Annotated in this window: 34 protein-coding genes and 1 pseudogene; 21 read left to right on the top strand and 14 right to left on the bottom strand. The window is 58.4% G+C overall.

Features of this window, described 5'->3' with window-relative positions; translation table 11 throughout:
• Window positions 1–1,044 (top strand): gamma-glutamyltransferase (locus tag FJ320_05810; GenBank protein MBM3925490.1); only part of this gene is annotated, 1,044 nt, incomplete at its 5' end.
• A gap of 471 nt (window positions 1,045–1,515) precedes the next feature.
• Window positions 1,516–2,945: pseudogene (locus FJ320_05815) on the top strand (FAD-binding oxidoreductase).
• Between the two features lie 84 nt (window positions 2,946–3,029).
• On the opposite strand, the gene FJ320_05820 reads toward FJ320_05815, so the two are convergent.
• Complete coding sequence (locus FJ320_05820) at window positions 3,030–4,496, bottom strand: amidohydrolase family protein (protein MBM3925491.1); 1,467 nt, start codon at window positions 4,494–4,496, stop codon at window positions 3,030–3,032.
• A 192-nt stretch (window positions 4,497–4,688) separates the two neighbouring features.
• Between FJ320_05820 and FJ320_05825 the strand changes: the two genes are divergently transcribed.
• From FJ320_05825 to FJ320_05835, 3 genes are all read left to right on the top strand, one after another.
• On the top strand, window positions 4,689–6,527 hold the full coding sequence (locus FJ320_05825) for an ABC transporter substrate-binding protein (GenBank protein ID MBM3925492.1): 1,839 nt from the start codon (window positions 4,689–4,691) through the stop codon (window positions 6,525–6,527).
• A gap of 274 nt (window positions 6,528–6,801) precedes the next feature.
• Window positions 6,802–8,709 (top strand): ABC transporter substrate-binding protein, encoded by a 1,908-nt coding sequence (locus FJ320_05830; protein ID MBM3925493.1) that lies wholly within the window; start codon window positions 6,802–6,804, stop codon window positions 8,707–8,709.
• Between the two features lie 114 nt (window positions 8,710–8,823).
• Window positions 8,824–9,615 (top strand): alpha/beta hydrolase, encoded by a 792-nt coding sequence (locus tag FJ320_05835; protein MBM3925494.1) that lies wholly within the window; start codon window positions 8,824–8,826, stop codon window positions 9,613–9,615.
• Window positions 9,616–9,879: 264 nt separating this feature from the next.
• Here the strand turns inward: FJ320_05835 and FJ320_05840 are convergent, their stop codons facing one another.
• Window positions 9,880–10,575 (bottom strand): hypothetical protein, encoded by a 696-nt coding sequence (locus FJ320_05840; protein MBM3925495.1) that lies wholly within the window; start codon window positions 10,573–10,575, stop codon window positions 9,880–9,882.
• Window positions 10,576–10,662: 87 nt separating this feature from the next.
• Between FJ320_05840 and FJ320_05845 the strand changes: the two genes are divergently transcribed.
• Window positions 10,663–12,072 (top strand): amidase, encoded by a 1,410-nt coding sequence (locus FJ320_05845; protein ID MBM3925496.1) that lies wholly within the window; start codon window positions 10,663–10,665, stop codon window positions 12,070–12,072.
• Between the two features lie 185 nt (window positions 12,073–12,257).
• The gene (locus tag FJ320_05850; GenBank protein ID MBM3925497.1) at window positions 12,258–13,544 is read left to right on the top strand and encodes an MFS transporter; all 1,287 of its coding nucleotides are present in this window, start codon (window positions 12,258–12,260) and stop codon (window positions 13,542–13,544) included.
• Window positions 13,545–13,771: 227 nt separating this feature from the next.
• Here the strand turns inward: FJ320_05850 and FJ320_05855 are convergent, their stop codons facing one another.
• Entirely contained in the window at window positions 13,772–14,209 is a 438-nt protein-coding gene (locus tag FJ320_05855; GenBank protein ID MBM3925498.1) for a hypothetical protein, read from the bottom strand.
• Window positions 14,210–14,534: 325 nt separating this feature from the next.
• A complete protein-coding gene (locus FJ320_05860; protein MBM3925499.1) occupies window positions 14,535–14,852 on the bottom strand; it encodes a MarR family transcriptional regulator in 318 nt (105 codons plus the stop codon).
• A 279-nt stretch (window positions 14,853–15,131) separates the two neighbouring features.
• Here FJ320_05860 and FJ320_05865 point away from each other — a divergent pair, with 279 nt between their 5' ends.
• The 9 genes from FJ320_05865 (at window position 15,132) to FJ320_05905 (ending at window position 26,920) form a co-directional block, all read left to right on the top strand.
• Complete coding sequence (locus FJ320_05865; protein ID MBM3925500.1) at window positions 15,132–15,602, top strand: hypothetical protein; 471 nt, start codon at window positions 15,132–15,134, stop codon at window positions 15,600–15,602.
• A 9-nt stretch (window positions 15,603–15,611) separates the two neighbouring features.
• Complete coding sequence (locus FJ320_05870; GenBank protein ID MBM3925501.1) at window positions 15,612–17,051, top strand: ABC transporter substrate-binding protein; 1,440 nt, start codon at window positions 15,612–15,614, stop codon at window positions 17,049–17,051.
• Between the two features lie 153 nt (window positions 17,052–17,204).
• Window positions 17,205–18,062, top strand: a complete 858-nt coding sequence (locus FJ320_05875) for an SDR family oxidoreductase (GenBank protein MBM3925502.1) — start codon at window positions 17,205–17,207, stop codon at window positions 18,060–18,062.
• Window positions 18,063–18,217: 155 nt separating this feature from the next.
• The gene (locus tag FJ320_05880) at window positions 18,218–19,744 is read left to right on the top strand and encodes a hypothetical protein (protein MBM3925503.1); all 1,527 of its coding nucleotides are present in this window, start codon (window positions 18,218–18,220) and stop codon (window positions 19,742–19,744) included.
• A complete protein-coding gene (locus tag FJ320_05885; GenBank protein MBM3925504.1) occupies window positions 19,741–20,226 on the top strand; it encodes a hypothetical protein in 486 nt (161 codons plus the stop codon). Before FJ320_05880 ends, FJ320_05885 begins: the two co-directional genes overlap by 4 nt.
• Window positions 20,226–21,758, top strand: a complete 1,533-nt coding sequence (locus FJ320_05890) for a hypothetical protein (GenBank protein MBM3925505.1) — start codon at window positions 20,226–20,228, stop codon at window positions 21,756–21,758. Before FJ320_05885 ends, FJ320_05890 begins: the two co-directional genes overlap by 1 nt.
• A gap of 32 nt (window positions 21,759–21,790) precedes the next feature.
• Entirely contained in the window at window positions 21,791–23,203 is a 1,413-nt protein-coding gene (locus FJ320_05895; protein MBM3925506.1) for an amidase, read from the top strand.
• A 228-nt stretch (window positions 23,204–23,431) separates the two neighbouring features.
• Complete coding sequence (locus FJ320_05900; GenBank protein ID MBM3925507.1) at window positions 23,432–25,852, top strand: PGF-pre-PGF domain-containing protein; 2,421 nt, start codon at window positions 23,432–23,434, stop codon at window positions 25,850–25,852.
• Between the two features lie 123 nt (window positions 25,853–25,975).
• Window positions 25,976–26,920, top strand: coding sequence for a serine hydrolase (locus tag FJ320_05905; GenBank protein MBM3925508.1), 945 nt, complete (start codon window positions 25,976–25,978; stop codon window positions 26,918–26,920).
• A 333-nt stretch (window positions 26,921–27,253) separates the two neighbouring features.
• Here FJ320_05905 and FJ320_05910 read toward each other — a convergent pair whose 3' ends face one another.
• Together FJ320_05910 and FJ320_05915 are read right to left on the bottom strand one after the other, a co-directional pair.
• Entirely contained in the window at window positions 27,254–29,338 is a 2,085-nt protein-coding gene (locus FJ320_05910; GenBank protein MBM3925509.1) for a thioredoxin domain-containing protein, read from the bottom strand.
• A gap of 396 nt (window positions 29,339–29,734) precedes the next feature.
• Window positions 29,735–31,177 carry a hypothetical protein gene (locus FJ320_05915; GenBank protein ID MBM3925510.1) on the bottom strand — a complete coding sequence of 481 codons (1,443 nt, stop codon included), beginning with the start codon at window positions 31,175–31,177 and terminating at the stop codon, window positions 29,735–29,737.
• A 588-nt stretch (window positions 31,178–31,765) separates the two neighbouring features.
• On the opposite strand from FJ320_05915, the gene FJ320_05920 reads away from it, so the two are divergent.
• On the top strand, window positions 31,766–32,968 hold the full coding sequence (locus FJ320_05920) for a hypothetical protein (protein MBM3925511.1): 1,203 nt from the start codon (window positions 31,766–31,768) through the stop codon (window positions 32,966–32,968).
• 538 nt (window positions 32,969–33,506) lie between these two features.
• Here the strand turns inward: FJ320_05920 and FJ320_05925 are convergent.
• The 3 genes from FJ320_05925 to FJ320_05935 all read right to left on the bottom strand — a co-directional run bounded on the left by FJ320_05925 (window position 33,507) and on the right by FJ320_05935 (window position 37,011).
• Window positions 33,507–34,643 carry an Ldh family oxidoreductase gene (locus tag FJ320_05925; GenBank protein ID MBM3925512.1) on the bottom strand — a complete coding sequence of 379 codons (1,137 nt, stop codon included), beginning with the start codon at window positions 34,641–34,643 and terminating at the stop codon, window positions 33,507–33,509.
• 348 nt (window positions 34,644–34,991) lie between these two features.
• Window positions 34,992–35,810: an MBL fold metallo-hydrolase gene (locus FJ320_05930; GenBank protein ID MBM3925513.1), complete on the bottom strand. Its 819-nt coding sequence runs from the start codon at window positions 35,808–35,810 to the stop codon at window positions 34,992–34,994.
• Between the two features lie 403 nt (window positions 35,811–36,213).
• The gene (locus FJ320_05935; protein MBM3925514.1) at window positions 36,214–37,011 is read right to left on the bottom strand and encodes a TenA family protein; all 798 of its coding nucleotides are present in this window, start codon (window positions 37,009–37,011) and stop codon (window positions 36,214–36,216) included.
• Between the two features lie 42 nt (window positions 37,012–37,053).
• Between FJ320_05935 and FJ320_05940 the strand changes: the two genes are divergently transcribed.
• The 3 genes from FJ320_05940 (at window position 37,054) to FJ320_05950 (ending at window position 41,282) form a co-directional block, all read left to right on the top strand.
• A complete protein-coding gene (locus tag FJ320_05940) occupies window positions 37,054–38,532 on the top strand; it encodes an FAD-binding protein (GenBank protein MBM3925515.1) in 1,479 nt (492 codons plus the stop codon).
• A gap of 191 nt (window positions 38,533–38,723) precedes the next feature.
• A complete protein-coding gene (locus tag FJ320_05945; GenBank protein ID MBM3925516.1) occupies window positions 38,724–39,977 on the top strand; it encodes an FAD-binding oxidoreductase in 1,254 nt (417 codons plus the stop codon).
• Window positions 39,978–41,282, top strand: a complete 1,305-nt coding sequence (locus FJ320_05950; GenBank protein MBM3925517.1) for a 4Fe-4S dicluster domain-containing protein — start codon at window positions 39,978–39,980, stop codon at window positions 41,280–41,282.
• Window positions 41,283–41,510: 228 nt separating this feature from the next.
• Here the strand turns inward: FJ320_05950 and FJ320_05955 are convergent, their stop codons facing one another.
• The 4 genes from FJ320_05955 to FJ320_05970 form a co-directional block, all read right to left on the bottom strand.
• Window positions 41,511–42,251, bottom strand: a complete 741-nt coding sequence (locus tag FJ320_05955; protein MBM3925518.1) for a hypothetical protein — start codon at window positions 42,249–42,251, stop codon at window positions 41,511–41,513.
• Between the two features lie 37 nt (window positions 42,252–42,288).
• The gene (locus FJ320_05960) at window positions 42,289–43,086 is read right to left on the bottom strand and encodes an SDR family oxidoreductase (protein MBM3925519.1); all 798 of its coding nucleotides are present in this window, start codon (window positions 43,084–43,086) and stop codon (window positions 42,289–42,291) included.
• Window positions 43,087–43,492: 406 nt separating this feature from the next.
• Window positions 43,493–44,503 carry a hypothetical protein gene (locus FJ320_05965; GenBank protein MBM3925520.1) on the bottom strand — a complete coding sequence of 337 codons (1,011 nt, stop codon included), beginning with the start codon at window positions 44,501–44,503 and terminating at the stop codon, window positions 43,493–43,495.
• A 37-nt stretch (window positions 44,504–44,540) separates the two neighbouring features.
• Window positions 44,541–45,953, bottom strand: coding sequence for a DUF1800 domain-containing protein (locus tag FJ320_05970; protein MBM3925521.1), 1,413 nt, complete (start codon window positions 45,951–45,953; stop codon window positions 44,541–44,543).
• Between the two features lie 159 nt (window positions 45,954–46,112).
• On the opposite strand from FJ320_05970, the gene FJ320_05975 reads away from it, so the two are divergent.
• On the top strand, window positions 46,113–46,454 hold the full coding sequence (locus tag FJ320_05975) for a hypothetical protein (GenBank protein MBM3925522.1): 342 nt from the start codon (window positions 46,113–46,115) through the stop codon (window positions 46,452–46,454).
• A 293-nt stretch (window positions 46,455–46,747) separates the two neighbouring features.
• On the opposite strand, the gene FJ320_05980 is transcribed toward FJ320_05975, so the two are convergent.
• On the bottom strand, window positions 46,748–50,230 hold a 3,483-nt coding region (locus FJ320_05980), incomplete at its 5' end, for an FtsX-like permease family protein (GenBank protein MBM3925523.1).

A 50,230-nucleotide genomic window follows, 5' to 3' on the forward strand; every position in this document is an offset into this window, starting at 1 on the left:
ACGCTAAGGTCGATAGCAAGGGAGGGCGACGGTGTGCTGTACGGGGGCAGGCTGGGGGAGGAGGTGGCGGAGGATATGGCGCAGAATGGGGGGCTGGTGACGCTTGAGGACCTGACGTCGTACGAGGTAAGGGAGAGGAAGCCGGTGCGGGGGGCGTATCGTGGGCACGAAGTGGTGTCCATGGGGCCGACGAGCTCGGGCGGGGTGCATATTATCCAGGCGCTGAATTTGCTGGAAGGGTTTGATGTTAAGAGGATGGGATACGGGAGTGTAGAGTATTTCCATCTGTTGCTGGAGGCGCTGAAGGTGTGCTGGGCGGACCGGTTCGCGTTCCTGGGAGATCCGGAGCAGGTGCCGGTGCCTGTGGAGGAGTTGACATCGAAGGAGTATGCGGAGAAGCGGCGAGGGGAGCTGGATATGGAGCGGGCGAGGGCGTATAAGGCAGGGGACTTGGCACCGGTGGAGTCAGCGAACACGACGCACCTGACGGTGGCGGACTCGGAGGGGAACGTGGTGACGATGACGCACACGCTGAATGACGCTTTCGGCAGCAGGGTGATGGTCCCGGGGATGGGGATGCTGATGAACAACTGCATGGCGCTGTTCGACCCGCATGCGGGGAGGCCGAATTCGGTAGGGTCTGGAAAGCGGATGGTGAGCAGCATGTCGCCGTCGATTATTTTCAAGGATGGGAAACCCTGGTTTGCGCTGGGGACGCCGGGCGGGATTCGGATATTCGCGTCGGTGTTGCAAGGGATTGTGAACGTGATAGACCATGGGATGTCCCTTCAGGAGGCGGTGGAGGCTCCCCGGATATGGACACAGGGAGGTGTAGTGGAGGTGGAGAGTGGGGTGCCGGAGCCGGTGAGGGAAGGGCTTCGGAGGAGGGGGCACAAGGTGTCGGTGGTGGAGAAGGTGGCGGGTGGGATGAACGGGGTGATGTTTGGGGAGGATGGGATGATTCAGGGGGTGGCGTGCTGGCGGGCGGACGGGAGCCCGGCGGGGTTCAGCGGGGGGCCGGCGAGGGGAGGGGGAGGGTACTAGGGGGAGGGGAGACCATAGGGAGGGTGCTAGCAGTCACGGCGATTAGATTCCCTTCGACCAGGCTCAGGACAGGCTTCGACTGCGTCTCAGAATGACACTTAAGCTTCTAATTTATTAACCACAGTCCTCAAATAGCACCGGGCGTTTAGTGGAGAGAGGTCTGGAGGGTTCAAGATGAAGCGCCATACTATGTAGTCTTGTATAACACAACTCAGGCAGGTAGAACCATGGGGTGTTGCGGGTGGGATTGCGTGTATTTATCATCCTCAATGGCCCAGTTTATATTTTCGTAATTGCTTCTTAGCTCTTCCTTAAGGAAAATACCCTTAGTTTTTAGATTTCAAGTGTAGAGTCCCGTCTGAAGAGTCAAGCAGGGCTAAGAAGAAAGTAAATTCCTGGGCTGGGTTGGTGCGGCGGTGCAGTCGGCGGAGTTACAAACAAATCAAATACCAGAGTGAGAAGGAGACGGAAATGGCGGACGTACTGGCAATCACTGGGACTGGCGCAAAGGCTACTTTGGGAGAAAAGGCCCTCGAAGAGTTCAAGAAGAGTGTCCATGGTGGAGTGATAATGGCAGGGGACCCAGGCTATGACGAGGCCAGGGCCGTGTGGAATGGGATGATCGACAAGCGGCCGGCGGCGATAGCTCGCTGCACAGGCACGGCGGATGTAATCGCGGCGGTGAGCTTTGCGAGGGAGAGCAACCTGCTGGTGGCGGTACGGGGCGGAGGGCATAACGTATCGGGCGCGGCCACATGTGACGGTGGGCTGGTGATAGACCTGTGGCCGATGAAGGGTGTGCACGTGGACCTGGAGAAGAAGACGGTGCGGGCGCAGGGTGGCTGTACGCTGATGGACGTGAACAGGGAGACGCAGATATATAACATGGCTACGCCGCTGGGTGCAGTGTCGGAGACGGGGATAGCGGGGCTGACGCTGACGGGAGGCATGGCTGGCTGACGCGGACGTACGGGCTGTCGTGCGACAACCTAGTGTCAGCGGACGTGGTGACGGCGGAGGGGAAGGTGGTGAAGGCCAGCGAGTCGCAGAATGCCGACCTGTTCTGGGGGATTCGAGGCGGGGGCGGGAACTTCGGTGTCGTGACATCTTTTGAATACAAACTGTACCCGGTGGGGCCGGAGCTGTTTATGTGCCTGGCCTTCTACCCGGCCGGGAAAACTAAGGAGATCCTGCGGAAGTACCGGGAGTTTATGGCCAAGGCGCCGGATAAAGTAAACTCCATAGCCATAGGCGGGAATATTCCCCCTGCGCCATTTTTCCCGGCGGAGATTCACGGCAAGCCGTTCTTTTTAATCGCCGGCTGCTACGCGGGGGCGGTTGAAGAGGGTGAGAAGGCGCTAGCGCCGTTGAGACAGTACGGTGAAACGCTGGCGGACTTGAGCGGGCCGATGCCGTACCTGGTGTCGCAGACGCTGTTCGACGAGGACTACCCGGCGCACAAGCTTCGCTACTACTGGAAGTCGATTTACATAAACGGGCTGACGGATGGGGCGATTGACGTGATAGCCGACCAGTCGGCCAAGAGGCCGTCGCCAATTAGCACATTGGACGTGTGGAGTCTGGGAGGGGTGATGGCAAAGGTGAGTCCTGAGGCGACGGCCTTCAGAAATCGGAAGTCGCCGTTTTTGATAGGCATAGAGGCGAACTGGCCGGAGGCGAAGGACGACCAGGCAAACATCAAGTGGGTGCGGGAGTGTATAGAACGGCTGCAGCCGTTCTCGGACGGCAGCCAGTACCTGAACTTCCCTGGATTTTACGAGGATGGCGACAAAACGCTTAGGGCGACGTATGGATCGAATTACGACCGGCTGGTGGCGCTGAAGAAGAAGTACGACCCGAAGAACCTTTTCAGGCTGAACCAGAATATCAAGCCTACGTAGGGCGCTGCGCGAGTAATAGAAGCCAACGAATATAAAGAAGGATGCCAGGCATAGCCTGGCATCCTTCTGCTTTTAGGATGGGGGTTAGATGGGGCGGTTGAGGACGCGGGAGTCGATTTTGCGTTTGATTAGCTGGCCGTCGGTGGGCTTGGCGAGGAGCTTGCCGTTGTCGATCATGACCTTGCCTCGCAGGGTGACGGTGGTAGGCCAGGCGCGGACCTCCCAGCCTTCCCAGGGGGTGTAGTCGTTGAGGTGGAGGTCTTTGGGGGAGATCTTTTTCTTGACAGTGGTGTCCAGGACGCAGAGGTCGGCGTCGCTTCCGGCGGCGATGGCGCCTTTACGGGGGTAGAGGCCCAGGAGCTTGGCGGGGTTGGAGCAGGCGATGGCAACGAATCGCTCCAGGGACATACCCTGGTTGACGACGGCGGTGGTGTAGCCGACGGGGATTCGGATTTCAATGCCGTTGTTGCCGCCCTGAACGTCCAGCACCGTGCGGCCTTTTATCTTGTTGGCGTAGGTGGTGCCGATGGCGTCGGTGGCGAGGATATTGAGCTCGCCGCGATGGAGGGCCTGCCAGAGACGCTGGCGGTCGGTCTCGGACTTGGTGGAGGGGTAGGTGTGGTGCTTCATGCCGTCGGGCTTCTTGTAGTCGTCGGAGTTGAAGGAGCAGTAGAGCAGGATAGTCTCGCCGTCCACGGGGTGGCCCTTGGCGCGTGACTCGGCGATGGCCTCGACGCCCTCCTTGGCGCTGGTGTGGACAATATACATGGCGGCGCCGGTATGCTCGGCCACGGCGACGCATCGGCGGACGGACAGCATTTCGGAGAGGTTGGAGCGAATCTTGGGGAGGTAGTACCACTCCATCTCCTCATTCTGCCGCGCCTTCTCGTAGTTCCACTGGACGATTTCATCTTCCTCGGAGTGGATAGCGACGATGCCGCCGTATTTGGCGCAGGCTTCCATGACGTCCACGAGCTGGCCGGTGCCGATCATGGTCAGGGGACGGCCGGGCTTAGGGGCGTGGTTAGTCGTATAGACCTTGATGCTGGGGAAGCCTTCCTGGACCAGCTCTTTGATCTGATCGATGTTGCCTACGGTAATAGTGGGGCCGTAGTAACTGGCGTGGGCGGAGTAGTCGATATACATGCGGCCCTTGAAATGGGCCATGTGGTCGTTCATGGCTTTGGCGACGTTTTTGGGGTCGTCCATGGTGACCTTGGCGAAGTCGAACATGGTGGTGGTGCCGCCCCAGAGGGCGCCGAGGGACAACTCCTCGGGGCCGGAGGTGACGCTGCCCCAGACGGAGACGAGGTGGGGAAAGCCGACGTGGGTGTGGGCCTCGACACCGCCGGGTATGACGGTCTTGCCTGTGGCGTCGATGGTCTTTTTGGCTTCTGTGAGAGTGCCCGGGAGGGCGACGGAGACGATTTTTTCGCCCTGGATGCCGATGTCCCAGAGGCCGGCGCCGCCCGGAGTGACGACGGTGCCGCCTTTAACGATGAGGTCAAGTATAGCTAGCTCCTTGAGGATGCATGTGCGATTCGTGGACAAACATAGATGGGGAGGGAGGCGTTGTCAAATCGGGATTGGGAATGCTACGGAGTCCTTGACTGCGGGACAAGTTGGGAGTAGGCTTCACGGCTACAACGCAGGCAGTTGTTGCGCTGCGGAGTAGTGTCGAACTTGGAATCGGCTAGGATGGACAGTATACGGCGAAAACAATCGTATATAGGAGGAAAGGTAGTGAAAAGCGTATCAAGGTTTGTTAGGGTTCCCGGGCTACTAGGGATGGCGTTGCTGGCGGTCTTGACGCTGTTCGTAGTGGCCTGCGGAGACGATGAGACGCCTACGGCGACGACGAGGCCAGGGGTCACGACGACACCCACGGCCACATCGGCCCCTCAGCCGACGTCGACGCCGACAGCGGTGGCCAAGGTGCCGGTGCAGCCCCGGCTGAGGGTGGCGCTGCTGGTGCCGGGGGAGCAGGTGCAGATGGCTCACGGTCAGAGCCTGGCGTCGCAGAAGATGAACGCCCAGTACGAGCACCTGGTGGGTCGAGACCCGAAGACGAATACTGAGGTGCCGCAACTGGCCACGAGATGGTCGATGGCGGCGGACGGCAAGACTTACACCTTCGACCTGAAGCAGAATGTGCCGTGGTATAGCCGAGACGGCAAGCCCAACGGAACGACCTTTAATGCTCACGATATTGTGCTGACATGGGACCTGTTCAACGGCCCCGCGGGCACGGTGAAGACGGACAAGGCCCTGACCGCGGGCCTGTGGACTAACAGGTTAGGCACGCCTGAGAACTGGGAAGTGGTGAACGATCACAAGCTTATTGCCCGTTTCCCGAATTTGAACCTGGACATGGTGTACTTCCTGTCGGACGAGTGGGAAGTGGCGATGATGAGCAAGGCCCACTGGGACAAGACAGGCGGGGAGGCCGGGTATTCGGCAGACCCGATAGGGACAGGCCCATGGGTGTACCAGGAGAACAAGATAAACCAGCACTTCCTCCACAAGAGGGTGATGAACCATTGGAGGCAGACGCCTGGGTTTGAGGAGATGCAGTTCCTGTTTGTGCCCGAGGCGGCGACCCGACTGGCGCAGCTTCTGGCCGGCGAAGTCGACATCATTCCACTGATTCGAACGCAGCGGCAGACGATCACGGACGCCGGCATGAAGACCTATAGGAGCACGCTGCCTAGCACGCACCAGGCCATCGGCATAATTTACTATCGCAATCAGGCCTACTGTCCGGACGCCACCAAGGCCAAGTCGGCGGGCGACCAGCCGTGCGGGCCGTCCAAGGGGCACGACCCCAACGACCCGATGCGCAAGGTGGAAGTGCGCAGGGCGTTGAACATGGCGGTAAACCGAGCAGAGTTCAACAGCGTTTACTACAAGGGGCTGGCGTTCCCGGCGGTAGACTACTTCCCGCCGTGGCGGGCTGACTTCAAAGATTCTTGGACGCCGCACCCCGGGCTGAACGGGCGCACGGGGAAGGACGGCGGCTACCCGTACCAGTTTGATGTAAACGGGGCGAAGCAGCTGCTCACGCAGGCGGGCTACCCGAACGGGTTTACGACGACGTTGAACTGCTTAAAAGACCATCGCGTGATCCCTGAGTGGCCGCAGATGTGCGAGACGGTGGTGCAGTACTTCCGGGCCATTGGAGTGACTGCGACGCTGGAGATGGAGAACGACTTCTTCGCGTTCCGCAGCCGGGCCAACCTGAGGGAGAGGCCGAACTGGACATGGTCAGCGTCGCCGTCGCCGGTGCTGCCGTGCCAGGCCATCACCTTCCAGAGCGTCTGGGAACTGGGTAATGGATATCGCGAGTTTGAGGAGATATCCGATTACTGGAAGAAGTGCACCGGCACCACCAGCCTGGAGGAGCGGACGAAGCTGGACAGCGAGCTGGGCACGGAGTGGGTAAACAAGGCCTTCAGCATTCCGCTGTTCTGGGTCTATGCCGAGACGGGCGTAAACCCCAAGACGGTAGAGAGCTATGAGGTGAACTACCTGAACATTGGGCCGGTGCGCTATCACGAGCACACGAAGCCTGTGTATAAGTAGCCCGAAACTTAGATTATCAGGAAGGCCTCCAGATGAATCTGGGGGCCTTCTCTTTTCAGCGCTGGTTCATAGACACGATTCGATATTTCAGGTCGAGGAGACGTTGTTATGCGCATATCGAGTTGAGATAGATAGGTTTACAGTAAAGATTGACTCGAAAGGAGGACTTAGGTAAAGTTACGCAGTATCTCAGGATGGAGAGGCGTGGCAAAACGAGCCGAACGGCTTAAAGCGGAAGACTGAGAGCGCGAAAGATCTTTTAAGGAGCGAAAAAGTGATAGGGAACCGGAAAGTATGCATACCGACTCCGATATTTACGCTGGTAATTATTGCCCTGCTTGCCATACTGGCGGCAGCCTGCGGGGATGAGGCTACGCCCACGGCCACCGGCGCGCCGCAGGCCACCAACACGCCGACCACAGCCCCGACCGCCACGGCGGCGTCCGTCGCGACGGCTACGCCCACTGCCAGGCCCGCGGCGACGGCGACGGCGACGGCAACCCGGGCGCCTACCTCTACACCGACCGCTGTCCCCAAAGTGCTGGTGCAGCCCAGGCTGAGGGTGGCGGTGCCCGCGCCGGCGGAGCAGGTCACCATGCCTCACCCTACCAGCCAGGTCTCTGAGAAGTTGATGCCTATATATGAACATTTGATAGGCAAGCACCCTTTGACTTATGCGGAGGGGCCGCAGCTGGCTGAGTCGTGGTCGGTGGCGGCGGACGGAAGGACCTGGACGTGGAACTTGAGGCAGGGGATACCGTTTTACAACAAGGAGGGGCGTCCCACGTCCTTCACTTTCAGCGCCAAGGACGTGGTGTTGACCTGGGACTTGCTGAACGGTCAAGAGGGCAGCGTGAAAACCACCAAGGCCAGGACGCCGGGGGTGTGGCACGCCCGCCTGGGCGGTCCGGAGTTGTGGGAGGTTGCCGGCACCCACAAGATTGTGAACCACCTGCCGAGAGTAAACCTGGACATGACGTACTACTTCTCGGACCACTGGGAGACGGGAATTGTCAGCAAGGACCACTGGGATGCGGTGGGCGGCGAGGATGGGTACTCTGCCAACCCAATAGGGAACGGCCCGTGGACTTACATCAGGCATGCGATAAATGAAGGGTTTTTGCACAAGAGGGTAGACAACCACTGGAGGAAAACGCCGGAGTTCCAGGAACTGGAGATAGTGCTGGTAAAAGAGGACGCAACGCAGTTGGCGATGCTGCTGGCGAAAGAGGTGGACATTATCCCGCTGGTGCGGACCAACCGCGCCACTGTGGAGGCGGCGGGGATGAAGACGGTGAAGGGGCCGCTGCCCAGCGTTCACATGGCGCTGGGGATCATTTACTACCGGCCGGAGGCATACTGCGTAGACGGGAAGCCGCCCACCGGAGGGTCGCCGTGCGGGCCGTCTAAGGGGCATGACGTCAACGACCCGATGAGGAACGTGACGGTCAGAACGGCCTTAAATCACGCTGTGGACAGGCAGACTATAAACCAGGCCTTCCTTCAGGGAACGGGCTTTCCGCTGGTGGACTATTTCCCGCCATGGCGGGCGGACTGGCGGGACCAGTGGGCGCCGCACCCCGGGCCTGAGGGCAAGACCGGCGCGGCCGGCGGCTGGCCCTACGATTACAACCCCACCAAGGCCAAGCAGCTCCTCACGCGGGCCGGATATCCCAACGGATTCAACACCGTCCTCAACTGCTTGCGGGTGCATACGGTGATTCCGGAGTGGCCGGACATTTGCGAGAAGCTGGTGCAGGACTTCAAGGCGGTGGGCGTAACGGTGAAATTGGAGATGGAGCAAGCCTTCGGCACCTTCCAGCGCAAGGCGGTGGCCCGGGACAGGGCCAACTGGATGTGGTCATCCTCGCCCTCCTGGGGATCGCACCCGTGCGAGAACGTAACATTCTCTGCGATATGGGAGCTGGGCAACGGCTATCGAGAGTTTGAGGAGGCCTCCGAGTTCTACAAGAAGTGCGGTGAGACAAGGGACATTGAGGTAAGAAACCAGCTTACCAGGGAGTTTGGCGATGTCTGGTATCAGAACGCCTTCAGCATTCCTTTGCTGCACGTCTTCGCCGAGGTGGCCTACAATCCGAACACGGTAGCCGAATACCGCGTTCACATGGCGCACATGGGGCCGGTGAGGTTCCACGAGTTCACAAAGGCGATGTATAAGTAGCCCTGGAGCGATACACCAGAAGAAGGCCCTCCCAGATCTGGGAGGGCCTTCTCTTTTCTTTCGGCGGCGGCGCATTTAAGATAGCGGCGTCGAAATTAGAGGCAGGAGGGCGCGATGCCGTACCTAGTAAGCCATGACCAGGTGCCGCTTTACTATGAGGACCACGGCCCGAGGAAGAACTCGGCCATATTTCTTATTCACGGGGAGCCGTTCAACACCAAGTTCTGGGTAAAGAACATACCGGAGATGTCGAAGCAGTACCGGACTGTGTCGATAGACGTGAGGGGGAGAGGGGAGTCGGGGAAGACGGACGACGGGCAGACGCTGGCGGAGATGGCGCGGGATTTTCGCTTTTTCTTGGAGCAATTGAATCTGCAGAAGGTGGTGGCGGTGGGATGGTCCATGGGAAGCGCGATTATTTGGGACTACATCAAGCAGTTCGGCGAGGACAGGATTGCGGGTTTTGTGGACGTGGACCAGAGGCCATATCGATTTACGGGGCTCGAGAACTTGCAGGCGCGGCTGGAGGTGATAAAGTCCGGGCGGCTGGCGTACCACATCAAGGGGGTGAAGGAGTATTTTGGGCCGGAGACAATGGGAGACCAGGAGACGGTGAACTGGATGGCCTACGAGTGCATGAAGACGCCGACGACGATACATCGCGCGGCGGCGATTGAGAGTTTTTTGAATGATTACAGGCCGGTGCTGGGGACGATGAAGGCGCCGTCGCTGATTATGTGGGCAAAGTATGGAGGGGTGGATAAGGAGTGCGCGGAGTTGCTGCATAACGGGATAAAGAAGTCGAGGCTGGTGTTTTTCGAGAAGAGCGGACATTTGCTGCCGTGGACGGAGGCGGAGAAGTTCAATCGGGAGATTATGGGGCTGGCGAAGGAGGTTTTGGGATAGGGAAAGGGGGCAGCCCCTACCTAACCTTCCACCGCTAAGCGGTAGAAGGAATGAAAGCAACGAGGGGTTATTCTAATACTCGCATTGTGTATATAAGCCTCACCCCTCTTCTATTCTCCCCCATCGAAGGGGAGACGAGGCAACTGGCGGAGCGTGGTTGTAATGCACGTCTCATAGTACCAAGTGTCTACACCGCATTCTAACCTTCTCCTCCTTCAGCTACCCTCAGGACAAGCTTCAGGGGAGAAGGGATTTTTCGGGCGGTTAGCGGTACTTGTAAAAGCAGGGCGTACAAAGAGGTTTGGCGTGAGTAGTGGGGAACAAAGTGCCACATGCGTGGCAGAACTCCTCGATGTAATCCTCATTCTCATACTCCGACCAACTGTCAAAACAGCTCTCACAGAGCGGTCTAGCACGATCAAAGGGAATTGATCTTTTGCAACGAATACACATGCCTCTGTCTGAAATAACATTAGAAACGGTTCTAGTAACTTGCTGAATGAAGTTGGGGACGGCGCTTCCGCCAACTTGCCTGGACAATTTCATCAGCCGATTCTCGACATAGTCTCGTATTTCACGTTCCGTTTGCTCATCTCTTATAGCTAGAGCGATCTCTTTAGAGTTCTGTGTAGAGTAGTTAGTGAAATTCATTGAGCTTACGAGTACATCATTCTCGTTTAGGTAAATTTTGGCATGCAAACGATCAACTGCGAGGACTTTAATCCCAGATTGTGAGAGTTCTATCACCTGAGGACTTTCAATGATTTTGGGCTCATTGCGAACAATTACAGTGACTTTCACTTTGTTTTTGAGGGCTAAAACTAGGTCATCTACTGCGTGTCCCCAATACTCAAAGTACGGGGATACGATGGTCACTGATTTTTTTGCTTGCCTGATGATATTAAGTACCTGAGAGGCTACTTCGTCGTCTGTGAAGACGGCCTTGACATATGGTGCCATGGAACCTCCCTTCAACAGGTGGTTGGCGGTGAGTATAATTCGGCACCTGTGGTGTGTCTATGAAAAATTGCCTGAGGGAGATTAGAAATGGCAGGAATTGATTTGAAGGAGGCGACGATTGCGGGGGTTAGCGAGCTGATTAAGGCTAAGAAGGTGTCGCCGGTGGAGGTTACGGAGGCGACGCTGCGTCGCATAGAGAAGTTGAACCCGATACTGAAGTGTTTCACGACGGTGACGGGCGAGTATGCGATGTCGAAGGCAAAGGAGGCGGAGAAGGAGGTGATGGCGGGGAGGTATAAGGGGCCGCTGCACGGGATACCATACACGCTGAAGGACTTAATCGATACAAAGGGGATAAGGACGACGTATGGGTATTCGAGCCACCAAGACTACGTGCCAAATCGCAGCGCGCGGGTGCACGAGCTGATGGAGGAGGCGGGCGGGATTTTGGTGGGAAAGGTAGACTGCCATTTCAGGCGCGACGTGGCAGTACAGTGCTACAACCCGTGGGACCTGGAGAGGTCGCCGGGGCATTCCAGCTCGGGGTCGGGGTCGGCGGTGGGGGCGTCGCTGGGGCTGACATCGATAGGGAGCGACACAGGGGGGTCGGTGAGGATACCGGCGGCGTGGTCGGGAGTGGTGGGGATGAAGACGACGTTTGGGCTGATGACGCGTCACAATCTATTTGGGCCGTCGTGGTCGTTCGACCAGGCGGGGCCGCTGGCGAAGACAGTGGAGGATACGGCGATTGTTCTGCAGGCGATAGCGGGATATGACCATGAGGACCCGGTGAGCATCGCGGGGGAGAGGCCAGACTATCGAAAGGGGCTAAAGGGAGGGATCAAGGGGCTGAGGGTGGGGGTGCTGGAGGAGTATGTGGGTTCGCACTCCACGGAGGAGGTAGAGGCGTCGGTGCGGGAGGCGGTGAGAGTGTTGGAGAGGTTAGGGGCGACGTCGAGGGCGGTGGAGATAGCGGAGGTGGGCGAGTTTCCGAACGTACACAACACGATTGTCGATTTAGAGTCGGCGGTGTACTACTACCAGCAGTTCCCGCCGGAGCGGATGGAGCAGATCAACCCCGATATGAAGGGGCGGCTGAAGCGGGGCTTTGAGATTACCATGTCGCAGTACATAAAGGCGCAGGAGAAGCTGGCGTTCTTGCGACGGGAGGTGGAGAGGGTGTTCCGAGAGGTGGACGTGGTAGTGTCGCCGACGTGCCTGACGCCGCCGCTGAAGGTGGGGCAGACAAGGAGCAAGATAACGGTGCGTGGGAAAGAAGTGGACGCGCGGACGCTGACGCTTCGGAACACGTCGATATCCAGCGATTGCCACTTGCCTGCGATAAGCGTGCCGTGCGGGTTTGCGGAGGGGCCAAGGGGGCCGCTGCCCATTGGGCTGCATATCATAGGGAGGCGGCTGGAGGATGCGCTGGTGCTTCGGGCGGCGTACGCATACGAGCAGGCGACGGAGTGGCATAAGCGGAGGGCGCCACTGTAGTCTTCACCCATTCTTTTGTTCTCTCTTAATTAAGAGGCAGGTCTGAATTGAGTATGAGGTTCCCTACCGCACCCCGAAGAGTGCGGCATAGGCCTCGTCGGTAGCCTTGCATTGCATAATCGGGATGACTGGTAAGTAGGTAATATCTGCCTCAGGAGCAGGCGAAGGCTGTATAATGCCTGCCGATGTTTGCTCGCCGCGGCCCCAAGACGCCCGCCACCCAAGCGCGGCCCTCAAAGCTGTATTACGGCTGGATCATTGTAGTATTCGCGGGGATGGTCCAGTTTCTTTCGGCTCCCGGGCAGAACCATTCGATTTCAGTGTTCTTCGATCCGATGATAGAGGGGTTGGGGCTGTCTCGGACAATGATGTCCAGCATGTACGCGGCGGGGTCTATGACGGCGGCGCTGACGGTGGTGGGGCTGGGGAAGCTGCTGGACCGGTACGGCGCGCGGGTGATGATGGGAATATGCACGGCGCTGTTTGTGGCGTCAGTGGTGGTGATGGGGCTGGTGGAGAACCCGTGGCAGCTTTTCCTGGCCTTCGCGTTCTTGAGGAACATGGGGCAGGGGGCCATGCTGCTGATACCGACGACGCTGCTGGCCCTGTGGTTTATCCGGCTGCGGGGAAGGGTAATGTCGCTGGCGGCGCTGGGGCTGGTGGCAAACCAGGCGGTGGTGCCGCCTTTCAACAAGTGGCTTATCGACTCGTTCGGGTGGCGGGAGGCGTGGTTTATCTGGGCGGGGATAGTATTCCTGACGCTGCTGCCGACATCGATTATCCTGGTGCGCCGGTCGCCGGAGTCCATGGGGCTGCTGCCGGACGGGGCGAAGGCGCCGCCGATAGTGATTGGGGCTGAGAAACCTGTACCAGTGGTGAGAGAGGACACGTGGACGCTGTCCGAGGCGCTGCGGACTCGTACGCTGTGGCTGCTAGTGGCGGCGGGGGTGGCGCAGCCGATGATATTTTCGGCGCTGGTACTGCACAACACGTCGATACTGGGTACGCGGGGGCTGGACCCGGACATCGCGCCGCTAGTGCTGACGATGATCGCGCCGCTAGTGCTGTTCGGCAACTTTCTGGGGGGCTACTTAATCGACAAGGTAGAAAATCGTTATGTGCTGGCGATAACGCCGGCGGTGATGGCGCTGGCGCTGGTGTGGAACTTTGCGCTGGGGTCGACGTGGCAGGCGCTGGTATACGGCGGACTGATTGGACTCAGCATAGGCATGGGGTCCATAGCGAGTAACGTGATATGGCCGAACTATTTCGGCAGGGCGAACCTGGGGGCCATTAGAGGGGTAGGGACGACGACGATTGTGGTGTTTTCCGCCATTGGGCCGCTGCCCTTTGGAGCGCTTTACGATTTGACGGAGTCGTACAACATGTCGCTGGTGGTGTTTATGGCGCTGCCGGTGATGTCCATAGCGGCGGCGTTTTTGGCGAGGCCGCCGTTGAAGGGCGGCCGATAAATGGGACTGCCCGACTGAATAGCAGGCTGTGTGGCATTTGTGGTGGAGGAGCAGGGGCGGTGAGGGGCGAACTACTTCGCCCCTCACCGCTGAAGCGTGACACGCAGGTATACAAGACCAGTTGTGGTGTCTGGGCGCCCCAAAAGTTAAAACCTCTGGAAGAAGAAAGTGATGTCGTTGGCTTTGGGCGGAACCTTGACCTCTTCCACCCGCCTGCCATCCTCGCTCTACCAGACTTTGGTGATCTTCTGCGCTACCAGTTTGAAGTCGTTGGCGCCCTCCGGCACTGGCACGGGCTGGTCATGAGTACCAACCCCCCAACTGCCTTCGGTTATGACACCCCTCAGGTCATCCCACTTGGCCTTGAAACGGTGGGCGCCATTGGGCGAACCTATGGGGTCGCCGAGTTTTTCGCCATCCTTGGTGAACTGGAGCCGCGCCCTGCCACCGAACCAGATTTCTATGTCATTAGCGTCGGTGTTACAGATGCGATCGCCGATAGGCTGCCCGTCCTCGGTGAACTGGATGCAGGCGATAGGTATTCCCTCCTGGCCCTGGACGCTGGATGCCAATGCAAGCCAGGAAGTAAACAACAAGATGCCCAGAATTAGGGCTAAGACAGGGAACCGAAGGAACACAGCGACGGACGTTTGACCGGTACTCATTTTAACCTCCTCCCACAAAGTACCCCCGCTATGATACCGAGCGCCGTCCAGAATCAGGCTACAAACGGAGCAAATCCATTATAATTTAGGTTTTGCCTCTGTCAATAGACCTAAAGATTCAATTCTTTTACGTATAACGCTACATATAGTGCTTAAGTTTGCGCTTTGCGTAAATATGCTGCTCATCGTCGGCAAATAGAGCTGTGGCTGGCATTGAGCGGCCACATTGGGGCCGCTGGTGAGACGTGGGGCGAAGCATCCCTCCCGATTAATGGAGGGTTTGCGGGGTGTTTGCCGGGGAGGGGTATCAGGCTGAGGGCGGCGGTCAGGTGTTGAGAAGGGCTTCGCCTTCAGAGGCTGCCCTCAATAAATCTATCAACCTGCGCACAGGCACAGTGTCAAATTCGGGGGCTTTCATGGGGAGGGTAGCGGTTACGCGGTAGTGGTTGACACGGCCAACCAGGCGTTTGCTGACGTATCCAGCGTCCATGAGCTGCGAAATAATCCTTCTTATTGAAGGCTCGGCGATACCTAAGGAATCTGAAATCACACGCACAGTTACCTTTTCGTGTTTATCGATAAATACCAAGACCCTAGCGTGATTAGTTAAAAACCTCCATCTTGATGACTTAATAGTGCTTATTTTCGATAACTTATTTAAAAGCGTATATGAAACCGTCTTGTTTTACTTCTGGGATTCTAGCACTATGCCAAACATAAGTTCAAGACTGGCTTTCCAATTGGATTTTTCTTATTGAGTCTTGAAAGCCCTATTTTTTAGCAGGAGACAATGGCAAGCAGTAATTTACTGTTAGATTCAGGAGCTATCCAAAATGCTGCTTTCCCTCAAACTCATTCCTGCTGACGTTTGAGATCTAAGGGCTTCAGGCCAATCCAGTCCCAACTTTTTAGGAAATGCATCGTGGATTTACGGACTCTCAGACCTTTGGTTCGTCTCTTCATTCCGCTCTTAGCCCTGGCGGGGCTAGCCTTTTTCATCGTCGCCGCAGGCAGCGATGAAACCCCCACCACCGCCGCCACCTCTACCCCCACCAGGCCCGCCACCACCAACACGCCAACACAGGGTGCTACTACCGCGGGGCCGACGGCTACGCCGACGCGAGGGGCTACTACAGGCGCACCGACAGCTACGCCCACCCGCGCGGCGCCTACCGCGACAGCTACTACTGCGTCTAAAGTTCCAGTGAAGCCCCGGCTGGTTATAGCCCTTCCCGCTCCGGCTGAGCAGCAGACCGTTCCTTACACCCAGTCCCAGGTCTCGGAAAAGCTCAACGGCCAGTACGACCACCTCATAGGCCGTAACATCACCACCAACGAGGAGCAGCCTGAGCTGGCCACCACCTGGTCTGTGGCTCCCAATGGCAAGGACTGAACCTTCAACCTGAGGCAGGGCGTTCCTTTCTACAAGGACGGCAAGCCCATCCCGGGCTATACCTTCACCAGCAAGGACCTCAGGCTAACATGGGAATTGCTTAACGATGAAGGCGGACCTTATGGCTCCAAGGACACCAGAAGCCCCGGCGAGTGGACCGCTCGTATGGGCGGCGCCGACAACTGGGAGTTCCCCAACGACCAGACCGCCATCATCAAGGCTCCCGACATTATCCTGGACCTGGGCTTCTTCATGTCTGACGAGTGGGAGTCCGGCGTCATGAGCCTCCAGCACTGGGCCGCGGTCGGTGGCGAGGCTGGATACAAGGCCGATCCCGTCGGCAACGGCCCCTGGACCTACGTTAAGCACTCCGTCAACCAGGAATTTCTGCACAAGCGTGTGGAGAACCACTACCGCAGGACTCCTGAGTTCCATGAGCGCCACATACTCCTGGTACAGGAAGCCGCCACCCGAATGGCCGCTCTTCTAGCCAAGGAAGTGGATATCATTCCCTTAATCCGCAACCAGCGCCAGACCATCACAGCCCAGGGCTTCAAGACTGAACTTTCCACCTTCCCGTCGGTGCACCAGGGCATCGGCATGATCTACTACCGCCCTGAGGCCTACTGCCCGCAGGGAGGGGAGAAGACCAAGGCCGGCCAGCCCTGCGGCCCGAGCAAGGGCTACGACCCCAACGATCCCCTGCGGAAGCCTGAAGTCCGCCTGGCCCTGAACCATGCTCTGGACCGCAACTCCATGAACACCGCTTTCTACCAGGGCAACGGGTTCCCCTCGGTGGACTACTTCCCGCCATGGCGGTCCGACTTCCTAGATTCGTGGGCGCCGCATCCTGGCCCCAATGGAAAGACCGGCAAGGCTGGCGGCTATCCGTATAACTACGACGTCGCCAAGGCCAAGCAGCTCCTGGCCCAGGGGGGATTCCCCAACGGCTTCAATACCATCCTCAACTGCCTGCGCTCTCACAACGTCATACCCGAGTGGCCTGACATCTGCGAGAAGATTAAGCAGGACTTTGCGGCCATTGGCGTCAATGCTGAGCTTGAGATGGTCAACGCCTTTGGCGAGTTCCGCAACCTGGCGTACCAACGCAACCGCGGCAACTGGATGTGGTCCGCGTCTCCTTCTCTTGACCCGGTCTGCCATGCCGTCGAGTTCTCGCTCATCTGGGAGCTGGGCAACGGCTATCGGGAGCACGAGGACGCCTCCGCGTTCTACAATAAGTGCTTGGTGACCACTACGTTTGCCGCGCGTGACAAGATATCCCAGGATTTCGGCACCATTTGGGTACAGAAGGCTTTCAGCATACCGATGTTCTGGGTCACCGCTGAAGTCGCTTTCAACCCCGCTGTAGTGGCAGAGTACAAAGTTAACATGCTACACATGGGCCCGGTTCGCTACCACGAGTACACTAAAGCCGTGACAAAGTAGTAGCTGACACCTCCGTCGGGCCCTTTCTGGGACGAAGCAGCGCTCCGAGCCGTCGGGGCGCTTCTTCGTTTTGTGAGGTTTTGGTGTCAAAATGTTTCGTCCTTTTCAAGATTCAAGTTATGATAGGGCGAAGTTTGAGGGTTGGAGAGTGCAATGACGGAACGCAAGGGCAGGCTGGAAGGAAAGGTTGCAATTGTGACGGGGGCGGGGTCCAGCGGGCCGGGGGTGGGCAACGGCAAGGCGACGGCGATACTATTCGCGAGGGAGGGGGCCAAGGTGCTGCTGGTAGACGCACTTCAGGAGAGGGCGGAGGAGACGCTGGGGCTGATTCGGAAGGAGGAAGGCGAGGTCCGACACGTCGGACTGCCCCGAATTATGGGCGATGGTGGGGCAGCGTCGGTGTTTCAGGCGGACGTGACGAAGGCCAGCGACTGCGCGGGGATGGTGGAGGCGGCGGTGAGTCGATACGGTCGATTGGACATTTTGGACAACAACGTTGGCATATCGCAGAGGGGGACGGTGCTGGAAGTGAGCGAGGAGAAGTGGGACCAGGTGATGGCGGTGAACGTGAAGACTATTGTGCTGGCGAGCCGATACGCAATACCGGCGATGAAGAGGACAGGCGGCGGGTCGATTATCAACATATCGTCGATAGCAGGGCTAAGGGCGGGCGGGACGACGCCCTACAGCGCGTCCAAGGCGGCAGTGATAGGGCTGACGTTTTCCATGGCGGCGGACCACGGTCGGGACGGGATTCGGGTCAACTGCATCGCGCCCGGGCTGCTGTACACTCCGATGGTGGCGCCTCGGATGGATGCGGACTTGAGGGAGCGCCGCAAGATGGCGGCGCCGCTGGGGACGGAGGGGACGGCGTGGGACGTGGCATGGGCGGCGGTGTTTTTGGCCAGCGACGAGTCGAGGTGGATAACGGGGGTGGTGCTGCCGGTGGACGCGGGGCTGAGCGTGACGACGCCGATTTCGCAGACGCCGCTGGCGCAGCAGAGGCATTAGATTTTAGGGACTTCAATTTTTAAGCTTTTACGGTAATAGCTGAAAAAAGATTGCAAAAGTCTCTAAGTATCCCTAATCTCTAGGGGTTTTCGTCGTATTTGGGCCATTTTCTCGTCAGCTTGTTGTCCTCTTTAGTCTTTTCTGGAGGAACAAAAGTGGTATTCCACCAAAGTAGTGTTAACTATCAAAATCTCATTCGTGATCTAGCCGAGATGTATCCCATCGAGGTCCCAGAGGTAGTAGTTATCGAGCTAATCGCAAATTCTCTGGATGCGAAGGCAACGCGGATTAGCGTTGAATACAACGCTCAACAGAAAGTGTTGGTCATTACGGATGATGGACATGGAATGACTGCAAACCAATTTGGGGAATACCACGATTTTGCCGCAGGTCTAAAGTCTCGTGGCACTGGAATTGGGTTCGCTGGGGTGGGTGCAAAGATAAGCTTCAATGTGGCAGATAGAGTAATAACCGAAACTAGAGGGGATAGTTTCAGCGGAGGATCAGATTGGTATTTAGAATCAGCAAAGAAATTGGTTTGGAAAGAAATACAACCGTCACGTCTAAGGCTAAACGGTACGAGGGTGGAAGTTCAATTTCGGAAAGATGTGCAACCTCCTTACGACTCCACCGAGGACTTAGTTAACTTAATTGCACGTAACTATTTGCCCTTACTAGATACCAAGTTTCTCCAACTATACGGGGCGCTGAAGCTGTATCCTGGCGGCCTCAGATTTGTCGTTAATGGACAAGAGATTGCTCCCAGCGATATCGCAAATACTTATCGGTTGGACAAGGTACACAGGTTTTACCCTGAAAAGAGCCGTAAGCGTTACGGGCATGGTATTTTTGGAATCGGCCTATCTGATTACCCGATAGGAGCCGGAATTTGTGGTGTTCTACTCTGCACTCGTGGGAAGGTCGTTAAAGCCGACTTTCTAGGGCAGTTTCCAGGTGCCCTAGGTACGAGGATATTGGGGATAGTTGAGGTTCCACCTTTTGTGGACTATCTCACGACTGCAAAAACTGACTTTATCCGCAGTAGAGGAAAGTTAAAGGAATTTGAGTCGTTTTATGACCCCATCCGACAGGAATTCAAAGCATGGCTCAAGGATGTGGGTGTAGAACAGCCAGAAGTAGCCGCACCAGATGAGGCTGCAAAGTTGGAGAGAGAGCTTAGAAAAATTATAGATGAAGTTCCAGAACTGTCCGAGTTTTTTGGTTTTAGAGTCAGAAGAGAAGTACCTCATAGTGATGAGAACGGTTCCATGAAGGCCGAGACACATGAAGGTATTCAGCACACTTTTCCTATGGGAGAGGGAGAAAAAGGGGACAATCCAGGGCCGTTAGACATTGGGGAAGATCCTGGACAGACTTTAGAGGAGGCAAAAGATACAGGAACGCAGAAGGCTACACCAATAGGAAGAACTTCAAAAAGAGGGCCGAAGATCGCGTTTGCATCGGCTCCTGAGCGTATTGATCTCGCTTGGGCAGATGGGAACACTGTGATGATAAACACTGGGCATCCCGGCTATGAAAAATCGCGTTCCAATCCATCAGCACGGAATTTGCACAACATATTCTCCATAGCTGGCGCAGTCCAAAAAGTGTTAGTAAGTCCAGATGGGAAAGTTGATGCAGTTTTTGTGGACAGAATGATTGCAGCCTGGGGCAGGAAATGACGAATAGAAAATTAACATTCATTTCGTTTGAGCCCGTTCAGGGCCATTTTAGAGGACTGCTTTCTTTGGATGGGATTCTGTCAAAATCCTGGGATGCAGAGAAAATCACAAGCCAGGCGGCGACTGTGTATGAAAACCATATTGCGAAAATGCGTCAGGTATTTGCCGAAATATATGGCCTCCGAAAGGCACGTAGGCTTACACCCGCTCGAAAGGTCTGGGAGATGGGGGACTATATTTTTGCTCTAAGAAATTCTTTGGATTCTATGTCTTTGGAAATCGACAGTATTTACCACCATCTCGAACGAGATTTAGGTGCAAAGCGAAAGTGGCTTGAAAAGGCGATTATCCTGAGGCGTTATGTGCATAGGGCAGACATGATACCTGAGGATCTAAACTGGGGAAGACTTGAGAAGGGAACGAGGAAAGCTGCGGAGATGATTTCAAAGGGCCTGGCACTGCCCAAACGTGGAAGGAAGTGATGGATGACCTTGATTTAAGTTACTACCTCTCAGAGTTCTCGTCATATAACCACGCATTCCAGATTTCTGATGTCCTTGACCGCGTTGAGTCTAGTGGAAGTGAAGAGATTTTAAGGCACTTTTTCTGGAATGATCCCCGGTTCATCCGCTTAGGCGAGAGGGATAAAGGGCAGGAATACTTCATAACTGACAAAGCATTATTTCTTTGGCTTGCTAACCTGAACATTAGAATTGCGGAAACTAAACCCTTTATTCAGCACACAAAACTGACATTAACTCAACTGAAGCCCAAGCTGTCTTCGTTGCTTATTCGGGATGGTAGCCTGCCAATAATAAATCAGGTCATAGAATATGGATCGCAATATGGGTTGATAAAACGTTCGATAAATCCTGAATGCGTAGTTTTTCCTATTGCTCACTTTTTGTCTCTTTTTAGTGATAAGACGAGGTGCAGAGCCGCCCGCTTAATGTTGGCATTGGCTGATAAGGAGACGAGACAGAAACTCTTGAGTCGGTTACTTGTGGATCATATGGAGCTTGCCTTTTCAAAGCTTGATGCGAGAACGGTTCTAATCGTAAAGCAGCGGGAAGGCATTTTTAATCATCCAACGAGAACACTCGAGGAAATTGGCAAGGACTTGTCTGTGACAAGGGAAAGGGTAAGGCAAATCCAGGCCAAATTTTTTAAGAAGATGAAGCATCCAACACGGAGAACCCCATTACTGCTCCAATTTGAGTGTGATTTGATACAAAATAGGGGCACTCTATTGGTAGATACAAACACTGTAGAAGGTTCTCTGAGAAGATTTGTGACTAAGTGCCTTGACGTCCCACACGCAGATTTTGACGAAATAGGGGTATCGTTGTTGGGGGCCAAATGGTTTGATATTAGCAATTTCAAAAACTCTTTCTGGCGGATCAAACCCGTGGAGGCACTAGGGTTATTTGGAGAGCTACTAGAGGCTAAAAGCGGTCTATCTCTAGCAGATACGGACGTTCAGGAATTATTTGATAGGATGAATTTACGTAAGGTACACGAATTGACGCGTGGACAAAGGGTGCACCTTGTCCTCAAACAGATTGGGCGTCCTGCTCACTACTCGGAAGTCACTGAAATACATAACAAGATGTTTCCAGACAGTGCGACAACGCAACGCAACATTCATGCGACTCTTTCTTATGAACAGCATGGCGTAGTCTGGATTGGAATGCGCGGAACGTTTGCGTTAGAGGAGTGGGGTTACGAAAAACCCGCAAAGGGTCTATATGAAACAGTCGCAGATATAGTTAATGAAATCTATATGGACACAGAAAAACCCGTGTCCTTTGCAACCATTGTTGCGGAGATGGGTAAATACCGCAAACTGGTTAATCAATCGAGCCTTGTCTTTGCGGCTCACTTTAATCCTCAGGTCAAACGTGTTGCTAAAGATGCATTTGTTCCTAAGGGCCTGGAAGATGACGTAGTGTCTGACATGTCGGAGGACGAGCTGGATAATTTACTCCGGGAATTTGAAGATAAAGTGGCTTGAGCAGTTCAGCCAGATAGCGGTGCAGAATGTCATTGAACAAAGAATTGGCGTTTAAGCCGGCGTGGGAGCTGAGGGGGATGCTGGCGGCGCGGAAGGTGTCGTCGGTGGAGGTGACGGAGGTTTATCTGCGGCGCATCGAGGCCATGAACTCGAAGCTGAACGCGTACTTGACGGTGGACGGGGAGGGAGCAATGGCGCAGGCCCGGGAGGCGGACAGGCGGCTGGCGAAGGGCGATAAGGCGCTGCTGCTGGGGGTGCCGATAGCGATTAAGGACCTGGAGTTGACGAAGGGGCTGAGGACGACGATGGGGTCGCTGGTATATAAGGATTTTATGCCGGACTGGGATGGGGCGGTGAGCGAGCGGGTGAAGAGGGCGGGGGCGGTGGTGCTGGGGAAGACAAACACGCCGGAGTTTGGGTTTGCGGGGACGAATGAGAACCGGCTGGGAGATGCGTGCCGCAACCCCTGGGACGTGTCGCGGACTAGTGGGGGGTCCAGTGGGGGGAGCGCTGCGGCGGTGGCGTCGGGTCTGTGTGCGCTGGCGACGGGGAGCGATGGCGGAGGGTCGATTCGCATACCGGCGAGCTTCTGCGGGATTTACGGAATAAAGCCGACGCTGGGACGGATACCTCGGTTCGGTGGGTTGGGGAAACCGGCGCCGAACCTGACGTCGCAGTCGGGGCCGCTGACTCGGACGGTGCGGGACTCGGCGCTGTTATTGCAGGCGCTGGCGGGGCCTGACGAGCGGGACGTCATGTCGATGCGGGAAACGCCGCCGGACTTTGTCGCGTCGCTCAAGCAAGGAGTCAAGGGACTGAGGGTGGCGTGGAGCGGGGACCTGGGGTACGCAGCGGTGGAGCCGGAAGTGGAGGCTATCGCGAGGAAGGGGGCGATGGCGCTGGGAGAGCTGGGGTGCGAGGTGGAGGAGCCTGGGCTGTCGTTGGAGTACCCGCTGCTGGACTTCGTGAGCATTTTTTCGACGGGCGGGTACGCGTCGTACGGGCACTTGCAATTGGAGCATGAGGATAAGTTGACGGACTATGTCATTGAGAACTTTGAGCGGGGGAAGAAGGTCAGCGGGTTGGAGTACGCGAGGTCGCTGAACGCGGTGATGAGGATGACGGCGCAGGTTAGCCAGTGGATGGATAAGTACGACTTGCTGGTGACGCCGACGATGGCGGTGGCGGCGTTCGCCGTGGGGAAGAACCCGGCGGAGATAGCGGGGAGGAAAGCGTACCCTCGATGGGACTTTATGCCGTACACGCCTGTGTTCAACCTGACGGGACAGCCGGCGGCTAGCGCGCCGTGCGGGTTTACGTCAGGTGGGCTGCCGGTGGGACTTCACATAATAGGACGGCGAGGGGCGGAGGCTACGGTACTTAGGGCGTCGGCGGCGCTGGAGTCGGCGAGGCCGTGGTCGGGGCAGGCGCCGGCGGTGTCGTAGGTGTGAGGGAAGCGAGATAGGGGTTTTGATATCGATAGGGCGGCGGCGATGACGCGGTCCAGATTAGGAAGTGCGCCTATCGTACAGTCGTTTTGTATTGACTTTATCAAGCACAGTGTGGTATGTGACGCTGGCTCTAAAAGGACTAGTACATTTGGACTATTAGTAACAGACCTAGAGGGATGGTTTGTCGAACAGAAATAGGAAAGCCTAGCTGGTAGCGTGCAAATGAAAAATATTTCATCGGTAGCGAGATGGGCCGCCACCTCAAGAGGGGTGGCGCTTTCTATTGCCCTGGCAGTGGCGTTGACGGTAGTCCTAATCTTCACGTCGGACAGCGCCAGCGCGGTAAATCTAACGGTTAACAACCTGCCGAACAGCGTGACCCAGGGCCAGTCGCTTCAGTTCAAGCTTAACCTGGATATATCTCCGACGGAACTGATTCCTGTTCAGAGCCTGGAGATGGTGATTGATGGGCCAGGGACCACTTCCGATATAACAGTTACCTTTACCCCCTATGGAACCGTGACGACGGGCGACCCTCACGTTTCACTGGCGCTATGCTCTTCATGTCTTGGGGGAGCGGGCACGGGGTACGGGCTTCTACAAGGGACTAGAGTAGGATATCAAAGCAGCAGCACGTTCAATTTTGGTTATGGCTACGGTTATGGATTTGGGACTGTAAATCCAGTAGTTACCAAATTTGAGTACAACGTAACGTTAAACACCGGCGCGGCCCCGCAGATGACTACTGGATCGTACGGCGTTACATTCAAGCTGAATACGGGAGACATAGCTAAACCGAACTTTACCTCCAGCGTCTCCAACTTCCAGATTACCGCCCCGCCGATTATACCTCCTACGCCGACGAACACACCGCTGCCGCCCCCGGCGGCCCAGGTGGAGGACGTAGCCGATACAGTGCAGGACCTGCCGCTTGAACAGGCTGCCAAGGTGGTGGGAGGACTGAGCGGCGAGCTGGCGGCGGCGGTTATCACCGACATCGCCGAAAATGTAAGCGCGCAGCAAGCTGCTGAAATAGTGTCAAGCTTGACTAACATAAAGGCGGCGGAGGTGATACAGAACGTCACCCCTGAAGTGGCCACCAAGGTGGCGGAAGAGATGGCCAACACTAACGCCAAGGCCGCCGCGACGATATTGGAGACGGTGCCGCCTGAGAAGGCTGCCCAGGTCATAGAAAAGACCACCATTGACGCAGCTACCAAGATCATCGACCAGGCCAGCGACGTAGGGGCCGGCGCAATACTGAGCAAGGCGTCGGCGCTGGCCGGCGCGGACATTGTGGAGGCGCTGGATATTGAGAAGGCCGCGCCGGTCATGGACAACGTAGAACCGAAGAAGGCCGGCGCGATTATGGCAACGGTGGACACGGAGACCAAGGTGAACCTGGTTAAGAACATGTCGAAGTTCGCTCTAATAAACACGCTGTCTGAAACGCCGATTCTAGCCATAAAAGAGATAAGCATAGATCTCTTGTTACAGACCCTGCCGCAGTTGCCAGCCTCGCAACTGGTGATAACGGACCCGCCGAAGTTGAACCCGTTCCTGCCGCCTCAGGCGCCGTTCTCGGAGCCGACGAATCCGAACCTGGTGACCTACTCTGCGCAGACGTCAGAAGGGGACTGGGGCACCCTGGTAAGTAGCCCTGCGCCCCTTCATAAGATTCTCGGCAAGTTCAACAAGAGCCTGTCCTCTGTGAAGATTGGTGTGGAGAACGTGATCTTCCGGCCGACAAACGTGCCCAACCTTCCTGATGGGGTCACGCCGGTGGAGTTCTTCAGGCTGACTATGGAGAACGCGCAGCCCCAGGACCTCGTGGCCAGCCACGTGACGTTCTTTGTAACACAGCAGGTGATGGCGGCCAACCAGTTCCACAAATGGGGCATTCTGCTGCACCGGTATAACGAAGCCACTGGAAAGTGGGAGACGCTGGAGACCACCCGTATAGCTGAAGATTCAGCGAAGGTGTACTACAGCACCGTGGTGCCCGGGTTCTCGCTCTTCGCGATATCCGGCACTAAGACAGCAGCAACAACACGGTTTGAGGTGACTAACCTCCAGGTGCCATCACAGGTCATCGTCGGCCAGACGGCAAATATAAGCGCCGACATTAAGAACGTCAGCGCCGAGGAGCGCAGCTATACAGCCGTACTTTACCTGGACAACGCGGCGGAGGCGGTGCAGACGGTGCAGATTGGCGCCGGGAAGAGCTTGAAGGTGAGCTTCGGCGTGCAGGCGCCGCTGGGACAGCACACCGTGCGTCTAGAGAAGCAGAGCGCCAGCTATAGAGTCACTACTCAGCCGGCTGCCACCGCGACCCCGACACCGACCCGGACGCCCACGGCGACGCTGCCCGGGCCCACGGCCACCCCAACGGCTACCATGCCTGCGCCCACGGCGACGCCGACGACGGCCCCAGTCGCGACAGCTACTCCTACGGCTACAACGGCCCCGGCGCCTACACCTACGCCGACGGTCACGCCTACTACGCCGCCCGAAGAGGACGACGGAGGGATAAGCGCGGGCGCGGTGATACTGATAGTGCTGGTGGTGGCCGGAGGGGCGGCTCTCGCCTACGGCGGATACACACTGTACCGCCGCCGCCAGGGCGGAGCGGCCGGGCCGTAGGGCCTAAACAACGGAATGAATGAGTGACGCCCCGTGCAAACGGGGCGTCACTGTTTTTTGGAGGTTGACCTATACCGGGCAATCGATTAGGTTGGTGGCTAACCTTATCGAGAGTATCTACAGATGGAAAAACTAGTGAAGGATTTAAACGCTCTGTGCGACCGTTACTCGTTTCATACAGGCTGGTACTTGAAGGACCTGCGCAGCGAAAAGGAGGCAAACAGGCTGGGGGGTGTGGTAGTGCCATCGGCGAGCGTGAGGAAGATAGCTATACTCATGGCAGCGATGAAGGCGTCGCACGAGGGGCGACTGTCGCTGGGCCAGCGGGTGCCTATAGAGGCTCGATATCAAAACAATGATTCGGGGTGCTTCCAGCATCTGACGGCGGACTTTTCGATATCGCTGAGGGATGCGCTGGTAATGATGATAATTGTGAGCGACAACACTTGCACCGGGGCAGTCGCCGACCTGCTGGGGCTGGAGTATATAAACTCGTTCAGCAGGTCTATGGGGATGAAGGGGACGACGCACCGTCACGGGTTTCCTCCGCTGCCGGTGCCGAAGGACCATCCGGTGGAGTACACCAACGCCACCACGCCCAATGACGTAGGGCTGCTTCTGGACTTGATGCTGAAGGGGTCAGAGGATGCGGCGTCGGCGAAGAGACTAGGATGCACATCCGATCTGTGCCGGCTGGCGCTGGATATTTTGAGCTGGCAGAAGCTGAAGACCCGACTGCCGTCGCTGCTGCCACCGGGGACTAAGGTAGCGCACAAAACGGGCACGGGAGTGAGGAATCATAACGACGCGGGGATTGTGTATCTGGGGGAGGAGCCGCTCTTTATCCTATCGGCGTTTACGGAGCACGTGCCGCCGGAACTGGAGGACGGGACGCCGGGCCACGCGGCGGCAGCTAGGCTGATTGGGGAGATGAGCCGGCTAGCCTTCGACACGCTGTCGGGGAGAAAGCCGATGGCGGCGTCTGGGCGGGTGAAGGGCAAGCAGGGGGTTTTACCAAATCGGTCTAGAGACGGCGGTTATGCTGTGAGAGGAAGTGGCGCCGCGTAATTGCGGTTGGTGACAGGGAGACCCTCCCTACCACACTTCCACCCCGACCCCCCCTCTTTAACTCTCCCTCCCTCGGGGGATACTCGGGACAGGCTCTAAAGGGGGGAGAGGACCGGAAGGAACGCCTCGGTAACATCCCATACCTAATTCCTGCCTCTATTCCGCCGATCTGGTATAACACCTCATATCTGCTTCCGGACTAGGGGCGCACCGAGTTTTCGTGCAGAGCTGGGGGCACCAGATGAGAATCCTATACCCTGCCTGGCAGGTAACATTCTCAGTAAATGAAGCCGTTTACAGGCAATAGCGGTGCGTATGGCGAAGGTGGTGGTGTCAGGCGGAGGGTTGGGGTTCTAGTTGTTTTGCCAGGTCTTCAGGAGTGGTCACGGGGAGGAGGCAGGCGTAGTTTTCGCAGACGTAGGCGGCGGGCTTGCCCTGGACTTGCGTGCGGAACTTGAAGAGGGGCGAAGGATTGGTGCCCATGGGGTCGTCATGCTCAAGGCCGGCGAGGACTTTGTGGGGCAGGTAACGAGTGTGGACGGTGGTCAGCAGGGCCCTGGCGGCGGGATGGTTCCGAGGGCCGACGATGACGATTTCATTGGGCCGGGCGAGGTAGAAGTCCAGGGCGACAAGCCATCTGCCCATGCCGGTGACGTATTGGGCGGGCATATTGCCCATAGAGTTGAGGAGCCGGCCAGCCTTGGCTTTGTAATCATCGCTGCCGGCGAGAAGGGACACGCGCAGCAGGACGTCCGCGGCGACGGAGGAGCCGCAGGGCATAGCGTTGTCGAAGAGTTCGCGGGGACGCACAAGTAGGGCTTCGTGGTCTTTGCCGGTGTCGTAGAAGACGCCGTCGGCATCGTCCCAGAAGAGATCGAGCATGGAATCGGTGAGGCGGCGGGACTGGTCCAGCCAGTGCGGGTCCAGGGTCAGCTCATAGACGGCGATAAGGCCGTCGATGAGGAAGCTATAGTCCTCCAGGTATCCTTTGAGCCGCGCCTGGCCAGCCCTGAGCCCAGTCGAAGGGCTGGTCTTATAGGTGCGGAGGAGCCTGCCGTTGTCCACCAGGCTGGTGGTGAGGAATTGAGCGCCAGCGACGGCGGCTTCCCGGTATTGGGGGTTGTCCAGGGCCGCGGCGGCCTCAGCGAAGCTGCGGAGCATGAGGCCGTTCCAGGCGGTGAGGACCTTATCATCGCGGCCCGGGTGGATGCGCTTCTCGCGGGCTTCCAGGAGGAGCTTTTTGCCTTTCTGAATAGCCAACGCCAGCTTTTCGATGTTCGCGCCGATTTCGCGGGCGACGGAGGCGGCGTCGCTGGGGACGTTGAGGATGTTCTTGCCTTCGAAGTTACCCATATCGGTAACGTCATAGTAGGCGGAGAAGAGGGCGGCGTCCTCCTTGCCGAGGAGAGATTCTATCTCCTGAGGAGTCCAGACAAAGAACTTGCCTTCCTCACCCTCGCTGTCCGCGTCCTGGGAGGAGTAGAAACCGCCCTCTGGGCCGGTCATTTCGCGTAGGACGTAGGAGAGGGTTTCTTCGGCAACACGGCGATAGAAAGAGCGGCCGGTGACCTTGAAGGCATCAAGATAGAGGCGGGAGAGGAGGGCGTTGTCATAGAGCATCTTCTCGAAATGGGGGACGAGCCATCGAGCGTCGGTGGAGTAGCGGTGGAAGCCGCCGCCGAGCTGATCGTAGATGCCGCCGCGTGCCATCTTCTGAAGGGAAAGCTCCACCATGTGAAGGGCCTTGGCGTCGTGGGTGGTGTGGTAGTAGCGGAGGAGGAAGTCTAGGGTCATAGGCTGAGGGAACTTGGGGGCGTCAGCGAAGCCGCCTTCGTAGCCGTCAAAGGCGCCGTCTAGGCCTTTAAGGGCCTGGTCCAGCATCTCGCGAGTGATGAGGGCGGGCATGGCTCGCATGGAGGCGCCTTGCTTGAGGCGTGATACAAGCTCGGCAGTGGCCTGTGTGACCTCATTGCGACGGGTCTGATATGCCTGGGACATGGCGAGGAGGACGCGAGGGAAGCCAGGCATAGACCCACGGTCCTGGGGAGGGAAGTAGGTGCCGCCGTAGAAAGGCTCACCGCTGGGAGTGAGGAAGACGGTCATGGGCCAGCCGCCGTGGCCGGTGAGTGCGAGGACGGCCTGCATGTAGATGGAGTCAAGATCGGGGCGCTCCTCGCGGTCGACCTTGATGTTAACGAAGTTGTCGTTCATGAGGCGGGCGGTGTCATCGTTCTCGAAGGACTCGCGCTCCATAACATGGCACCAGTGGCAGGCGGAGTAGCCGATGCTGAGGAGGATGGGCTTGTCTTCGGCGCGGGCGCGCTCCAGGGCCTCCTGGCCCCAGGGGTACCAGTCCACGGGGTTATGGGCGTGCTGGAGGAGGTAGGGGCTGGTCTCGGAGGCGAGGCGGTTAGGCATGGGGCGCTCTCTTTTGTGGGGCTATGTTTCCATTGTCACAAAAAAGGGAGGGGGACGCTAGCTGGAGCAGAAGACAGGGAACCCATGACATTTGATGGTTAACGACGCTTTACACGAAATGCCTGACTTGTTCTCATTCGGGATACCATCCCCTTAATCCCCTTCCCCGACTGCATCGGGACTGAGTACAGCCTGCTGGAAGGGGAAGAGAAATAAGATCACCTCATCATCCCCCTTCGGCAAGCTCAGGACAGGCTCTAGCCCCTTCTTCTCCTTTGCAATAGGAGAAGAAGGGGGATCTGAGGGCACACCACCCGCTTTCTGGTGTGGGGCTTTGCTCTCGCTAGACCCTCCCAAAATCGCCAACTGAGTTTACGTGCAAAGGTAGTTAAAGCCTTAAACTGGGGGACGGTTATTGTAGAGTTGGGCGTGCTGCTGCCAGGCGTAGGCGATTCGGAAGACGGTGGGTTCATCAAAGGGCTTGGCAGCGATTTGGAGGCCTACGGGCATTTTATTTTTGTTGAAGCCGCAGGGGAGGCTGAGGGCCGGCATGCCGGTCTGATTGTAGGGAGAAGTGAAGCTGGGGGTGACGGCGATAGTAGTGGCGCTGAATTTTTCGAAAGGGACGGGAGGGGAGGAGGATGTGGGGGAGACGATAACGTCCACCTTCTCAAGGGCCTGGGCAAATTCGCGCTGGAGGCGGCTTCGAGCGCGCTGGGCCTGTACGTAGTCAGCGCCGGAGAATACGCCGCCGAGATAAACTCGGTTGAGGAAGTTATCGCCGTAATTCTGAGGCTGGGTTTTAAAATTGGGCAGATGGTAAGCAAAAGCCTCAGCGGACAGAATGACAAAGTTGGAAACGTTGACGTGTTCGAGGCTGGGGATTTTCACGTCCTCAATCTTCGCGCCCATGTCTTCCAGCGAAGTTACAGCTTTCTTAACTATGGCGATGGCCTCGGCGTCGGCGCCACCCTTGCTGGTGAAGAAATAGTGGGACGGGATACCCACAACCATCCCTTTGATGTCCTCCCTCAGGGACTTGGAATAGTCCGGCACAGGGGCGCGGGAAGTGGTAGGGTCCTTAGGGTCGTGGCCAGCTATGGCCTGGAGCATATAGGCGCAGTCCTCGACGGTCCAGGTCATAGGGCCCGCGTGGTCTAAGGACCAGGAGAGTGGAAAGACGCCGTATCGGCTAATAAGACCGTAGGTGGGCTTGAGACCGACGATGCCGCAGTAGGAGGCGGGGCCGCGGATGGAGCCGCCGGTGTCGGAGCCAAGGGATCCCATGCAGAGGCCAGCCGCCACAGCGGCACCGGAGCCGGAGGAGGAGCCGCTGGTGGTGTAAGCCAGATTCCAAGGATTGCGGGGCTGCTCCAGGAAGGGAGTGGTTGGACCGCCCATGGCAAATTCGTACATAGCCAGCTTGCCGAGCATCACGGAGCCGACCTGCTTGAGGCGGGAGATGACGGTGGAGTCGATGGCGGGGACGCGGTGTTCGTGGACTCTGGATTGGGCGGTAGTGCGGATGTCCCTGGTGTCGAAGAGGTCTTTGTGGGCCAGGGGGATGCCATGGAGGGGGCCGCGATAGCGACCGTGGAGGATTTCGGCCTCGGCGGCGCGAGCTTCGGCAAGGGCGGAGTCGGCGGTGAGGGTGATGTAGGCCTTGGTTTTCTTGTCGACTTTATCGATGCGATCAAGGAAAGCGCGGGTAAGCTCCACGGGGGAGAGGTCACGCTTTTTTATTAGCCGGGCGGCGTCACGGATGGACATGAAGTGGAGGGGTTGAGGTGATTTTGTGGGCATATGGGCCTCTCTACGGACGTGTAATAGACAACACATACCTGATCATAAGCGGGATACCATCCCCTGGCCCCTTTCCCGACTGCATCGGGACTCAGTACAGCCTGCTGGAAGGGGAAGAGAAAAAAGGATCACCTCATCATCCCCTAGCCCCTTCTTCTCCTTTGCAATAGGAGAAGAAGGGGAACCAGAGGGAACATCCCAGCTCCGTCTTTTCAAAAGGCTCGTGTTTTTCATAAGTCAAGCCGTAGACATAGAAGAGGAGGGGATATCGAGCTTTCCTTATAGTTCATGACCCATTACAGAGGGGAGTATAGGTTGGGAGGAAAGGGAGGGCAAGGACCTGGGGTTTTTGGCGGGGCTGTGTCCACAGTCATGACATTGAATGGGAAAACGGACTAGCGCAGCGTGTTTTCTGCTCAATAAAACTATGATGCATTCAAATCAGATTCCTAGACTGCGTCGGAGTACCGACTCCGCCGGAATGACAAATAGGTATCATTGTTATGGGTCATGGTTCCCAAGGAAATGTTAGACGATTATGAATGAGGTATTAAATGGGGCGGTGCTAGGGGCAGGAGCCTTTGATATACTGCTGGCTTAGAGGAACAGGCAGGAGGGTACGGCATGAAATGGGCTTCCGCCGCATCTGACAACCCGTCGCTGGATGAGGCGCTGGATAAATGTGTGGCGTCGCTGAAGGAGCAGTTGGGGATTGGGGAGGTGGACCTGGCGGTGGTGTTTGTTTCGGCGCACCACGGGCAGGGGTACGACGAGATACCCAGGCTGCTGCAACAGCGGTTGAAGGTGAAAAACCTGGTGGGATGCTCGGCGGGGGGTGTGATAGGCGGAGGGCACGAGATTGAGCAGAGGCCGGGGCTGTCGGTGACGGCGGCGGTGCTGCCGAATGTGGAGATGGCGCCATTTCATATAAACGAGGAGAGCCTGCCGGACCTGGACGCGAGCCCGGACAAGTGGCACACGGCGGCGCGGACGTCGCCGGAGAAGAAGCCGCAGTTCCTTTTGCTTACGGACCCGTTCAGCATTCGCAGCGAGAACTTGATTTTGGGGCTGGACTACGCCTTTGATGGGGCGGTGAAGATTGGTGGGATGGCCAGCGGTGGGAGGCAGCAGGGTGGCAACGCGCTGTTTTTGGGCGATAAGGTGTATCACGACGGCGCGGTGGGCGTGGCGTTCCACGGGGACGTGGTCATAGACCCTATTGTGGCGCAGGGGTGCCGGCCTGTGGGGAAGCCTATGCGCATCACCAAGGCACAGAACAACATTTTGCTGGAGTTGGACGGGCGGCCCACGCTGGAGGCGCTGCAGAACGTGTATAAGGGGCTGAGCGAACGGGACCAGCAGCTCGCGAGGCACTCGTTATTCCTGGGCATTTGCATGGACGAGTTTAAGGACGAGCCGAAGCAGGGGGACTTTCTGATTCGGAATATTGTGGGGATGGAGCCGAAGCTGGGAGCGCTGGCCATAGGGGAGATGCTGCGGGAGGGGCAGATAGTGCAGTTCCATTTGAGGGACGCGCATACTTCGGCGGAGGACCTGTCGCAGCTGCTGAGGCGCTATACCGAGGGCGGCGGCGCGGCGCAGGCGACGGGGGCGCTGTTGTTTTCTTGCCTGGGGCGCGGGATGTATTTATACGGCCGGCCCGACCATGACACGGACCTGTTTCGCGGCGCGGTAGGGAATGTGCCGCTGGGCGGGTTTTTCTGCAATGGGGAGATAGGGCCGGTAGGCGGGGTGACGTACTTGCACGGGTACACCAGCTCCTTTGGGATTTTCCGGCCCAGGAAGGGGGAGAAGGGCAAGGGGTAGGGGGGCTTTGCATGGAAATTGGGGTGTGGCCTCATTCGGGGCCACCATCCCCTGTGCCCCCTTCCTTTCAACGCTTGATGCAGATTACATTTCTCTTCATAAGCGCAGCCCCCTCATCACCCTTTGTCTCGCCACGGCGAGCTTGCAGCCCTCTTCTCCCGACTACGGGAGAAGAGGGAAAGAAAAAAGAACTACCACAACCCCCTCCTTCGACATACTCAGGACAGCGTCTAACTCCCCCTTCGCCTTCCAGGCCGAATGGGGAGGACCAGATGGGAGCAGGCCCAAAGGCCCTCTCTGGGATGTAACGCCTCATATCTGCTTCCGGACCAGGGGTACACTGAGTTTTCGTACAAAGCCAGTAGGAGGGGAGAATTGACATGTCCCTGATGCGCCGTTTTTCACGCGACGGCATGAAGTGTCGTTGACAGACTTGCTTTGGGATTTCTTGAGTGCGCGGGAAATGACGGATAAAAAAGGCGCCGCGACCGCGCCCTTACACAATAAGGCAGGACTTGGCCCTGGGGATGACTAACCTTTAGCTAGGTTTGCCGACTTTGGATACCAGCTTTAATTCCTCGACGAGGCTCCAGAGCTGATGCCATGTCTCGTCCTCGATGAAGATGCCGTCTGTGAGGCGCTGCTGCTCGGTAAGATACTCGATTTCGCCGGGGTAAAGGACGCGTTCGAAACCCTGGGCCGGCTTGGAGCTTTTGACGAATCGTGCGAAGTCTGATATTTCGCGTTTGAAGTCGTCCAAGGGGCGGAAGTTGGCGACGTTGAAGACGGCGATGAACCAGCCGTCGTTGTGCTTGCCCTGAGGGTCGAGGCCGAAGCCCAGGCCGGTGAGGATGCCGGAGAACATTTCGACCATGAAGGAGAGGCCGTAGCCTTTGTGGCCCTGGTCGGCGCCGACGGGGAGGATGGCGCCGCCGTCGAAGTAGTCGTGGGGGTTGGTGGTGGGATTGCCGCGCTTGTCGATAACCCAGCCCTGGGGGATGGGTTCATTTCGGTTGATGGCGAGGCTTATTTTGCCGGCGGCGACGGCGCTGGTGGCCATGTCCAGGATGATAGGGCCGGGGAGGTCGCTGGGGACGGCGATGCAGAGGGGATTAGTGCCGAGGCGCCGCTCGCGGCCGCCAAAGGGGGCGACGGCCTTGGGGCCTCGACCGGAGTCGGCGGTGATCATGCCGATCATGCCCTGAGCGGCGGCCATGGCGGGGTAGTCGCCGAGTCGTCCGATGTGGCTCTGGTAGAAGACGGTGAGGGCGGCGACACCGGTCTTTTTAGCCTTGTCGATGGCCATCTGCATTGCCCGCTCGGTGACGACGTAGCCGAAGCCCCAGTGGCCGTCGATGCGGGCGGTGGAGGGGGTCTCGTCGAGGACTTCGAAGGGAGCGCCGGGGACGATGTGGCCTTTTTTGATTCGGTCGGCGTAGGTGGGGACCTGGATGACGCCGTGGGAGTCGTGGCCGACGAGGTTGGCTTTGACAACGTGGGTGGAGACGGTGTGGGCTTCGTGGTGGGAGGCGCCGAGGGCGCGGAAGATGTGGTAGGAGAGGGTGTGGAGATAGGTGTGGGTCAGAGTGGGCACGAGGGCCTCCTGCGAGTGTCGGTTTAATAGTACCAGCCATCGTCCATGAGGGACACCATGCCCTTCCTCCACGACCCCCATCCCCTCGGCAAGCTCAGGGCAGGCTCTAATCTAACCCCAGAAACCGAGCAAATGAGGAAAGATAGCAGTGGCAGGCGGCATTGATACAGCATCGTTGAGCTAGGGTTTCACCCTCATCTCGCCACGGCGAGTCTTCGACCTTCACCTTGTCTCGTCAAGGGAGAAGGAAGTTTCTTAGAAGCAGTCAGTACTTACATACGCCTCTAACCTCAATTAACACCAGTCGTTCAGAGGAGGAAGGAATCACAGGAGATGTCGTACAGACATGACTAGGATGTAATAGGGGCCCTCGTCCACAAGGAGAGGGCCCCTTTATAATCCGTCAACAAGTAATTGAGAAGGCGATGCCTAGCCGTGGGAGGTGGCGCCGGCGGCCATTTGGGCTAGCATGGCTTGGAGGGCGGCCTGGTCGGGGCCGACGAAGGGTTCCACGTTGGGGATGTTGGCCATGGCCTTGAGGAGTTCCTCGGTGTGGCCGTGGGCGGGAGGCAGGTGGGTGCTGAGGATGGTCTTGACGTTCAGCTTTCGGATGCCTTCTAGAAGGCTGGCGAACTTCTTCTGGTCGACGTTGACGGACCAGGGGTGGTTGGAGTTGTTCCAAGTGTTGAAGCCCCGAATGAAGTCCGGCTGTGGGACGGTGAAGGGGTCTTCGGTGGGGGAAGGGAGGAAGGCGCCGAAGGAATCCACAGTGAAGATGGAGGAGGTCTTGGCGTCGTAGAGGCCCTGGGTGGCGGCGGAGTCGAAGAGGGGAGGCCGAAGGGCGGTGAGATGGCGATCGCCGGCGCTGAAGGACTGGCCGTGGTTGAGGAGGTAGACGCGGGGCAGGGGGACCTCGAACTCGGCGGAAAGCTTGCCGACGCCGACGAAGTTGGTGACGAGGCGGGCGTTAGGGAAGTTATCCAGGACGGCCTTGACGTTTCCGCCGTGCTCGCCGTCCTCGTGGGTCATGAAGAGCCACTTGAGGTCTTTGGGGTCGATGAGGGACTTGAGGGCGGAGAGGAATTGCTCTCGGACGACAGGGGCGGAGGTGTCGACGAGAACAGGCTCCTTGGCCTTGATGAGGTAGGCGTTAATTGGCAAGGCGCCGAGCATGGGGATAGGGAAGAAAAGAGGGATAACGTAGGTATCGGCGTTAGCCTTGTAGGGCTTGGAAATTTGGGGCTGCATGCGGAACTCCTCTATTAATGGTTATTAGTCGACAAACTATGCACGTAAATCTGTCCTTTACTTAATCGGGATACCATCCCCTTAGTCCCTTTCCCGACTGCATCGGGACTGAGTACAGCCTGCTGGAAGGGAAAGGAAAAGTAAGAGCACCTCATCCCCCTCCTTCGGCCAGGCTCAGGACGGCGTCTAACTCCCTTCCCGATTGGCATCGGGATTTCGGTCGCTTGGGCGACCTCAACTTCTTCAAGGTAGGAGAAGAGGGAGAACCAGATGGGTGAAGCTGGAAGCGCACTGCAGCGATCGGCAGCGTGAGGCAAGAATTGCGTGTTCTTGGAACTCATCCGTTTGTAAGGCCGGGGCGGATTTGTAAAGGTCAGGTATTAATGCAAAGTGCCACAAGAAATTATACGGGCCAATCCTCCAATCGAAGAGACATATCCCAGAACTGATATTCGTAGCGTAGGCTGGTGAGGTAAGCGTCTTCCATGAGCTGCAGGACTCGCGGGCTTTGGGCCTTGGCGACGTCGTTGGTATGGCGTCGGAGCCAGTAGCCGAGGGTTTTGAAATCGGGGGAGGAGTACATTTCGATCCACTGGTGATACAGGTCCTTCGGCTGCGTCCGAGCACGGCCTTCGCTCAGGACTCGCCCCGATTGCATTGGGGCTCGGCCCCCGCCCTGATGAGCGGAAGTGGATTTTGTGAGGTGATGGCCGATTTCCCAGTAGCCCCACTGGCAGGGGAGTAGGGCGGCGACGAGTTCGGCGTACGTACTATGGTAGGCGACGGCGAGGAGGAAGTTAACGTAGGCGAGGGTGGTGGGAGCGATGGGGGTGGCCTCAAGCTGGCGCCGGGAGATGCCAAACTGGGCGCAGTACTGGCGGTGGAGGTCCATCTCGGTGTTGAGGGTCTCGTGGAGGAGTTTGGCGAACCAACCCTGGGCGTTCAGGGTGGGGGCTTTGGCGGAGGCGAGAGCGAGGACGCGGCTGTAGTCGATGAGGTAGAGGTAGTCCTGGCGGACATAGAACTTGAACTTTTCGACATCCAGGTCGCCGCGGCCAATGCCAGTGATGAAGGGATGTTTGAGGATGGCGCGGCGAAGGCGGGAGGCTTTTTTCTCGATGGCGGCGGTGAAGGACATGGGGGGATTATAAGGGATGGGTAGGAGGGAAGCGCTACAGGCTGGACTGGCTTTGGGAGCCATCGCTAAACGTTGCAAAGGTGGATGGGCTAACCTAGTATGAGGATGGCTAGGGGGTATGGTTTGGTTAGAAAGCCATCAATATTTAAGAAGCTGGAGACCGTGGTGGGAAAGGGGTATGTGATTTCCCATCCCGACGACCTGCTGGTCTTTGAGTATGACGGGTCGATAGATAAGGCTGTGCCGCAGGCGGTGGTGTTTCCGGTGTCGATGGAGGAGGTGAGGAGGGTGGTGGCGGTGGCGCAAGAATTCGACGTGGCGGTGGTGGGAAGGGGGTCGGGGACGGGGCTGAGCGGCGGGGCCATCGCGTCGGCGGGCGGGTTGCAGGTGGCGCTGACTCGGATGAACCGGATATTAGAGATGGACGTGGAGAACCGGCTGGCGGTGGTAGAGCCGGGGGTTATTAATCTACAGCTCGATGAGGCGGCGCGGAAGCACGGGTTGAGATATGCGCCGGACCCGTCGAGCCAGCGGGCGTGCAGCATCGGCGGGAACGTGGCGGAGAACGCGGGCGGGCCGCACTGCCTGGCCTACGGCGTGACCAGCAACCACGTGCTGGGGCTGGAGGTGGCGCTGGAGGACGGGAGCGTTACGTGGCTGGGGGGTCGGACGAGGGAGACGGTGGGGTATGACTTGCGGGGCGTGTTCGTGGGGTCGGAGGGGACGTTTGGAATCGCGACCAAGGCTGTCGTGCGGCTGCTGGCGGCGCCGCCGTCGATTAAGACCTACATGGCGGTGTTCAGGGACATAGAGTCGGCGTGCGAGGCGGTGTCGTCGGTCATCGGCAAAGGGATGGTGCCGGCGGCGATGGAGATGATCGACGCGCTAACTATCAAGGCGGTGCAGAACTTGCACGACATGGGGCTGCCGAAGGACGCGGGGTGTGTGCTGCTGGTGGAGGTGGAGGGGCTGCGGGAGGAGGTGGAGGAGATGGGTGGGGAAGTGGAGGGGGTGCTGAGGAAGTCGGGGTCGAGGGAGGTACGGTGGGCGGAGTCGGCGGCGGAGAGGGAGCGGCTGTGGAGGGCGAGGAAGGGTGCGCTGGGGGCGCTGGGGAGCCTGGCGCCGAACTATTATTTGGTGGACGGAGTGGCGCCTCGGACGAAGCTAGCATCGGTGTTGCGGCAGGTGTCGGAGATAAGCGAACGGTATAAGACGCCTATCGCCAACGTATTTCACGCGGGAGATGGGAACTTGCACCCGTGCATACTGTTCGACGAGCGGGAGGCGGGGTCGGTGGAACGGGTTATCGAGGTGGGCGGCGAGATATTGAAGGTTTGTGTGGAGGCGGGAGGGAGCCTGAGCGGGGAGCACGGGATAGGGTTGGAGAAGAAGGCGTATATGCCGCTGGTGTTCAGCGAGGAGGATATGTCGGTGATGCGGCTGGTGCGGGAGGGGTTTTCGCCGTCGGGGAGGTTTAATCCGGGGAAGATTTTCCCGGGTGGACCGATGGATGGGGACGATATAGATGTGAGGGCGATGCAGAAGCGGGCGGTGTCGGTGGCGGGGCCAGGGGCGCATGTGTAGGACGAGAGGGGCATGAGAGTTAACCCCCCATCCTTTATCCTTCCCCCACAAGGAGGGAAGATAAGAAGCCTAGAGACGCGTTGGCGTGATACCTGTCTCCTGTTCATAGGGTTTCACCCCTCATCTCTCCACGGCGAGTCTTCGACCTGCGCCTTCTCCCACAAGGGGAGAAGGAATGTTGTGGCTGGCTAATGCAACGTCCCTCCCTATTGCAATCCTTAAAGACTGCTCTACAGGGGAAAGAGGTTATTTATCAGAAGAAGCGCGCCGACTATTCCGTCGATGGGGTGGAGGCGGGAGTGGTGGTGATGCCGGGGTCGGTGGAGGAGGCGGCCAGTGTTGTGGAGGCGGCAGGTCGGGAGGGAGCGTCGGTGGTGGCGTATGGAGGCGGGACGAAGATGGGGATGGGGAATCGGCCTCGGGGAGTGGATGTGGTGCTGGGGATGGAGAGGCTGAATCGGATGGTGGACCACCAGCCCGGAGACATGACGGCGACGTTTGAGGCGGGGGTGCCGCTGTCGGAGGCTAATCGGAGGCTGGGGGAGAAGGGGCAATGGCTGCCGCTGCAGTCGCCGATGCCGGAGAGGGCGACTATAGGCGGCATACTGGCGACGGCGTACAGCGGGCCGATGGCGTTGGGGTATGGGCTGCCTCGGGACTGGGTTATCGGCATGAGGGTGGTCAACGCCGACGGGCGGGTGACGAAGAGCGGGGGCAAGGTGGTGAAGAACGTGACGGGGTACGACCTACATAAGCTATATACGGGATCGTTGGGGACGCTGGGGATAATCTTAGAGGCGACTTCTAAGGTGGCGCCTCGGCCACAAGTGAGCCGGACGCTGGTGGCGAGGTTTGGTTTTTGCAGGGAGGCGTTGGAGGCGAGTCGAGGGCTGCTGAAGGATTACGCGTCGCCGCAAGCTTTGGTGGTGGTGAATGGAGTGGTGGGTAATCTGGTGGGCCTGGGGGATGGGTGGACGGCGGTGGTGATGGTGGAGGGGAGGAGTGTTGGGGTGGAGACGAGGGTGGTGAAAGCGAGGGAGTACCTGGGAGAAAGAATGGAGGAGGTGGACGAGGGCATTTGGCAAAGGCTGGTGGACATGCCGTGGCGTGAGAAGGACGGGCCGACGGTGTGCGTGAGATATAACGTGACGACATCGAAGGTAGGGGAGGCGATGGAGAGCGCGGGAGCAGAGGATGGTGTAATAGTGGATGTAGGTATGGGGGTAGTACGGCGGCTGTGGTGGATGGAGGGAGATATTTCAAAGAATGACTTGAATATGGTCGCGGGAAGAGGAGAGTGGGTGGTGGAGCGGTGTCCGCCGGGGCTGAAGGAGGGGATAGATGTATGGGGCGAAGCGGCATCGGTGGAGCTGATGCGTCGAGTGAAGGCGAAGCTGGACCCGAAGGGCATTCTTAGCCCGGGCCGGTTTGTGGGAGGGATTTAGGTGGTCGAGGTCAAGAAGGCACCCTTGATTGAATTTGGGCCGAGGGAAGAGGACTTATATCGCTGCGTGCATTGCGGACTGTGCCTGAGCGCGTGCCCGACGTATATGGAGACGGGGTTGGAGACGGAGTCACCGAGGGGTCGGATTGCGCTGATGAAGGCGGTGAAGGAGGGCCGGCTGGGAGTGACGCCTCGGGTGGCGTCGCACTGGGAGATGTGTCTGGCGTGCCGGGCCTGCGAGGCGGTGTGTCCTTCGGGGGTGCCGTATGGTCGGCTTATCGAGGACACACGGGCGGAGGTGGTGCGGCAGGGGAGGCTATCGTGGCGCGCGAGGCTGGCACAGGCGATATTTTTACGAGGCGTGCTACCGAGGCCGTGGCTGCTGAGGGCAGGGATGAGGGCATTGTGGCTGTATCAGAGGTTAGGGTTGCAGTGGGTGGTGAGGAGAAGCAGAGTGTTGCGGGTGATGCCGGGTGGAGTGGCGGAGATGGAGGAGCAGCTGCCCAAGATACCCTCTCGGTTTTTTGAACCCCGACGGGAGGTGCATGGGGCGATGGGGGAGAAGAGGATGCGGGTGGGGCTGCTATCGGGGTGTGTGATGCCGCTGATGCAGTCGGGGGCGATGGATGCGTCGGTGCGGGTGCTGCAGAGGAACGGCTGCGAGGTAGCAGTGTCGATGGGGCAAGGGTGCTGCGGTGCGCTGAATCTGCACAGCGGGGACGTGGAGACGGCGCGTCGGATGGCGCGTCGAAATATCGACGTGTTTTTGGAAGCGGGGGTGGAGAAGGTAGTGGTGGCGTCGGCGGGATGCGGCTCGACGATGAAGGAGTACGGGCAGTTATTTGAGGGCGACGCCGAGTACGCCGAGAGGGCGCGTCGGTTGGGGAAGATGACAGTTGACATAACGGAGCTGCTGGCGTCGCTGCCGCTGAAGGGGCCGTCGCGAGAGATGAAGGTGCGGGTGACGTACCAGGACCCGTGTCACCTGGCCCACGCGCAGCGGATTACGGAGGTGCCCCGGCAGGTGCTGAGGTCGATACCGGGGTTGGAGCTAGTGGAGATGGAGAACGCCAGCCGGTGCTGCGGGGCGGCCGGGATATATTCGGTGACGCAGGCGGAGATGTCGAGGCGGCTGGTGGAGCGAAAGGTGGAGTGGGTGAGGGCGTCGGGGGCGGAGGTGGTGGCGACGGCGAACCCGGGGTGCATGATGCAGTTGGAGGCGGGGCTACGAAGGACGGGGTCGAAGGCGCGGGTGCGGCACGTGGTGGAGGTGGTGGAGGAGGCGTACGGGGGAGGAGAGAGCTAAGTGGGGGGTTGGTGGTGAGCATAGATCCTTCGCAGGCTCAGGATGACAGGACTTGTTTTATTATCTGACCTCGGAATGATTGGCCGACGCTTATGGGAAGATGTGGGTGGCGGGAATGGAATGTAATGTCAGCGGACGGCACGGTGAGGTTTCTCGACTTCGCTCGAAATGACTTAAACGCAATCTGACGACTGCTTGAGCAGCGAACTTAGCAGCTAAGGCGACTTGCTACGCGCTGGCGCCAGCCTTTTTCTCCAGTTGGGTGATGCGGTCCTGCAGGGCTTTTACTTCCTTGTCGGAGGGGGCTGGCTGCTCTTTGATTTTTGCCTCGACGTACTTTTGAAGCAGGGCGGCGGCGTGGTCCATGGTCTTTTGTACTTCAGCGTTGACTTTTTTGATGGTGTCGAAGTCGTGGGAGTCGTTGGGGGCGAGGACTTCGGTGCGCCAGTTGGCGAGCTGGGTCCAAAAGCCAAAGACGACGGTGCGGAGCTGGGACTGGTCGGACGCGGCGTTGGAGATGCGCTTGAGAGGGTCGATGAAGAAGAGGCCGAGGGTAGTGGCGAGGCCGCCGGCGCCGAACATGGCGGTGAACTGCTCCTGGCCTTTGAAGAGGCCGACGACGGCGGCTAGAACTAACAGGCCGATGCCGACGCCGAAGAGAGACACGTTAAGCCAGGTAAAGATTGTGAAGGAGCTTTTAGGGAGGTCCAGGGAGGAGAGGAGCATAACCTTGGCTTCCTCTCGGGACAGGCCGGGGAAGACCTCTTCGACCTCCTGGACTTTGCGCTTGACCTCGGCTTTGGCCTGCTCCTGCTCAGCCTTTGGCAGGTCTTTCAGCAACTCGTCCAGTATTTTGTTGGGGTCTTCGCGGTACTCCTGCCGAAGGGACTTGTTGGTAAGAATGTCCCCGACGGTGGACTGCACTCTCATCTGGCGCATGTCGAGGCGGGGGTCATCCTGTGGCGGCATGATTCATAACCTCCAAAGGGACCAATTAGCGTCTGTACTATACCACTGACGAAGAGCCGCCATCTATGTTCATGGATGTGCCAGTGAGGTAACTGGCGCGGTCGGAGGCGAGGAAGGCGATGACATCGCCGGCCTCGGCGGCCTCGCCGACGCGGCCCAGGGGGACGCCGCGCTGCTTGGCCTGCTGGGCGTAGAAGTTGTCGAGGGTGAGGCCGGGGTCTTTCTTCTGCATTTCGCGAAATCGACGCTCCTGCTGGCCGCTTTTTATAACGCCGATGCAAACAGTATTTACCAGAATGTTGTCTTTGGCGAGGTCTTTGGAGAGGGCCTTGGTGAGGGCAATGCCTGCGGCGCGGCTGACGGAGGTGGGGACGGAGGCGGCGGTGGGGGCCTTGCCGCCGATGTTGGTGACGTTGATGATTCGACCGCCGCCAGCCTTTCGCATGTGGGGGAGGGCGGCGCGGGCGAATCGGACGGCGGCCATGAGCTTGAGGTCCAGGTCGTCGGACCAGGCCTGGTCGTCGACGCTTTCGAAGGTGCCGCCGGCGGACTGGCCGGCGTTGTTAACGACGATGTCCAGGCGGCCGAAGGCTTTCACCGTCTCGTTGACGATACGCTTAACGTCATCGGCCTTGGAGACATCGCCGGAGACGGGGTGGACCTTGCCGCCGGTCTTTTTCTTTAGCTCGTCGGCGGCCTGCTGGAGGACATCTTTTCGCCGGGCGCAGATAACGACGCTGGCGCCTTCCTGGGCGAGGCGGGCGGCGGCGGCCTTGCCGATGCCTTCGCTGCCGCCGGTGATGATGGCGACTTTGCCTTTGAGTCCTAGGTCCATGGCGGGGCCTCCTTAGCGTCTTATCAGATGTAATCGTTTATTACGAAGCAAGCGTCGCTTCTATACGGGACCACCTCATCACCCTTTATCCCTCTTCTACTTTCTGAGAAGAGGGAAGAGAAAGATAAAACACCACAACCCCCTCTAACTCCCCCTTCGTCCCTCGGGGGGGTACTCGGGACAGGCTCTTCCAGGCCGAAGGGGGAGAACTAGACCAGCCCCCACCCCGTCTGATTGGATGGCTCGTAGCTTCTCATAAATTAGCCCATCATGGAAGAGAAGAAGGCTCATGGCTTTCTTCAATGTGTATCAGGCGTTTAAGGGAGAAAGGACTAGATGTGAGAGGAGGCCTCACCGCTCTACGAGTTCTAATACCCGCAAGCAAAATAAGATCTTCAGGCTGTTGTCATAGATTGAATTGGGGTTCTGTGTAACCCCTCTCTTTTCTGTATATCTGGATACGACTGCACAGGGAGTCCATCACCAGAATGTTGTCGTCAGGGTCGATGGCGATGGCGATGGGGCGCCGGAAGGGCCACTCCACCGAGGTGTCGGCGTGGCGGCGGGCTTTTAGCATGTCAGGACTCGCTGATATGTACCGTGCGCCGAACTTGGAAAGCTCGCGGGCGTCGCCGTGGAGGGAGGTTATGAACTCGGCATCAGGATTGAAGATCTGGACGCGGTTGTTTCCCCAATCGGCGACGTAGACGTCGCCGTCGCTGTCAACAGCCACTCCAGTGGGGGAGCGCAACTGGCCCGGGCCGGGCCCTGACGCGCCGAACTGGAGCAGGAAAGCGCCATCGGGTGAGAACTTCTGGACTCGATCGTTGCCCCAGTCGGCGACGTACACATTGCCCTGGCGGTCTAGGTGGATGCCGAAGGGGCTGTCGAGATCCCCCGGCCCGCTGCCCTTGCCTCCCCATACGGCTAGATGCTGGCCGTCTTTGGAGAACTTTTGAATTCGATGGTTGCGGCTTTCCGAAATATAGACGTTGTCGTCATCATCAAGCCGAATGCCTGCCGCGCCTCCAAGCTGCCCCGGGGCGCTTCCGGCCTCTCCCCATTTTGTTACGAAGGCCCGGTCCCTGGTAAATACCGACACCCTGTTCAAATACTCGTCGGTTACGTAGACATTGCCTGAGCTGTCTCGGGCGATGCCGGCGGGCCAGATGAACTGGCCATCCCCGCTGCCTATGGCGCCGGTCTCGCCGATTTTCGAGTCGTTTTCCAAATCCCACTGGGTCCATCGTTGGAAGAAGGTGCCGAAATAGGTGTCGGCGCCGGTGCTTCGGCTCACCACATAGACGACGCCTTTTTCCGCGAGGGCGATGTCCATAGGGCCGTTGCACATCTGAAGCCCGCCGACGCAGTGGCTGTAGGAGTAGGTGCGTCCGGCGACGGTCTTAGTCAGAGCCATGTTGTTTCCTCATCGGATTGCGAGATGTAAAAATGCCTTAGCAGAACTGGTATTCCCTGGTGGACGCTATAAGTTGCAGCATCTCGCCGACTCGCTGCTGGAAGGCGTGGCGGTCGGCGGCGGTGACGCCTTTGGGGAGAGGCCCCGCGGCTTTGGCGTGGGCGACCAGCTCTTTTCGGGTTTCCTGGCCCACCCTGACCTCGCCAAGGAGCCTAAGACATCCGTCCACCAGACCCTCCTCGCTGAGCGGACGCTCTTTGCTCAGGCTATCCACAATAGAGCCAACGCCGGGGTAGGAGGTGTTCCCTAACCTTTCGGCCATGAAGTTGACCCTGCGCACCAGGGAGCCGGTGTTAATCCACTCGGCGCCGGTGTGCCAGCCCTCTACGCTGGGAGGGTCCAGGACTTCCTGCCCTTGATAGCCGGTCTCGAAGGCCAACTGCATGTGGCTGGGGTCCGGCCCGTCGACACCGCCGGCTATCTTGGTGGTGCCGACGACGACTTCGATGGGACTCTTAACTTTGGCAAACCACACTTTTTCATCTTTAAAAAAGTCCGAGTTAAACAGGAAGCGAAGGGTAGGTTTTAGCTCAAAATTTGAGTCTTTAAACACCTTAGCAATGGCGTCCACAGCCTTGGGGTTCTTGGAAGGAATGTCCAGCCAGGAAGGGACCTGCACTTCATCTTCCACAAAGAAGTTGTACAGGTGACGGGCTATGAACTTATGGCAGGAGGTCTCTTCCAGGATGATGTTTATGATGTCCTCGCCGTTGAAGCGGCCGGTACGTCCAAGGAAGGTTTTGTCGCCGTTGTCATGGTCCTCAGCCCGGTACTCGAACTCCCAGTACCACCTTCCGTAGGGATTGCGAGGAAGCTTGGGCTTCATGGTCCAGCCGGTAAAGGCCGTGGCTGCCATCTTGACGTCGTCTTCGGTATAGTGGCCTTGTCCCATGGAGAAGAGTTCCAAAAGTTCCCTGCCCCAGTTCTCGTTGGGGGCAGTCCGATGGTTCTGATTGTTGTCCAGCCAGTAAAGCATGGCGGGGTCTTTGGAGAGGCGGATGAGGATGTCTCGATAGTTGCCCATGCCTTGATGGCGGAACATGTCTAGCTGGCGAAGCATCTGAGGCGGGTTGTCTACCTTTGCGTTACCTGTGGCAAAGACCATGTGCCAAAAAAGGGTCATCTTCTCCTCGAGAGGTCGAGGGGAGTTCATAAAACAGTAAAGAACCGCCATCTGAGCGGAGGGAGGGTTCTCCGGTTTCTCGGCCAGGGGGTGGTATCGGTGGAGAAGCCTGGTATCTATGCCGGGTATGCCGTGGGACGCCGGGTCTACCAGCTCCTCCACCGTGGCCTCATAGCCTTTGGCGGCATAGGACTTAATCATCTCGTAAGGAGCGCCAAATCCAGCCCGCCTTATCAGGTGAGCAATCAGTCCAATGTCTCTTCCCATAAGCCAACCTCAGAGTCAGATATAATAGCTGAGGGAAAGCTAGCATTGGGCGACTCACAGTGTCAATCAGGGGGATTACCGCACAGGCGCTGGGCTTGACGCTTTTGTGGGGCCTATGCTAAAAACAGATTCAGACAAATCAAGTTGCTGGCAGGAAAGATGCCTTTAATAGAGTACGGGTGTTACAAATGCCGGGAGGTGAGTGAGGTCCTGGTGAAGGACCGGAACAACATACCTGACACCGCTAAATGTGAATACTGCGGCAGCGAGGAGACTACTCGTCTAATATCGCAGGTGAACTACAAGGTGCAAAAGAAGGCGAAGTATAACGACGACTTCCTGGGGAAGGCTTTGCCGGCGATGCGGAAGAAGAAGGAGACGGCGGAGTTTTTTGCCGAGGGGAAGGGGTCTGACGACTCGAAGATGTTTGAGCTAGGGGAACAGATTGGGGGGAAGATAGATAACATGATTGAGAAGAATATTTTTAGACGGAAGAAGTAGACGCTGGGTCTTGCCAAGGAAGCGCCCCGATTTTTGTCGGGGCGCTTCCTTTTTGGAATTGCTTAGCAACCTTAAACAGGGAAGCCAGCCTTGTTTCTAATCGGTATACCATCCCCTTTGTCCCCTTTCCCGACTGCATCGGGACAGAGTACAGCCTGCTGGAAGGGGAAGAATAAATTAGGCTCACCTCATCACCCTCCTTCGGCCAGGCTCAGGACGGCGTCTAGCTCCCTCTTCTCCTTGGACAACAGGAGAAGAGGGAGAACCAGATGGGAGAATTACAGCACTGAGCGCTATTCGTATCGGAGGGCTTCGGCGGGGTGGATGCCGGCGGCCTGGCGGGCGGGGAGGATGGTGGTGATGACGGAGAAGATGTAGGCGATGCCGACGATGAGGCTTACCTGGAGCCAGGGGACGGAGAAGGTGACGCCCTGGAAGTCGTCTTGGATGTCCTCGACGATGTTGTAGGAGATGATGCTGCCCAGGGCTATGCCAAGGGCGATGCCCAAGAGGGCTATGAAGGAGGACTCCAGGAAGAAGCCAAACTGGATCATGCCTTTTCGATAGCCGATGGCGCGGAGGACGCCGATTTGCTGCCGGCGCTCCACCACGGCGCGCAGGCTTATGACGCCCAGGGCGGCCACGCCGACGACGAGGCCGAGGCCCATGAAGGCGGTGAAGAGGTTGTTAAAGGCTCGGTTGGCGGACACCTGGTCGTCGATGAGCTCTTCCAGGACATCGGACTCCATGCCGTTGGACAGGAAAGCGGATTCAAGTTTTCTAGCAGTGGAGGGGATGTCTACGCCGGGGGAGGTCCTGAAGCGGTAGGTGGTGACGGGTATGGGGAAGGGCAAAGCGTCGTCGACAGCTTGCTTGGAGACGATGAGGCCGCTGGGGTTGTCGGTGGTGAAGTCCAGGACGGCGATGATGGTCAGGTTGAGGTCAATGTCAGTGCGGGGCTCGAGGACCTCAATCTGGATAGGCTGCATAGAGGTGTCTTCTATAAAGAGGCCTTCAATGCGGAAGGTGCCGAAGCCCTCCTCGAACTCGCCGCCGGTGTCGCTAGGGACGATGGAGGAGTCGGCGACGGCGAGGGTGGGGTCTCGGCGTAGGGCCTCCCAGACCTCTTCGGCGGAGCTGTAGTCCGGCGACAGGATTTTGAATTCGTACCTGGTGGCGGCGAGGAAACCGTCGTCGACGGCCTGGATTTCGAGGCCGCGGAAGCGCTGCTCATCGGCGCCGGTCTGGCGGACCTGGGCCGGGGCGGTGACGTATCCGCCGATGGCCTCGAAATCGTTGATGTTCAGGTCTGGGTTGGCGGCGATGGCGGCATCGATGTCGTCGATGGGAGAAGTCGGGGCCACGGAAGCCTCGATATCCCAGTGGCCGGTGATCTCGTCAGCGTTGGCGAAGGCGTTGCCAAAGACGTTGGTGAGGATGGAGATAACGATGAGGGTGAAGATGACGAGGGCGAACATGGCGAGGGTGAGGCCGGTGCGGAACTTGGCGCTCATAGGATAGGCGACGGCGGTGACCAGGACGGGACGCAGCTTGCTAAATCGTCCCGTGAGAGCGACGGCAGCGCGCATGAGGAGGTCCGCGTTGTACATAACGGTCCAGACGGCGGCGGCGACCATGGAGATGCCGGAGATGAAGAACATCTCGAAGTCGGAGTCCAGGACACCGAGGACGGGCTCCATGGTGTCGAAAGGAAGTATCCAGTAGCCCAGCATGATAACGCCGATGAAGGTGAAGGCGAGACGGTCTATGACCTCGGGGCGGGGGACGGCGCGGCGGAAGGCGATGGGGAGGGTCATGGAGGCGCCGCAGATGAGGAGGAGGACGCCGATGATGCCGCCGGCGAGGCTTGAGTCGACGAAGGCATTGATAAGGACGGCAGTACCTCCCGCGAGGGTGAGGAGGCCGAAGGTGAGGGCGATGGAGGGCCATCTGAGAGCGGTGAGGCGGAGCATTAGGCCCAGGCCGACGATCATCAGGGAGCTGCCGATGGCGAAGGGGGCGAGCTGATCGCCGCTGATGCCGGCCCAAACGAGGAGGAGGCCGAGGAGGAGGGTGAGCCAGCCGCGTCGCAGATAGGGCCAGGAGACCCTGAAAAGGGCGGCAATGGCGTCGATTATCCAAATAGGGAAGGCAAGGACCCAGGCAAGGGCGGCACCGAGGAAGAGCAATCCCCTGGAGAACTGCTTGTGGACCAGGTCACGGGAGCCGTAGACGAGGAAATAGAAGGGGCGCAGGAGGGCTTTCAAGAGGCTGTAGGCGCGGCGGCCCAGGGAATCCTCGCCCTTGAGGACTATGGTCTCGGGGAGGTCACGGACGGCCTCGACGATGTTCATGCGGCTGACTCGATAGGCGGAGACGGCCACGGTGGCGAAGGTGATTATCATGCCGAGGCAGTAGGCGACGATGGCGCTGCGGGGTTCGACGTGATAGGTGAGGCTGAAGCCCTCCTCGATATCGGATAAGATGCGGTTGGCGAGGGCGACAATGCCGGCGCTTATAGCCAGTCCGATGGCGGTGCCGACGGCGGCGGCGAGGAGGTTATAGGCGGTGCCCTCAAAAACAAACATCTGAATCAAGTGGCTGCGCTTAGCGCCGACGGCGCGGGCCATGCCCATTTCGACACGGCGGGCGGCGGCTAGCATAACGAAGATGAGGAAGATGAGGAGGATGCCGACCATAACTGAGAAGAGGCCCATGATGATAAAGAAGGTGGTGACGCCGCTGCCAACCTCGTCAGCCAGGTCCAGGAAGCGGCGCTTAATCTCGAAGACGCTCATGTCCGAGAGGTCTTTGAACAGCAGGTCTGCCCTGGACTGGAGTTCCGGCTGGACGCCGGTGTCTAGCACGTCCAGGGCCTCGTCAGAAACGTCCTGATCGGAGAGGAGGCTGACGAGCTGACTGGAGACGATGGGGCGCTGCAGTTCCTCACGCAGAGAGGCGAAGTCTGATTTAAGCTCACCGCTGAGGGTCTGCTCTCGCGCTTGAATCAAGGCGAGGACGTCCTGGGAGGACAAGAGAGCCTTTAGCTGCTCTGCGACCTGGGGGTCGGCGAAGATGCCGCGAAGCCTGCGGGCGACGGCCTCGCTATGCTCGACGCCGGAGCGCTCGCCGCCCCGGTTGGAGACGGCGATGGCGTTAATCTGGCCTGGTTGATTAAGAAGTGCCTGTCCCTGGGCCAGGGTCATGACTACGGTAGAGTCTATGCCGGCAAGGCCGCCGTCCAGGATTATCGCGGCGACCTTGTAGTCGGCCTGGCGGCCACGGGCGAAGAGGCGGACGGTGTCGCCGGGTTGGGCGTCCAGCTCCTTAGCGGCCTCCTCGTTGATAAAGACGGAGTCGGGTGACAAGGCTTGGAGAGAGACGGGCTGGCCGGTTGGATCCAGGAAGTCGCCGAAGCCGACCGTGCGGGCGGGGTCGACGGCGGCGATGCGGCCCTGGCCTTCGGACAGGGAGGTGCGGGGGTTGAAGAGGGGGACGATCTCAGCGATATAGGGAACGAGGCCGTCGATGTCGTCGGAGCCTTCAAGCTGACGCTCGAGATCATCAAAGGTCTGGACAGGGAAGTAGGCCTCCTGTCCTCGACCGAACTGATCGGTGGCGCGGGTGGAGGCAAGGACCTCGTCGATAGTCCCGAGGCCGGTGACGGTCTCGTTGCGGATGGAGTAGCTGATGGTGTCGCCGGTGCCGAAGGCGGCGGCCATGATAAGGGCGCTGAGCATAGAGCCGACGACGATAAGGACGGTCTGAGCAGGCCT

It is taken from the genome of SAR202 cluster bacterium, assembly GCA_016872285.1.
Lineage (GTDB): Bacteria > Chloroflexota > Dehalococcoidia > Lucifugimonadales.

Coding starts and splice junctions, on each gene's coding strand:
- FJ320_05835 (MBM3925494.1), top strand. CDS start 8,824: ATGCCGTACCTAGTAAGCCATGACCAGGTGCCGCTTTACTATGAGGAC.
- FJ320_05840 (MBM3925495.1), bottom strand. CDS start 10,575: ATGGCACCATATGTCAAGGCCGTCTTCACAGACGACGAAGTAGCCTCT.
- FJ320_05845 (MBM3925496.1), top strand. CDS start 10,663: ATGGCAGGAATTGATTTGAAGGAGGCGACGATTGCGGGGGTTAGCGAG.
- FJ320_05850 (MBM3925497.1), top strand. CDS start 12,258: ATGTTTGCTCGCCGCGGCCCCAAGACGCCCGCCACCCAAGCGCGGCCC.
- FJ320_05855 (MBM3925498.1), bottom strand. CDS start 14,209: ATGAGTACCGGTCAAACGTCCGTCGCTGTGTTCCTTCGGTTCCCTGTC.
- FJ320_05875 (MBM3925502.1), top strand. CDS start 17,205: ATGACGGAACGCAAGGGCAGGCTGGAAGGAAAGGTTGCAATTGTGACG.
- FJ320_05885 (MBM3925504.1), top strand. CDS start 19,741: ATGACGAATAGAAAATTAACATTCATTTCGTTTGAGCCCGTTCAGGGC.
- FJ320_05890 (MBM3925505.1), top strand. CDS start 20,226: ATGGATGACCTTGATTTAAGTTACTACCTCTCAGAGTTCTCGTCATAT.
- FJ320_05900 (MBM3925507.1), top strand. CDS start 23,432: ATGAAAAATATTTCATCGGTAGCGAGATGGGCCGCCACCTCAAGAGGG.
- FJ320_05905 (MBM3925508.1), top strand. CDS start 25,976: ATGGAAAAACTAGTGAAGGATTTAAACGCTCTGTGCGACCGTTACTCG.
- FJ320_05910 (MBM3925509.1), bottom strand. CDS start 29,338: ATGCCTAACCGCCTCGCCTCCGAGACCAGCCCCTACCTCCTCCAGCAC.
- FJ320_05915 (MBM3925510.1), bottom strand. CDS start 31,177: ATGTGTTGTCTATTACACGTCCGTAGAGAGGCCCATATGCCCACAAAA.
- FJ320_05920 (MBM3925511.1), top strand. CDS start 31,766: ATGAAATGGGCTTCCGCCGCATCTGACAACCCGTCGCTGGATGAGGCG.
- FJ320_05925 (MBM3925512.1), bottom strand. CDS start 34,643: ATGGGGGTCGTGGAGGAAGGGCATGGTGTCCCTCATGGACGATGGCTG.
- FJ320_05930 (MBM3925513.1), bottom strand. CDS start 35,810: ATGCAGCCCCAAATTTCCAAGCCCTACAAGGCTAACGCCGATACCTAC.
- FJ320_05935 (MBM3925514.1), bottom strand. CDS start 37,011: ATGGCTCCCAAAGCCAGTCCAGCCTGTAGCGCTTCCCTCCTACCCATC.
- FJ320_05940 (MBM3925515.1), top strand. CDS start 37,054: ATGGCTAGGGGGTATGGTTTGGTTAGAAAGCCATCAATATTTAAGAAG.
- FJ320_05945 (MBM3925516.1), top strand. CDS start 38,724: ATGCAACGTCCCTCCCTATTGCAATCCTTAAAGACTGCTCTACAGGGG.
- FJ320_05955 (MBM3925518.1), bottom strand. CDS start 42,251: ATGCCGCCACAGGATGACCCCCGCCTCGACATGCGCCAGATGAGAGTG.
- FJ320_05960 (MBM3925519.1), bottom strand. CDS start 43,086: ATGGACCTAGGACTCAAAGGCAAAGTCGCCATCATCACCGGCGGCAGC.
- FJ320_05965 (MBM3925520.1), bottom strand. CDS start 44,503: ATGGCTCTGACTAAGACCGTCGCCGGACGCACCTACTCCTACAGCCAC.
- FJ320_05970 (MBM3925521.1), bottom strand. CDS start 45,953: ATGGGAAGAGACATTGGACTGATTGCTCACCTGATAAGGCGGGCTGGA.
- FJ320_05975 (MBM3925522.1), top strand. CDS start 46,113: ATGCCTTTAATAGAGTACGGGTGTTACAAATGCCGGGAGGTGAGTGAG.